Raw genomic sequence first — 55,162 nt, 5'->3', positions numbered from 1 at the left:
TCAGGCTCTGTTCGTCGATCGTGTGGCAGACGAACTGCCTGGTGCGCATCTGCGACAGCCACTCGGCCTTCGGCTGGACGTACCCGGTCATGTGCGTGAGGGTGAAGCCGTCGTTGAGCAGGTCGTCAAGGGCTTCTGCATCCCCGTTGGCCATCGCCTGCAGATGGACGCGGTAGGCGCGGACGACTTCGTCCTTTGCGCGCGGGGCGGGTGGTGCGGACATCTCGGGATCCTGTCGTCCTGCGGTGCGTTGCAGACGTCGTGTCAGACGTGGCGTCCCGACGGCCGGTCGCGTCGAACCGGCCCGGCCCCGTGACGGTTCTTCGGTCACTGTGGCGAGCGTGAACCGCGGCATCGTCGGTTGTCGGCCGGACCATCTCATCTGGAAGAGCCGCCAGGGCGAGGTCAGTTCGCGTCAGCGGCGCCGCTGGTCGGCCCGCAGCTCGAAGTCGCCGTAGCTGTTGTCGACCGGGTTGACGGTCACGCCGGGGGCCACGATCTCGTCGATGCGGTCGAGTACGTCGGCCGAGAGCGTGACGTCGGCGGCGGGCAGGAACGCTTCGAGCTGTTCCATGGTGCGCGGGCCGATGATCGCCGAGGTGACGCCGGGGTGGTTGATCACGAAGGCGACGGCCAGCTCGATCAGGGTGAGGCCGGCTTTCTCGGCCAGGAGCGCGAGCTGTTCGACGGCGTCGAGCTTGCGCTGGTTGGCCGGGCTGGTCATGTCGAAGCGGGCCGGCGGGCGTGCTGTGGAAGCCGGGCCCGAGGAGGCGTCCTTGCGGTAGCGGCCCGAGAGCCAGCCGCCGGCGAGCGGGCTGTAGGTCAGCGTGCCCATGCCGTGGCGGCGCGCGGTGGGAAGAACGTCCCCCTCGATGCCTCGGACCAGGATCGAGTACGGCGGCTGCTCGGTCACGAACCGTTCCAGACGTCGCTCCCGGGAGGTCCACTGGGCCTCGACGATCTGGGACCCGGAGTAGGACGAGGAGCCGATGTAGCGGACCTTGCCCTGGTGCACCAGGTCGGAGAGGGCGCCGAGGGTCTCGGCGACGTCGGTGTGGGGGCTGGGGCGGTGGACCTGGTAGAGGTCGATGTAGTCGGTGCCGAGCCGGCGCAGGGAGTTCTCCACCTCGCGGATGATCCAGCGCCGCGAGCCTCCCCGCTGGTTGGGGTCGTCCTGGCCCATCGGCATGAAGAACTTGGTCGCGAGGAACACGTCCTCGCGCCGGTCCTTGAGCGCCTTGCCGACGATCTCCTCCGAGACCCCGCCGGAGTACACGTCGGCGGTGTCGATGAAGTTGATGCCGGCGTCGAGGGCGCGGTGGATGATCCGTACCGAGTCGGTCTCATCCTCGTTGCCCCAGGGGCCGAACATCATCGCACCCAGGCAGAGCGGGCTGACCTGGACACCGGTACGGCCGAGCGGTCGGTAGTGCATGAAGCTGTTTCTCCTCGTTGCGTGGTCAGTCGTTCCCGGAGGGGGCGACCGTGCCGGTGCTCGCCCAGCTGGCGAGGAGGCTGAGAGCCTCCCGCTCTGGCGAGTCCGGTTCGGGGGTGTAGAAGTTGAGGCGGAGGCCGGGATCGGCCGGCAGGTCCATCGCCTCGTAGGGCAGCGCGAGATCGCCGACCAGCGGGTGGCGAAGGTTCTTCACGCCGGAGCGGTGGATCTTCACGTCGTGGCGGGCCCAGCGGCGTGCGAAGTCGTCGCTCTTGGTCGTGAGCTCCCCGATCAGGTCGGTCAGTGCCTTGTCGTGGGGTGCCCGGCCTGTCTCGGTGCGCAGGAAGGCGACCGCGTCGTCGGCACCCTTGTCCCAGTCGACCCAGAAGTCCTGGCCGGCCGGGTCCAGGAACAGGAAGCGGGCGGAGTTGACCGGCCCGCGCTGGGCGAACAGCGGGGAGTCGAAGACCGGTGCGTACAGTGCCCGGCCCAGTGCGTTGGCGGCGACGATGTCGAACCGTGCGTTGCGTACATACGCGGGCACGTCGGTCATCGAGTCGAGCAGGCGCAGGATCGTGGGCCGCACAAGGGAGACGGTCACCGTGGGGCGTCGGCCCGAGGGAGTCGCCGCGCGTGCCAGGTCGTAGAGGTGGGTGCGCTCGGCCTCGTTGAGCTGCAGTGCGTGAGCGAGGGCTTCGAGCACCGAGTCGGAGGCGCCGCTGAGATTCCCGCGTTCGAGCCGGACGTAGTAGTCCACACTCATACCCGCGAGCAGGGCGACCTCCTCGCGCCGCAGGCCCGTGACGCGACGGTTTCCGCCGTAGACCGGCAGTCCGGCCTGCTCCGGGGTGATCCGTGCCCGTCGGGTGCTAAGGAACTCGCGGACCTCCGCGGCCAGATTCTTCTTGTTGACGTCAGCCATGATCAGATCTCGAAGGCTTTTTCGGCGGCGCCGATGGCGGATGCGGCCTGGGGCCAGTCGGCGTAGAACGCGGGCCGCGCCCGAACGTCGCCGAACAGGACGGTGTCGGGCAGTGAGACCGATTTGGGTACGGCGTCCCCGATGAGTCGCTGGGCTGCTGTCGGGCGGGATTCCGGGGGCACGGGTGACTCCTCTTGATCGGCGTGAATCTTGTGCCGGCTCCTTCACGGTAGATGCGTCGGGGAGGGTCTGCGAGGTACTGCCATTACCTGGAAGAGCAGTGACTCCCACTTGCGTGCCGGCGCGCGGTTGTCTGGAGATGGCCCAGGAACTGGCAGTTCGACCGCGGGCCTGAAAGCCGCAACCGACCTGAAGGAACACTGTGCGCGCAGCACTCATGTACGCAGCCGGCGACGTCCGCGTCGAGAACGTCGCCGACCCGAGCCTCAAGGAACCCACCGACGCGCTGGTCCGCATCACCACGGCCTGCATCTGCGGCAGCGACCTGCACCCCTACCACTCCATGTCCGCGTCCGACGGCCCGGTCCGCATGGGCCACGAGTTCATCGGCATTGTCGAAGAATCCGGTGGCGACGTCAGCTCGGTGAAGAAGGGCGACCTGGTCATCGCCCCGTTCGCGTACTCGGACGGTTCGTGCGAGTACTGCCGGGCCGGGCTGCAGACCTCCTGCGCGCACGGCGGCTTCTGGGCGAGGAACGGCATCGACGGCGGCCAGGGAGAAGCGGTCCGCGTGCCGCTGGCCGACGGGACCCTGGTCAAGCTCCCGGTCCGCGCCGACGACGCGCTCATCCCCTCCCTGCTCACCCTCTCCGACGTGCTGGGCACCGGCCACCATGCCGCCGTCCGCGGCGGGGTGAGGCAGGGCAGTACCGTCACCGTGATCGGGGACGGCGCCGTCGGCCTGCTCGCCGTGCTCGCTGCCAAGCGGCTCGGCGCCGAGCAGATCGTCGTCATGGGCCGGCACACCGCCCGCACCGACCTCGGCCGCGCGTTCGGTGCCACCGACGTGGTCGCCGAACGCGGCAGTGAAGGTATCGAGAAGGTCCGCGAGCTCACCGGCGGCGGCAGCCCCGTCGTCATCGAAGCGGTCGGACACCGACCGGCCTACGAGCAGGCGTACGGCGTGGTCCGCCCCGGCGGCACCATCAGCCGCGTGGGCGTACCCCAGTACGAGGAGGCCCCGATCGGCTTCGGCAGCCTCTTCGGCCACAACATCACCCTGACCGGAGGCCCCGCCCCGGCCCGCGCCTACATCGACGAGCTCCTCCCCGACGTCCTGGAGGGCCGTATCGAACCCGGCCGGGTCTTCGACCGCACTGTTGATCTCGACGGCACGCCCGAGGGCTACCGGGCCATGGACGCCCGTCAAGCCCTGAAGGTGCTGGTGCGGCCGTGACCAGGCAATCTGACATCAACGAGGTGGCCGGTGCGACGCGCCTTCGTGACGCGTCGTCCACCACCAGGGCGATCACCGGAACCGACGCCGGGACGCTGACGATGGGGCTGGTGACGCGATGACCACCACCGCACAGCGCGCGTCGGCACCTGCGACGGCGCGACCCAACGGGACTCCGGTCCACGCGACGCTGATCCTTACGATCATCTGCGTCAGCTACTTCATGGTGATCCTCGACAATTCGATCGTCTTCACCGGGCTGCCGCAGATCCGCTCCGACATGGGGTTCTCCGAGACCGGCCTGTCCTGGATCACCAACGCCTACGTTTTGGTCTTCGGCGGGCTGCTGCTCCTCGGATCCCGGGCCGGTGACCTGTTCGGACACCGCAGGGTGTTCCTGTTCTCCCTGGTCGTCTTCTCGCTGACCTCGCTTCTGGTGGGCGCCGCGCAGACCCAGTGGTGGCTGATCGGCGCCCGCGCGCTCCAGGGCAGCGGCGCCGCGGTACTGGCCCCCTCCGCGCTGTCCCTTCTGACGCGCAGCTTCGCCGAGGGCCGCGCCCGCAACCGGGCGATGGCCGCCTACAGCGCCGTCGCCGGTCTCGGCGCGGCCCTCGGCCTGGTCGTCGGAGGTCTCGTCGCAGATCTGGTGTCGTGGAGGGCCGGATTCTTCCTCAACGTCCCGGTCGGCATCGTGATGATGGTGCTCGCGGTGCGGTTCCTGCCCGAGACCGAGCGCCGGGGTGGCCGCTTCGACATCGCCGGGGCACTGCTGGCGACCCTGGGCTCCACCGCGCTGGTCCTCGGCATCGTGGACGCCGCCGACTTCGGCTGGACCGCTCCCGCCACCCTGATACCGCTGGTGGCGGGAGCGGTGATGCTCGGGCTGTTCGTCCGGGTGGAGCGGCGGGCCGCGCAGCCGATCATGCCGCTGCGGCTGTTCGCCAGCCGGGAGCGCACCGGCGCCTACCTCGCCCGGATGCTCTACATGGGCGCGATGATGGGGTTCTTCTTCTTCACCGCGCAGTTCGTGCAGAGCGTCTACCACTGGACACCGCTGCAGGCCGGCCTCGCGTTCCTGCCGATGACGCTGGTCAACTTCGTCTTCGCCGTCCAGGTACCGCGGCTGCTGGAGAAGGCCCGCAGGCCCCTCGTGCTCCTCACCGGAGTAGTCCTGACCGCGGCGGGCATGGCGTGGCTCAGCCGCCTCGACCTGCACACCCCTTACCTGACGGGCGTGGCCCTGCCGATGGTGCTCATCGGCGCCGGCCAGGGTCTGACGCTGGCCCCGCTGACCTCCAGCGGTGTCGACGGCGTCGCTCCGGCGGACGCGGGCGCCGGGTCGGGCCTGGTCAACACCGTGCACCAGATCGGCAGCGCGCTGAGCCTGAGCATCCTCACCGCCGTGGCCGCCTCCGTCTCCACCGGCCACACGGCCGCCGACATCGCGGCCCGCTCGGGCGCGGCCCTGACCGGCTCCGCCGTAATGCTAGCGCTGGCGGTCGCGACCGTCCTCGCCCTCATCGTGCCCGCACGGGCCACCCGCAACGAAAGGTCCCTGTGATGCAGACCCTCACCCTCAACAACGGCGTCGAGATGCCCGCCCTCGGACTCGGCGTCTTCCAGACCCCGCCCGACGAGACCAAGGCCGCTGTCAAGGCCGCGCTCGACCTCGGCTACCGGCACATCGACACCGCCGCCGCCTACGGCAACGAACGCGAGGTCGGCCAGGCGATCCGCGACTCCGGAGTGCCGCGCGATGAGATCTTCATCGAGACGAAGATCTGGATCAGCGACTACGGCTACGACGAGACCCTGCACGGCTTCGAGAAGAGCGCCGCAAAGCTCGGGGTCGAACAGATCGACCTGCTGATCCTGCACCAGGCCCTGCCGTCCGACTTCGACAAGACCCTCGCCGCCTACCGCGCCTTGGAAAAGCTCCTGGCCGACGGCAAGGTGCGAGCCATCGGTGTCAGCAACTTCATGGTCGACCACCTGACCACGCTGCTGGACGCCACCTCCGTCGTCCCGGCGGTCAACCAGCTGGAGATCCACCCCCACTTCCAGCAGCGCGCCGTGCTCGAATTCGACGACCAGCACAACATCCTCAACCAGGCGTGGTCCCCGATCGGAGGGATCACCTTCTACCCGGGCTACGGCGAGGACCGCAAGAGCGTCCTTGAGGACCCGGCCGTCACCCGCATCGCCGAGGCGCACGGCAAGAGCCCCGCCCAGGTCCTGCTGCGCTGGGGGCTCCAACAGGGCCGCTCGGTCATCCCCAAGTCCACCAAGCGCACCCGCATCGCCGAGAACATCGACGTCTTCGACTTCGAGCTCACCGCAGACGAGCTCACCGCCCTGGACGCGTTGGAGACCGGTCGGCGCGGCGGCCCCGAACCCGAGAACGTCACCCTGGCCGCCTACGGCCGCGCCATCCCCGAAGCCTGACCCGCCCCCCTCAGCACAACTACGCTCGAAGGATTCACCGTGTCCACCACCGTCAATGCGTTCGGCGCCCACGACGTGCGTCAGCCGCTCGTTCCCCTCACCATCGAGCGTCGCGACGTCGGCCCGCACGACGTCAAGCTCGACATCCTGTACTGCGGCATCTGCCACTCCGACATGAACTTCGTCGGCGGCGAGTTCGGCCCGTTGCCGGTCAGCCCGCTCGTCCCCGGCCACGAGATCGTCGGACGGGTCACCGAGACCGGATCCGAGGTCACCCGCCACCAGGTCGGAGACCTCGTCGGCATCGGCTGCATGGTCAACTCCTGCCGCGAGTGCGTGAACTGCCGGGCCGGGCAGGAGCAGTACTGCCTCAACGGCCACACCCTGGTCTTCGGCAGCCCCGACCCGGCCGAGCCCGGCGCCCACACCCAGGGCGGCTACTCGGAGGCGATCGTCGCACCCGAGGACTTCGTCGTCCGCGTTCCCGACACCCTCGACCCGGCCGCCGCAGCGCCGCTGCTGTGCGCGGGCATCACCGTCTACGCGCCGCTCAAGCGCTACGGCGCCGCGCCGGGCACCAAGGTCGCAGTCGTCGGCCTCGGCGGACTGGGCCACCTCGGCGTCAAGATGGCCAAGGCCATGGGCGCCGAGGTCACCGTCCTCTCGCAGTCCGACCGCAAGCGCGACGCCGCCGCAGCCCTCGGCGCCGACCACTACGCCGTCACCGGCGACGGGTCCGCCTTCACCGACCTGGCCAACACCTTCGACATCATCCTCAACACCGTCAGCGCACCGGTGGCGCTCAAGGACTACCTGGGCATGCTGCGCCTGCACGGCACCATGGTCAGCGTCGGCGTGACCACACAGCCGATGCCGCTGGATGTCTTCCCCCTGTTGCAGAACGGCCGCGCCTACGCGGGGTCGCTGTTCGGCGGCATCGCCGAGACGCAGGAGATGCTCGACTTCGCCGCCGAACATGGTGTGACCGCCGAGATCGAGCTGATCGGTGCCCACGACATCAACACCGCCTACGAGCGGATCCTCGCCTCCGATGTTCGCTACCGATTCGTGGTCGACGGTGCGACCTTCGCCGAGCTGAAGGCCTGACGCACCAACGAGAACTTCGACGTCTTCGACTTCACCCTCACGCCGGACGAGGTGGCGGCCATCGACGCCCTCGACACCGGGTTGTGCAGCGGCCCCGACCCGGAGGTCATCCGCCGTGGTGGAACGCGTAACCGCGGCGGAGAGTACGTCGATGAACCACTTGATACGGCCACCTCACGTACAAGGCCGACAACCCCCACAACGGCAGGAGCCCCCGTGCCCACACCACCCGACCAGAGAGCCCGTGATCGGGTCATCGAGGCCTACCGTGCCCACCTGCAAGCGATGGCCGACGGCGACACCGACACTCTGGACGACCTGCTCGACGACGGCTTCACCCTCACTCACATCACCGGGTACGAACAGCCGAAGGCTGAATGGCTGTCACAGATGCGAGCCGGAAGGTTCGTCTACCACTCGGTCAACGAGAAGAGCGTGACCGTCGATGTCGAGGGAGGCGCTGCCCGCCTCGTCGGCCGGATCGTCACCGATGCGACTGTCTATGGCGCGCACGCGGCCTGGCCACTGCAACTGACCATGGACTACGCCCGCGAGAACGACACCTGGACCGCCCTCCGCTCAGTGGCCACGACCTGGTGATCCACCCGGCGTTTGTTGGAGCTCCTTGCCCGTTCGCCTCGCCGAAGATCTGAAGCGCCTGCTCGATGTCGGCGATGCGGCGGGTGGAGAAATCCTCCAGCATGAACTGTGTGTCGTCGTCGCCGAGGAACCTCTCGAAGAGGTTGACGAATGATGTCTTGCCGCTGTTGTTGCGCGCCACGACGAGCGTGGTCTGCTGATCAATCCACACATCCGCCTTGTCCAGGGCACGGAAACGGAGTCGCGCCCGCCCCCGGGAGCCTGCTCGTACCAGCCGGTGGTCGGACAGCGGGCTCAGCCACGTGCCGAGCGTTGCCGTGGGGATCGATACCGTCCCCTCTCGGCGCCCGCACGGATCAACTCTCCGCCAGTACGAGCGTGCAAGTCTCCCCGGGCGCGATGGTCACGGCGCGGTCGGCCAGCACCACGCGGATCGGTTTCTCCTCCGAGTCGGGCACACCGATCTCCAACTGGCCGCCGTGACGGCGTAGGCCGACACCCCAGTGACCGCGGTAGCGCAGCGAGAACCCGTACTCGGAGAGCGCGGGAAGAGGCACCGGGTCCAGCCACAGAGCGTCCTCGCGCGTCTCCAGTCCCGTCAGGCCGCGCTGGACCAGGTCGAGGGTCCCGGCCATGGCCCCGAGATGGATGCCTTCACCGGTCGTTCCGCCCTGGATATCGGCTATGTCCGCTTCGAGGGCCTCCTGGACGTACTGCCATGCCTCGGCTCGTCTGGCCCTGGCGAGGACCAGGCCGTGGACGAGTCCGCTGAGAGTGGAGCCGTGGCTGGTGCGCCGCAGGTAGTAGTCGACGGTTCTGCGCCAGACCTCGCCGTCCAGGTCGTACCCGAGACGCAGGAACAGCTGCCGCAGCTCGGTGGGCGAGAAGAGGTAGTCGAGCATGAGGACATCGGCTTGCTTGGACGCTTTGTAGCGATTGACCGTGTCGCCCTCGGCCTCGAGGATCCGGTCCAGCCGCCGGATGCTGCCGTAGCGCGTGCGGTAGGCGTCCCAGTCGAGCTCGGCGAGGTCGTCGTAGCCCTCGAACTGGCTGATGACGCCCTGGTGGAAGGGCACCCGCAACCGACGTGAGATCTCGTCCCACTTCAGGAGCTCGCTGCCATCCAGCCTGACGCGTTCGAACAGTTCCTCGCGGCGCCACGCGGGAAGGCGCCGCAGCAGGTCCAAGGTGCGGGTGAGGACCCAGGCGGCGGTCACGTTGGTGTACGCGTTGTCGTCCAGCCCCGGCAGGGCGGCACCCGGGTAGCTGTCGTGGTACTCGTCGGGGCCGACGACCCCGCGTATCCGGTAGCGTCCGAGGCCGGGGTCGAAGACGGCGAGGTCCGCCCAGAAGCGGGCGATCTGCAGTAGCATCTCCGCGCCCTTGGTGTGCAGGTACTCCGTGTCGCCGGTGGCCTCGCAGTACTGCCACACGTTGTAAGCGATCGCCGAGCCCACGTGGTGCTGGAGTCGGGAGTGGTCGGGCAGCCAGTGCCCCGAGTGGGGGTTGAGATGCCACTCTTGGGTCTCCTCGCGGCCGTCACTGCCGCTCTGCCAGGGGTACATCGCCCCGGCCCGGCCGATCGCGGCTGCTGCCCGGCAGGCCCGCGGGAGGCGCCGGTAGCGGTAGTTCAGCAACCCGAGGGAGACCTCCGGGAAGTGCAGGTTGAGATACGGCAGGACGAAGAGCTCGTCCCAGAAGACATGACCGCGATACGCCTCGCCATGCAGCCCCCGCGCGGGGACGCCCACGTCCAGGTCCGCGGTGTGTGGTGACAGCGTCTGCAGGACATGGAAGAGGTGGAAGCGCAGGATGCGACCGGCTTCGCCGGGTACCTGGATGTCCGCGCGCCGCCACAACCGCTCCCACGCGGCGACATGAGAGTCCAGCAGGCCGGGAAAGTCCGCCGCTGTGGACAGCCGGTCGACTGCTTCGGCGAGCGGGTCGCTGATTGCGGTGTCCCGCGAGGTGTGCAGCGCCACGGTCTTCACCACAGTGACGGGTTGACGGGGAGCGATCGGGACCACGAGGCGGTGGACGGCGCTGTGGCGGCCCGGACGAAGCTCCGATGAGACCGGGGCCAGGTCGGCTACGACCGTCGTTCGGGCAGCCATGGCGACGGCGATGTCCGACGTGCTGGTCCGGCAGCTCAGCCAGACCGTGTGGGGCTCCTCTGCCCCGGTCCGCACATGGGTCACATGGCGGCGATTGAGGGCGCGGTAACGGTGCACATTGCCGTTGATCACCTCTCCGTCGAGACAGGACTCGATCTCGACCTCTCCCGACCAGTCCTCGGCCGTGAAGACCGTCCGCAGCACGGCCAGGTGAGGATCCCCCATGTGCACCAGGCGGGTCTGCTCGAGGCCGAGCACGCCTGCCTCGTCGCCCCGGTGGCGGAAGGCACGAGTGAGCGTGGCGCGGTGCAGATCCAGGGTGTGCCGGTGATCCAGGAGGCCGTGTGTGTCCGGGGAGAACCACGGGCCCCACGATCCCTCGGCGTGGCGCAGACGGAACCGGAGTAGCAGCCAGTTGGGGAGGTTGACCAGGTCCTCGTTTACTGCTTGCCGCCCCGCCACGGTCGACTCAAGGCGGTTGTAGCACCCGGCTGCGTAGGTTCCCGGGTAGTGGACCAGGCCCGCCCGGCACTCGGGCACCGCGCCCCGCGTGGCGAAGTAGCCGTTTCCGAGCGTGCACAGCGATTCACGCAACCGTTCGGCGGCAGGGTCGTAGCCCGTCCACTCCCATGTCCACTCCGACATCCGTCGCCCTCATCTCTCCTCCGGGGCCGCTGCAGGCCCAAGCCCGCAGGCCGGGCCTCAGACCGGCTGGGGGACGACGGCGACCGGGCACTCAGAGTGGTGCAGCAGGGCGTGGGCGGTCCTGCCGAGCTGCAGCCCGATGTGGCCGTGCCGGCGCACAGCGCCGACGACGATCAGGTCGGCCTGGACGGATGCCTCCAACAGGACGCGGTGCGCGGGGCCTTCGACCGGCTGGCGACGGACATCGACCTGGGGGTGTTCCCGCATGGCCTCGCGTAGTGCGTCGTCGAGGCCGGTCGAGGCCCGTTCCTCGCGCAACCGGGCGGCGTCGTCCGCGATCAGCATGTGGTCCACGGGCTCGTGGGACGGACTGCGCCAGGCCCGTACGGCCGTCAGGGCGCAGCCGCGCACCTCGGCCTCGCGGACGGCGAACCGCACGGCGCCCTCGCCGCCGCCCGGGTCCCCGACCCCCACCACGATCCGGTCACAGGCTCCCCGGAGGTTCCGCTCCGCGCCACGGACCACGATGACCGGGCAGGCGGCGCGCGCCGCCACTGCGAGGCTGACCGACCCCAGGAGCAGCCCGGCCATCTCGCCACGCCCACGAGAGCCGGTGACCAGAGCGAACGCCTCGGGACCCGCACGCAACAGCACGGAAACGGCATCGTCGGGGAGTACCTCGCCCGACGCCTTCACCTCGGGATTGCGCAGCCGGGCTCGTTCCACGCAGGAAGCGATGATGTGCTGCGCCATGACCTTCTCAGCAGGACGGTCAGTGCTGAAGGACGGTTGGGCTCCTTCGTAACGTTCCCAGAGGGAGGCGTACACAAGACGCAGCGGCAGCCTGTGCCGAGCCGCTTCGTCCACCGTCCAGTCGACTGCAAGCAGACTGGAGTCCGATCCGTCGACGCCCACGACCAGCGGGAGTTCCATCGCCGTCACCGCCTTCTACGTCCGGCTGCCGAAAGGCCCACCTGTGAATACCGTCGCACCGTCCGAGAGCCGCCGCGACATACCAGCCGGGGCCCGGAGCGGGCAGGCAGTCTTGGGCCGGATTGCGGCACGCCGGGCGGCGGCAATGCTGGAGGCATACGGCCGAACCAACCCTCCGCCTCGCCCTTCCCCTCCGCCTCGCCCTTCAAGGACTCAGGACATGTCTGATGCTCCGCACATCGTGAGCGATGTGATGACCCTGCCGGTGGTGGCCGTCGGGCGCGACGCGCGGTTCCAGGACATCGTGCGGGCCATGGAGCAGCGGCAGGTCAGTGCCGTGCCGGTCGTGGAGGGCGAGGGGCGGGTGGTCGGCGTCGTCTCCGAGGCCGACCTGCTGCCCAAGGAGGAGTTCCGGGAATGCGGACTCACCCGCCATGGTCGGATTCGTCGCCGGTCCGCCCTGGCCAAGGCTGAGGCGCTGACCGCTGAGGAGCTCGTGAGCACGCCCGCTGCCACGATCGGCCCCGACGTCACCTTGGCCCAGGCAGCCCAGATCATGGCCAAGAAGCACGTCAAGCGACTGCCCGTGGTCGATGACGAGGACAGGCTTTGCGGCATCGTCAGCCGAGGCGACCTGTTGAAGGTCTTCCTGCGCTCGGACGAGGACATCGAGGAGGAAGTCCGCCGCACCGTGGTGTCCTACCTGTTTCCCACCGTCAGTCACGCCATCCACGTGTCCGTGCGGGACGGGGTCGTCACACTCCGCGGACGCGTCCACGACACCTCGCTCATCTGGGTGGCCGAGCGCCTCGTCCGCGCTCTGGAAGGCGTGGTGGGCGTCGAGTCCCGGCTCAGCGGCGAGGATGCCGCCCCGAGTGGACTCGAGAGCACGCAGTGAGTAGCGGCTCCTGTGCCGCTGGTGGATCACCGGGTACAGCCCGCCGAGCTCGCTGTCGATGCTGAGTTGCCGATCGACCGCCCGCTCGCGAGCAGCGCCTGGCCAGCGGAGCCGAGCAGCAGCCGGGATTCCGGGTGCCAGCTTTCGTGGACCACGGCGACCCAGCCCCGGCAGCTCCCACACGGCGACCGCGTGCACGGTGCCGCCCACAAGGCCCGCGTAGCGAACGGCCCATCGCAGGGCGTCGTGCGAGGACGTCGACCCGTCGACACCGGACACGATCTTCGGCTCGGAGACATCCGTGTCCATCTGTCCCGCCTCTCCTGCGGCTCTCAGCCGCCCGACCGGTCGTCCCTTCGCCTCCACGCTCTGCGAGCCATCACCGCACCGCGAGAGATGCTCCTCCGGGCACATGACGGACGGCGCTGCGGTAGCTTTCGTGACGCGCTGCCCAGCCGGGTTCGGAACATCCGCACATCGTGCCGGGACTCGAGATGCCGAGCGGCCCGGTCGCCTGCCACCCTGAAGGAGTGACATCGGCCCGGCATGGTCCCGGTGGGGCGGTGCCTACCGGGCGGACGCCGCGGACTCCGGGGGACTGGAGGGCTGCCATGACCGCTTCAGGGAAGGGGGCGGGCGGTGACGCACTGACAACATCGCAGGCCAGGGTCCTCTTGGACGCCGACGGGGTGATCATCGAGTGGAGCGGGGAAGCCGAGGCGTTGCTCGGTCACCGGCGCGAGGAGATGGTGGGCCGACCGCTGTCGCCGCTCCTCGTCCGGCCGGAGCCGGACGAGGAGGAAGGCGTTCCGCAGGCGCCGCCGGTCAGCGGCGGCTGCCGGGTGCGCCTGCGGGACCGGTCCGGTCTGCCGGTGGACGTCGAGTGGTGGATGTGGCCGCACATCAGCCCCAAGGGCCCGGTGACCTGGGCGGTGTTCCTCGCTGCCACGCGCGGTGCAGATCCGGGTGACTTCGACCGGGCGGTGCTGGATGCATTGCTGACCGAGTCACCGATGGGACTGCACGTCCTCGACACCGAACTGCGTCTGGTGCGGTTCAACACCGCCTCGCCAGGAATGCGCGACGTGCGTGCCGAGGACGTCATCGGGAGACCGGCGCGCGAGGTCGCGCCCACCGTGGTGACCGACACCGTCGAGCATTTGCTGCGGCACGTCCTGAGGACGGGCGAGCCAGTCATCGACTTCGTCCAGCCAGGGTATCCGCCCGCCGATCCACAGGGAGAACACCTGTTCTCCCTGTCGGCGTTCCGGCTGCGCAATCGCGCAGGAGAGCCTCTTGGTGTGGCGAGCCTGGCCATTGATGTCACGGAGCGCTACCGGTACCGATCGCGCCTCGAGCTCCTCAATGACGCCAGCATGCGCATCGGCACCAGCCTGGACCTCGCCCGTACCGCGGAGGAGTTGGCCGAGACAGTGGTGGGACGCGTGGCCGACGCCGTCAGCGTGGACGTGCTCGACTCCGTCTACCGGGGCGAGGCGCCCGAGCCCGGACCGGTGCCCGCCGAGGTCACGTTCCGGCGCACCGCGTTCCGCGTGATCGAGGCCTCCGGCCTGCGGCCCGCTTACGCCATCGGCGAGAAGGCCTCCTACGGCTTCCCGACACCGCTCACCCAATGCCTGGCCGATCTGCGGCCCCGCCTGATCCCGAAGGTCAACGACGACGACACATGGCTGGCGCACGATCCGCTCCGGGCGGACCGCATGCGCGCCGCGCGGGTGCACTCGATGATGGTCGTGCCGCTGGCCGCCCGCGGCGTCGTGCTCGGGGTGGCCAGCTTCTACCGCTCCGTGACGCCCGAGCCCTTCGACGAGGACGACCTGACCATCGTCGGCGAACTAGCCGCGCACACTGCACTGGGTCTGGACAACGCCCGCCGTTACACACGCGAGCACACTGCCGCCCTCGTCTTGCAGAACAGCCTGCTGCCAGGCCGACTGCCCGACCAGAATGCCGTCGAGGCGGCTTTCAGCTACCTTCCGGGGCACGCCGGCGGCCCGTGGCACGACGTCCCGTGGTACGACGTCATCCCGCTGTCCGGCGCACGGATCGCACTCGTGGTCGGGGATGTGGCGGGCCACGGCATGCGTGCCGTGGCCACCATGGGCCGGCTGCGCGCCGCGACTCAAAGCCTGGCCGCCCTGGACCTGACCCCCGACGAGGTGCTGGCGCACCTGGACGACCTGATGGTCCGGCTCGCCGAGGAGGGCCGTCTGGCCGCCGCCAACGACCCACTGGACGTTCAGCCCACCACCGCCACCTGCGCCTACGCGGTCTACGACCCCGTGAGCCGGCATCTCGTCGTGGCCCGCGCCGGGCATCCCACCCCGCTCCACGCCCACCCCGACGGGCACGTGGCGTCGGCCGACGCACCCGCCGGACCGCCGCTGGGCGGCGACGGGCTGCCCTTCGAGACCTGGGATACACGCCTGCCGGAAGGGACTCTGATCGCCCTCTACACCGAGGGACTGGTCCGCCGGTCATCGGACGAGGACGGAGGCGTCGCGCGGTTGCGGTGCGTCCTGGGCCAGCAACATGCGTGCATGCGGGAGGCGTGCGACGCGGTGATCTACTCGCAGTTGTCCGGACGAGCCGCGGAGGACGTCGTGCTCCTCCTCGCCCGGACCTGTGTCCTCAACGACGACCAAGTCGCTTCCTGGACCTTCCCCAGCGATCCCGCGATCGTGGCCACCGCCCGCACCCTGGCCGACCGCCAGCTGACCAGTTGGGGGCTGTCCGAGCTCGCCTTCACCACGGAGTTGATCGTCAGCGAGCTGGTCACCAACGCCATCCGGTACGCCCCGGGCACCATCCAGGTACGGCTTGTCCGGGACCGCGCACTGATCTGCGAGGTCACCGACGGCAGCAGCGCCGCCCCTCACCTGCGCCACCCGCGGACCACCGACGAGGGCGGCCGCGGGCTCCTGCTCGTCGCCCAGCTCACCGACCGCTGGGGCACCCGCCACACCCGCCGCGGTAAGACCATCTGGACCGAACAACCGCTGCCCACGCATCCGGACGGCACCGTGCCTGTCGCCCCGGACATCTGATCACCGGGTTTCGACCGGCAGGCCGGGCAGCCGGCCTCGGAGGCGCTGCACCGGGCGTCCGTCGCGGCGCCGACGTCGTACACCGTGCCTATCGAGTTGTCGGCCGGTGCGGCCACGTGCCATCTGCGGGAGCCGCTGGGGCGCCCGGCGCCGGCCGTCACGGACGGCGCGCGTGCCCGCCTGGGAGGTCACGGCCTCTGCGGCACGACCGCGACCGGGCACTGGGCGTGGTGCAGAAGTGTGTGACCGACGCATCCGAGCTGGAGTCCGAAGTGGCCTGTCCTGGGCCGGGCCCCGACGACCACGAGGTCAGCGGCTGCCGATCGGTCCACGAGGATCTTGCCGGCCGCCCCCTCGATCGTCGCACGGTGCGTCCGTACCCGGGGATGCTCGGCGTTCGCTTCCGCGAGCACGGCGTCGAGCCGCGCGGAGGCCTCCTCCTCGGGAGTGTTCGCCGCTTCCTCCGGAGGACGACTCCGGTGGGCGGGACTGCGCCAGGCCCGCACCACGTCCAGGATGCAACCGCGCACCTCGGCCTCGCGGAAGGCGAACCGCACGGTCTCGGCGGTGGTGTCGGCGTCCCCCAGGCCAAGCAGTATCCGCTCATGCGTTCCGGCCATGCCCGCCCGATCGCCGCGGACCACAATCACCGGACAACGAGCCCTGCCCGCCACGGCCAGACCGACTGACCCGAGAAGCATTCCTTTGAACTGACCGCGACCGCGCGACCCCGTCACCAGCGCGGACGCACCATCACCCTCGCGCACGAGGGCGGCTGCGGCCTCCTCCGTGAGGATGTCGGTGGTGACCTTCACGTCAGGGTTGCGCCGCTCGGCGCGCTCCGCCCCGGAAGCCACGATGTGCTCCGCCAGCACCTGCTCGGAGGGGCGCGCCAGACCGATGGACGGCAGGGCACCCTCGTATCGCTCCCAGAGGGAGGCGTAGACGAGCCTGAGGGGAACACCGTGGCGGACTGCCTCGTCCACGGCCCAGTCGAGGGCAAGCAGACTCGAGTCCGATCCGTCGATGCCTACAACCAGAGGGAGTGTCATCGTCCCCACCGCCTTCCTTGGGGCTTGCAGCGCATGGGACCGACTTCACCGTTGCACCCTCTCTCGCCGGGGCACGAGGGGCCCTTAGGCCCCTTCCGGGGGCCATAGGTCCATGGCTCGTCCATCCGCGCCACGGCCGCTCACGGCAGAGGCGCACCGCCAGACGTCTGCGGCTGGTGGTTCCCTTCGGGGGCCTGGAGTACGGAGGCGGAGGTGCGGTCGATCAATTCGGGGAGGGCCGAGCGCACCGGGTCGCTCAGTCCCGTGCCGAGTTCGACATCGGCCACCTCAACGGCGTGCACGACGACCTTCCGCGGGAGCAGGTCGAGGGCTTCCGCCAGAGCGAGGCATTCCCCCAGCCCCAGGGCGTGCGTGCTCGCCGTACCAGTCCCGTGGCCGGCCGCCTCCGTCGCTGTCAGGGTGTGCAGCTCGCCCGGCCTGGCCGGACGCAGGCGGAGGGCTTCCACGACGACCACGGTGTCCGCTCCGCGCCACAGTTCGAGCATCCGGCCGGGTTCGCCGTCGCTGACCGCCAGCACGATGTCGTCGGGGACCCTGCCTCGCAAGGCCTCCACCACCGCCGGACCCGCCCCGTCGTCCCCGCGGAGGGGGTTGCCCACGCCGATCACCACGACCCGGCCGGTCATGCGCGTTCCACGGTCAGATCGAGGAAGTGGGCGGCGCAGGAGATGCAGGGGTCGTGATTGCGGATGGCCCGCTCGCACAAGCGAATGAGCTCCTCGTCGTCGGCCGCGGCGCCGGGCCGGTCCAGGCGTGCCTGGACGGCCCGGCGTACGTCCTCCTCGATGGCCGTCTGGTTCTGTGCCGTGGGCGGGATGATGCGGGCTGCGGTGAGCGTGCCGTCCTCGGCAAGGGCGTAGCGGTGGTACAGCAGCCCGCGGGGTGCCTCGGTCGCTCCGGCGCCCACCGCGTTCCGCGGAAGGACGTCGAGAGCCGACCGCGACGGTTGTTCGTAGCCCTCGATGATCCTCAGGGCTTCCTCGACGGCCTGCACCACCTCCACGGCGCGTACCACGATGCTTCGGAAGGGGTTGTCGCAGATGTCCCCGGCCACGGGGTCGCCCAGCCCGGCGTCCCTGGCGGCTTCGGCCGCAACCGGGTGGAGCCACCGGCCGTTGATCGCGTAGCGGGCCAGGGGGCCGGTCAGGTAGCGGCGGCCGTCGAGCGCGGCGGTCAGAGCGGTGCTGTGCGGCACCTGCTCTTCGTGAACGTGCTGTTCGAGGTCGGACACGGGGAACTCGCGCAGCGCAGGGGTTCGGCCGTGGGCGGTGATGGCCGTTGGTGTGCCGGAGTCGATGGCGTAGCGGCCCGGGTCGCGCAGTGCGAGCAGGTCGTGATCGCTTGCCGCGTCGGGGAAGTCGAACGCCGCCACCCAGCGGACGGTTTCCAGTGCGTCGTCGCGGGCCTGCCGCAACCGTTCGGCCAACGGACGGAGTTCCTCGGGCGCCGGTGTGCGGTAGAAGCCGCCGACGCGGACGTTGACCGGATGGATGGGGCGTCCGCCCAGTTGTTCGAGGATCGCGTTGCCGGTCTGTTTGATCCGCAGGCCGCGCTCGACGGCCGCCCGCTGGTCGCGGGCGAGTTCGACGGCATCGGCCCGGCCGAGGAAGTCGGGGGCGTGCAGCAGGTAGATGTGCAGGGTGTGGCTTTCGATCCATTCGCCGCAGTACAGCAGTCGGCGCAGCTGCGCGAGAGGCCCGTCCACGGTGACACCGCAGGCGTTCTCGATCGCCTGGCAGGCGCTCATCTGGTAGGCGACCGGGCAGATTCCGCAGATGCGGGCGGTGATGTCCGGTGGCTCGGTGTGGCCCCGGCCGATCAGGAAGGCCTCGAAGAACCGGGGTGGTTCGTAGATACGCAGCCGCGCCTCGGTGACCGTCTCCTCCTGTACGCGCAGGTGCAGGGCGGCTTCGCCTTCCACCCGGGCCAGTGCGTCCAGCCGCAGGACGCGGGTTCCGCGATGGCTCATGCGGGCCTTTCCGGGTCGGTTTCTGTTCCTGCCCGAGGGGTGTCCTGCTCCTCGGCGGCGAGATCGGCTACGGGGGCATATTCCGGCGACGCGGCGTTGAAGGTGCGGAAGACACGCAGGATGTCCGCCTCGCTCATTCCGTCGCGGCGCAGCTGCGCGACCATGGAGCGCAGGTTGGGCCGCTCGGACGGTCCGAAGCAGCCGTAGCACCCGCGTCCGTAGGCGGGGCAGATGGCACCGCACCCGGCATGGGTGACCGGGCCCAGACAGGGGGTGCCGTGGGCCACCGTGACGCAGGTGGTGCCGCGCCTCTTGCACTCGAAGCAGACGCTGTGGCTGGGGATCTGGGGTTTGCGTCCGGACAGGTGGGCGGTGATGACTTCGAGAAGCTGGCGGCGGTCGATGGGGCAGCCCCGGAGTTCGAACTCGACCGGTACGTGTGCCGAGATCGGGGTCGAGGTCTCCAGGGTGGCGATGTAGTCCGGGCGGGCATAGACCGCCGCGCGGAATGCATCGACGTCTCCGAAGTTGCGCAGTGCCTGGATGCCGCCCGCGGTGGCGCAGGCTCCGATGGTCACCATGCGCCGGGAGATGCGCCGGATGTGTTGGATCCGCTCGGCGTCCTCGGCCGTGGTGATCGAGCCCTCGACCAGGGAGAGGTCGTACGGACCACGTCCGGACAGCTCCGCGCGCCCCCCGCCGGGGCCCTCGGTGGCGGACATCTCCAGGAAGTGCTCGATGCGTACCTGCTCGGTGAGGCCGAGCAGTTCGTCCTCGCAGTCGAGCAGGGTCAGCTGGCAGCCGTCGCAGGACGCGAACTTCCACACGGCGAGCGTGGGCCGGGGGTCCGGGTTCGCTCGTCGGCGGGCGGCGTGTCCCAGATCGGTGTCCGCCGCTCGGGCGGTGGACCGTCCTGGGACGCCGGCCGGTCCTCGGTCGGTTTCCATCTCACAACTCCCGTACGGACAGCAGGCGTTCCACGCGGTCGTAGCCGACCACAGGTCCGTCACGGCACAGCAGCAGCGGGCCGAGCTGGCAGTGGCCGCAGTGGCCGGAGGCGCAGCGCATGTTGCGTTCCAGCGACACCTGAACGCGGTGCGCGGCGAGGCCTCGGCCCATCAGGGCTCGCGCGGTGTGGCGCATCATCACCTCGGGCCCGCACACCAGCGCGTGGGTCCGGTCCGGCCGGAGTGCCAACGCGTCGAGGAGGGTGGTGACGACCCCCACCGAGCCTTGCCAGCCCGGGCCGGGGCGGTCGACGGTCACCCCCACCTCGGCCCTGCCGCGCCAGCTTTCGATGTCCTCCAGGTAGATCAGATCGTCAGGGGTACGGGTTCCCACCAGGATCCCCAGCCGACCGTAGGCGGCCGGCCGGCCCAGGACCGCGTGCACCACCGGTCGCAGTGGCGCGAGCCCGATGCCGCCTGCGATCACCAGCACGTCCTGGCCGACCGCAGCGTCCAGGTCCCAGCGGGTGCCGAACGGCCCGCGCAGCCCGACGGTGTCTCCCGGACACAGGTCGTACAGGGCGGTCGAGACCGCCCCCACCGCGCGTACGGTGTGCACGAGGCCCCCGTGCGAGCCGCGCAGGGCGCTGACCGAGACCGGCACCTCACCGACCCCGAACGCGTAGATCATCGCGAACTGGCCCGGTGAGAAGGGCGGGAGTTCCCTGTCGGCAGGAACCAGTTCCACCGAGCGGGTGTCGGCAGTCTCCGCCCGGGTTTCGGCGACCCGGTACGGCAGCGGCGGCGTCACGGTGCTCATGGCGAGCCGCTTCCGTGGGGTGCGTACAGGTCCAGCAGCCTGATGCGGGTGGCCTGCAGGCGCTCGGCAACCACCTCGGTGAAGCGGCGCATCAGGGCGTAGCCGAGTTCTGGGTCGGCGGCGCAGAGGGCGAGGACGTCGGTGGCGGGGAACTCCGTGGCTTCCACCGCGGTCACCGCTCGTGCACCGAGGTGCCAGCGGTACGGCGGGCAGATCCACGACCAGCCCAGTAGTTGGCCCGGACCGAGCGTTTCCACCAGGGTCTCCGGTTGCCTGCCGGGAACGCAGATGTCGAGGGCGACCCTGCCGCCGCGCAGCAGCCAGAAGCGGTCGGCTTCTGCACCCTCGTCGAACAGGCGCGCGTCGGCCGGGAACACCACGTCGAGCCCGAGGGCCATCAGCCGCTCGCGCTGTGCGAGTGGCAGGAAGTCCAGGGGCGGCGGCAGCTCGGTCACGGTGCCTGCCCCGATGCCTCGGACCGCGTCCAGTCGTGCAGAGCGGCGGCCTCCTCGGTGATGTCGATGCCCACCGGGCACCACACGATGCAGCGGCCGCAGCCCACACAGCCGGAGGAGCCGAACTGGTCGTACCACGTGCCGAGTTTGTGGGTCATCCACTGCCGGTAGCGACTGCGCGGGGACGTCCGGACGGGGCCGCCGTGCAACTGGGAGAAGTCCAGGTCGAAGCAGGAGTCCCACAGCCGCCACCGCTCCGCGTGGTCACCGGTGAGGTCGGTGACGTCCTCGGTGGTGGTGCAGAAGCAGGTGGGACACACCATGGTGCAGTTGCCGCACGTCAGGCAGCGCCCGGCAACGTCGTCCCAGCGGGGGGCGTCGAGCGTGCCGGCCATCAGCTCCCGCAGGTCGGCCTCGGGCATGGTCCGTCCCATCCGGTCCGCGGCGGCGGCGACGCCCGCGCGGGCCGCCTCACGGGTGGCGGGGTCGGCCGGGCGGACGGGCAGTTCCGCCAGGATCTCGTCGCCTTCCCGGCTACCGCCGCGGATCCAGAAGCGGTGGCCGTCGTCATCGACCACCTCGGTGATCACCAGGTCACAGCCGGGAGGGGCCGCGGGGCCCGTGCCCATCGAGACACAGAAGCAGGTGCCGCCGGGCTCCGTGCACTCGACCGCGATGAGCAGCGCTCCTGCGCGCCGCCCCTGGTAGACGGGGTCGCGGTGGGTCCCTCCGGTGAGTACCCGGTCCTGGATGGCGATGGCCCGTGCGTCGCAGGGACGCACCCCGAGGAAGGCGTACCGCGGTGCCGGGGGTTCCTCGGCCGTGAACACGATCTCCTCGCTCACCCGGTCGGCACGCCACTGCCGCACCTTCGCCGGATGCAGGAACTGCTTCCACGACTGGGGGCCCGCCGCGTTCGCGAAGGCGGCACCGTCGGCCCGCTCCCGCAGCCGGTACCGCCCGGCTTCAAGTTCCACACCCCACCCGTACGGCAGCTCGTCGGCCGACTCCAGCTCGGCCAGCACGATCGCACCGTCCCGCACGGTGGGCCCGATCACGGTGAAACCGCGCCCGGTCAACACCTCCACCAGCGCGACCATGCCCTCCTTCCCCATATTCGACCCGCCGGACGCAGGTGGGGAGCAGGCGTTCACGTCGGGGACCGTAGTCATGGCCGTTCTCCTTCAGCACCGCGTCTGGCAAGTGGGACATCACGGGTGCCTCACACAGTCCACGAACCCAGGATTTCTGGTCCGGCACCACTCGGGTAGGGCCATGCGGGCCATGGGCCGGGGGCCGTTCGTCTTCGCCCACTCGATCGGCCCGGCTCACTCTGCTGCATCCGCGGCCGGAGGGCCGGAGCGGTCGTCATAGGGCTCGACGGCCACGCACCAGGGCCGTTCGGCCCAGTGCGTACCGGACGGCGCGGACAGATGGTCGAAGAGGGCTCGCAGAAAGGGGCCGCTATGCGGTGGGAAACGATCCGGAAGGCTACTCCGCCTCGCGTCGAGCCCAATCTGGGCGACTACGAGAAGGTGCGCGCGAGCTTCACCTGGTCGCAGGCGCGCGCCAACCTGCAGGGGCTGCCCGGCGGGCGGGGTCTGAACATCGCGCACGAGGCCGTGGACCGGCATGCGGCGTCGGACCGCGCCGCGGCGGTCGCGCTGCGCTGTGTCGGGCGGGACGATTCCGTGACCTGTGTGACGTACGGGGAGCTGGCCCGTTCCGCGTCACGCTTCGCCAACGTGCTCCGGACCCTCGGCATCGGTCACGGCGACCGGGTGGTGACGCTGTTGGGCCGTTGCCCCGAGCTGTACACCGTGGTCCTGGGCACGCTCAAGAACACCAGCGTCCTGTGCCCACTGTTCTCCGCCTTCGGGCCGGATCCGGTCGCCCAGCGAGTGACGCTGAGCGATTCCCAGGTACTGGTCACCACGGCGGATCTGTATCGCAGGAAGGTCGCCGGGCAACGCGAGAGACTCGCCGCCCTGCGCCACGTGCTGATCGTCGGCGAGGGCGCGGATGAGCTGCCCGGCACCGCTTCCCTCGCCGCGCTGATGACCGGGGCGGCCGACACCTTCACCATTCCGCCGACCTCGCCCCACGACATGGCCCTGCTGCACTTCACAAGCGGTACGACAGGCACCCCCAAAGGCGCCGTGCATGTGCACGAGGCGGCCGTCGCCCACTACGTGACCGCGCTGTACGCCCTGGACCTCCACGAGGACGATGTGTTCTGGTGCACGGCCGATCCGGGCTGGGTCACCGGTATGTCCTACGGAATCGTCGCGCCGCTCATGCACGGTGTCACGGTCGTGGTGGACGCGGGCGACTACGACGCCCGCCGCTGGTACCGGATCCTCGCCGACCAGCGAGTCAGTGTCTGGTACACGGCGCCGACGGCGCTGCGGATGCTGATGCGGACGACGCCGCGGTCGGGACCGTACGATCTGCCCCGCTCGTTCGACCTCAGCGCATTGCGGTTCATCGCATCGGTCGGTGAGCCGCTCAATCCGGAGGCCGTGGTCTGGGGAAAGGACGTCCTCGGGCTGCCGGTGCACGACAACTGGTGGCAGACCGAGACCGGCGCCATCATGATCGCGAACTTCGCCGCCTGTGAGATCCGGCCTGGGTCGATGGGGCGTCCGCTGCCCGGCGTGGAGGCGGCGGTGCTGCGGCGCGGCGAGGACGGCCGGGCGGAGAGGATTGAAGGCCGCGTCACCGTGCTGGAGGAGCCCGGCGTGGAGGGCGAGCTGGCACTCCGGCCCGGCTGGCCGTCCATGTTCCGCGGCTATCTGCACGACGATCAACGCACCGCGGGGGCCTTCGCAGACGGCTGGTACCTCACCGGTGACCTGGTACGACGCGACGCGGACGGCTGGTTCTGGTTCGTCGGGCGCGCCGACGACGTCATCAAGTCGGCAGGTCACCTCATCGGGCCGTTCGAGGTCGAGAGCGTGCTGATGGAGCATCCGGCGGTCGCCGAGGCCGGGGTGATCGGCCGGCCCGATCCCGTCGCCGGGAACATCGTGAAGGCGTTCGTCACGTTGCGGCCGGGCTTCGACGCGACCGCTCGAACCCGGCAGGAGCTGCTGGCATTCGCCAGGCGCCGGCTCGGCCCGGCCGTGGCACCACGCGAGATCGCCTTCGACCAGCACCTGCCCCACACCCGCAGTGGAAAGGTGATGCGCCGCCTGCTGCGAGCGCGTGAACTGGGCCTGCCCGAAGGCGACATCTCCACTTTGGAGAAGGACACCTCCCCGCAGGAGATGACGGAGGCGCCTTCATGAGCACCACCCGCACCCCACGCAAACCCCGGCCCCCAGCCCGGTCGAACCGTCAGGCCGCGCACCGCCTGGCCCTGCTGGAGTCGATGCTGCGCGTCCGCCGGTTCGAGGAACGCTGCGTGGAGCTGTACAGCGCGGCGCGCATCCGCGGTTTCATGCACCTCTACATCGGTGAGGAAGCCGTGGCCGTCGGCGTCAACGAGGCCCTCACAGACGACGACGCGGTCGTGTCGACGTACCGCGAACACGGCCATGCGCTCGCCCGCGGGGTTCCGCCCGAGGCGATCATGGCGGAGATGTTCGGCAAGGTCACCGGCTGCAGCCATGGCCGTGGCGGCTCCATGCACCTCTTCGACGTCGGCCGCCGCTTCTACGGCGGCAACGCGATCGTCGGCGGCGGGCTGCCCCTCGCGGCCGGCCTCGCCCTCTCCGACCGTATGACCGGCCGCAACCGGGTGACCTGTTGCTTCTTCGGCGATGGCGCCTTCGCCGAGGGCGAGTTCCACGAGACGGCCAACCTCGCCGCGCTCTGGGAACTGCCCCTGCTGCTGGTCTGTGAAAACAACCTGTACGCGATGGGCACGGCCCTGGCCCGCCACCAGGCCCAGACCGACCTCGCGCTGCGTGCCGCCGCGTACGGCATGGTCTCGTGGGCCGTCGACGGCATGGACGTCCTCGCGGTCGAGGACGCTGCCCGGCGGGCCGCCGAAGGAGTGCGCGCCGGAACAGGTCCGCACTTCCTGGAGATGCGCACCTACCGCTTCCGCGCCCACTCCATGTACGACCCCGACCGTTACCGCGACAAGGCCGAGATCGAACACTGGAGGGAGCGCGACCCGGTCGAAGGGCTCGCCCGGCGGATGCGGGAAGCGAAGGAGCTGACGGACAAGGCCCGCACCGCCATGGAGGACCGTCTGTCAGCCGAGCTCGACGACGCCGTCGAAGCCGCCGACCAGGCTCCCGAAGAGCCCCTCGAAGATCTGCTCAAGTACGTCACCAGCCCGGTGGAGGCGAGCCGGCCATGACAGCGACCCATACCCGTACCACCGGACCCCCCGCGACCTCCGACCAGAAGACGACTTATCGCGAGGCGATGCGCGAAGCCCTGCGCGAGGCGCTGCGCACCGACGAGCGGGTGTTTCTGATGGGTGAGGACGTGGGCCGGTACGGCGGCTGCTTCGGCGTCAGCCTCGGTCTGCTGGAGGAGTTCGGACCGGAACGGATCCGCGACGCCCCGTTGTCGGAGTCCGCCTTCGTCGGCGCAGGCATCGGCGCGGCCCTGGCGGGGATGCGGCCGATCGTCGAGATCATGACGGTCAACTTCAGCCTGCTGGCCCTGGACCAGATCCTCAACAACGCGGCGACCTTGCTGCACATGTCGGGCGGCCAGCTGCCGGTCCCGATCGTCATCAGGATGACCACGGGCGCCGGACGGCAGCTGGCCGCCCAGCACTCGCACAGCCTGGAGGGCTGGTACGCGCACATCCCGGGCCTGCGCGTGCTGGCCCCGGCGACGATCACGGACGCCCGCCACATGCTCGCCCCGGCACTGGCCGACCCCGACCCCGTGCTGATCTTCGAGCACGGCAGCCTGTACAACGTCTCCGGTGAACTGCCCACCGTGACGGGCCTGGTCGACATCGAACACGCCGCCGTTCGCCGACCCGGCACCGACGTCTCGGTGATCACCTACGGCGGCTCGCTGCCCAAGGCACTGGCTGCCGCCGACGACCTGGCGAGGGTTGGCATCAGTGCGGAGGTCGTGGACCTGCGCACCCTGCGCCCCCTGGACGACGCCACCATCGGCGAGTCGGTCGCGCGCACGCACCGCGCCGTCGTCGTCGACGAAGGCTGGCGCACCGGCAGTCTCGCCGCGGAGATCTCCGCGCGCCTCACCGAACAGCACTTCTACGACCTCGACGCCCCCATCGAACGGGTGTGCAGCGCCGAAGTGCCCATGCCCTACGCGCGCCGACTGGAGGAGGCCGCGCTGCCGCAACCCGCCGGAATCGTCAAGGCCGCACGCCGCGCGGTCGGCGAGTCCGTGCCGGCCAGTGCGGACGAACCGGGTGCGGTCGCCGGGGGGTCGAGCTGAAATGGCCGACTTCACCATGCCCTCGCTCGGTGCGGACATGGACGAGGGCCTGTTGCAGGAGTGGCTCGTGGGTCCGGGGGACCGGGTGCACAAGGGCGACGTCATCGCCGTCGTGGAAACCGACAAGGCGGCCATCGAGGTCGAGTGCTTCCAGTCCGGCACCGTGGGACGGCTGCTGGTCCAGCCGGGGACCCGGGTGCCGGTGGGAACACCACTCGCGATGATCGAAAGCGAGGGCACGCCCAGCGTGCGTGCGGGCGCTCCTGAGGAGTCGGCGAGGGCCCGCGTGGAGGCGAGCTCCCCAGCGGGCGTCGAGCCGGACGTCGAGGCTGTGCCGCGGGAGACGATCCGGATCCCTGCGCGCACGGAGGCCGAGCAGGAACCGACCGCGCAGCCCGAACGCCCCACACCCCGGCGGAAGGAGATCCGCGAGTCGAAGCCCGGCCAAGAGCCCGTGGGCGCGGGATCCCGGAACAAGCCTGCCAGCCGGTCCGCGCGCACATCGGGCAGCCCCACACAACCACCGCCGAACCTGTACGCCGAGGCCGCATCGGCCATCGGGGCGGGACCGCTGGTGCGGCACCTCGCGCTACGGCGGGGCATCGATCTGACCGCTGTGCACGGCACCGGACGCGGCGGACGGATCACCCGTGCTGACGTGGAGCGCGCTTCGCCCTCCTCCGTGCCAAGAGTACGGGCCACCCCGTACGCCCGGCGGCTCGCCCAGGACCTCGGCATCGACCTGACGGCTGTCGGGGGCACCGGGGACGGCGGAGCCGTCAGTGCGGCGGACGTGCACACGGCTGTGCGTGCACGCACCGCACGGCACGAACCGGAGCGGCCGACTGAGCGCCGGCGGGACGGCGAGGAGCACAGGCACGCGGCTGTGCCGACCGACAGCCGCACGGAACACCGTACGGACGCCATGCGCCGTGCCATCGCCGACCTCATGAGCCGCTCCAAGCGGGAGATCCCCCACTACTACCTGTCCACCACGATCGACTTCACGGCCGCCGAGGACTGGCTGCGCCGGTTCAACCGCGGCCGTCCGCCCACCGACCGCCTCGTTCCCGCGGCCCTCCTGCTGAAGGCGGCTGCCGCAGCAGCACGTGAGGTGCCGAGCCTCAACGGCTACTGGCAGGACGACGAGTTCGTGCCCGGCTCCGCGGTCAACCTGGGTGTCGCGGTGTCGCTCCGTCAGGGCGGACTGCTCGCGCCGGTCATCCACGGCGCCGACACATTGCCACCCGATGCCCTCATGACCAGCCTCAAGGGCCTGGTCGAGCGCGCCCGCCGGGGACGGCTGCGCGGAAGCGAGATGTCCGGCGCGACCCTGACCGTCACCAGTCTGGGCGACCAGGGCGTGGAGACCGTGTTCGGTGTCATCCATCCGCCCCAGGTGGCCATGGTCGGCTTCGGCGCGGTCGTCGAGCGGCCCTGGGCCACGGGCGGCATGCTCGGTGTGCGTCCGGTGGTGACCGTGACCCTGGCGGCCGACCACCGGGCCACCGACGGTGCCGTAGGGGCGCGCTACCTGACGGCGGTCGGCCGACTGCTGCAGAAACCGGAGGAGTTGTGAGTCAGATGAAGCCCCTGGACGACGCGGAAGCCCTGTCGGTGATCAAGGAGTCGATCACCCGGATCATCCCTGACGCGGACTTCACACTGGTCGAACCGGACGACAAGTTCCGTGACGTGCTCGAACTCGATTCACTCGACTTCCTCAGCCTGGTGGAACTGTTGTCCGAGCGTACGGGAATCCGTATCGATGAGGAGGACTACCCCGAACTGACCACGCTGTCCGACACGACACGGTTCCTGGTCGACAGGTCGAAGAACAGGACCAGCCCGGCGTCGTGAGCCCCGGCACCGGGCAGACCTGTTCGAACTCCTGTCGATCGGGCGGGTTCACTCGCGGCGCAGCACGACTTTGAGGGCTCCCGTGGTGGTGCCGCGTGCGAACACCTCGTAAGCCTCTTCCATCCGGTCGAGACCGAAGGTGTGGGTGACCCGCGCAGAGACGGGCAGGCGTCAGTCATGAGGAACGACGGCGACAGGGCAGCGCCGGCGCGGACCAGCACCACCGGCCGCTCGGCCCGCGCCACGACGGGCATGCTGACGTCACCCAGGAAGTAGCTCTCGACGCGCTCCAGACCACGTGAACCCAGCACCGTCATCTCCGACTCCGACGCCGCTTGGAGCAGGGCGTTCTGAGCGTCGTCGGCAACAAGGTTCGCGACGATGGACAGGCCCGGATGGCGCGCCTGGAGCTTCGCCCGCGCGGTGCGGACAAGACGCTTCGCCCAGTAGTTCTGATCGACTTTCCGCGGGGACGCGGGTCGGTTCCGGCGCCAGCAGCGGCCACGCGTGCAGCAAGCGCAGGGTGAGCTTGCGCTTCTCGGCCTCGTCGGCGGCTCAGCGGGCAGCGGCAAGGCTCGCGGGCGAGCCGTCGAGGCCCACGGTGACGGCTGGTTGCATGGCGGCGGCCTCCGTCTCGTAAGAAGCTGGAAATGTCGGTGGACGAGTCCGATCGAGTGGAGGATCCGGACCTCGCCTGTATGCCGAGCGCGGTGCGTTCTCTCATTCGAGCATCATCCCGATCCATGCCTCGGCGCGTGTGGAGCTGTGGAGTAGGGGGCGGAGGCGTGGAATCCGGCACGAGAGGAGACTGGGGCGGTGACGATTCCCGTGGTGGTCGGCGTCGACGGATCCGAGGCGAGCCTTGAAGCGGTCGACTGGGCCGCCGACGAGGCGGTCCGGCACGGGGTGGCGCTCCACATCCTGCACGCCGCGACCGGGGGCCACGAAGCGTCGGGCCTGCTCACCACTGCCTCGGAACGGGCCAGGCAGGGCAGTCCCACGGTGCGGCTGTCGAGCGAGGTGTCGCATGAGGACGCGGCCTCCGCCCTGATCGACAAGGGGCGCAACGCCTTCGCATTGGTACTCGGGTCCAGAGGGCTTGGAGACCTCGCCGACCTGCTCCTGGGCTCGGTCAGCCTCGCCGTGGCCGCGCGAGCCGACTGCCCGGTCGTCGTGGTCCGCGGCGCATTGACGCACCGGGAGGCCCGGCTCGGGAGCGTCGTCGTCGGAGTCGAGGACGAAAAGAGCAGCGGCACGGCCCTGGGGTTCGCTTTCCGCGAGGCCCAGGTGCGGCGCTGTCGGCTGGTGGCAGTGCACGCCTGGAGCGCATCGGGCGGTGCTTTCAGCGCACCTCAGGCCCCGTCGTGGCCCCTGGAGGCGCACCTCCGCTCACCGGCACAGGTGCTCGACGACGCCCTGCGCGTGCCGGCGGAGCGGCACCGCGGCGTCCTGGTCGAGAGGCGCCTGATCGAGGCGCCGGCACGCCAGGCACTGCTGGAAGCGGCGTCAGGAACGGACCTTCTGGTCGTTGGCGCCAGCCCACGGCTGGTGCATCGGGGCCTGCAACTGGGCCTGATCAATCATGCGGTACTGCATCACGCGCCGTGTCCCACTGCGGTCGTACCACAAATATGACCGCCACCGGCTGAGACGGACCGTGTCGACGGCCGACCCTTCGGGGCCGGACGCCGGTCCCGAAGGGACTTTCGGCCCCGTGACCGAAGCCCCCTGTCGTTCGATTGTGGGACGAGGTGGGGGAACGGACCAGCAACGTGCTGGAGGCCGCATCATGAGCGCACAAGGTTCGCCGTCCGCATCCGGTCCGCCCCGGCCGCGCAGAGGCAACGCGCCACATGGGGCGAACCCTCTGAGGCGTACGTCCGACAGGTTTGAATGCTTGTTCCGCCGCGTACTGATGCTCCTCCTCGTCCTCGGACTGCCGGTGGCCGCGCTCAGCACGGGGCTGACGGCGTACGAGTCGTCCATGCGCACCGTGCAGGCCCAGGTTGCGGAACGACACGAGGTCACCGCCCGAGTGACGTCGAACGTGCATGGCGACGACCGTGTGTCGAAGCAACGGGCGCAGATCCGCTGGACCGAGCGGAACGGCATCGTGCGCACGGGGATCACCCTCGTGGGACCGGGAACACCCAAGGGCGCCACCATGCGGGTGTGGGTGGACCGGGACGGAGCCATCACCGGTGCACCCATGAACGCGGTCACCGCAAAGGCCAACGGCTGGTTCGTGGGTGGCATGGCGGCACTCTGTGCGGTCGCCGGGTTCTACGCGGCACGAGCAGCCATGCTCCTCGCGTTGGACCGGAGAAGGTACGCGCAGTGGGACGTCGAATGGGACCTGGTGGAGCCGCTGTGGTCCGAGCGCTTCCGCCGGTGACGCGCAGGACCGAACGGGGGCCGAGGAGAGGAAGTGCGGTCGACGATGTCCGCACAGGGTCTCCCGAGCCGGAAACCAACTGGCTCGGATCACATCGGCCCGGACCGGAGCGAGGAGGAAGGCCATGTCGCATACGACTGAGTGGAAGGTTCGTCTCCACCTTTTCGAAGACGACGACGGAACAACTAAGGCACACGTGGTCCTGGACACCGGCACCACGGCGCTCACCGGCCGCGGAACCGCGCACTGCCATCCGGTGGACACGAACGTGCCGGAGATCGGTGACGAACTGGCGGCGGGCCGGGCTATGAGCAACCTCGCCCACCAGTTGCTGAACGCCGCCGAGCACGACATCCAAGGCATGGGCGCGGTACCGGTGAGCACCCGTCGGCCCGCTGGATGGCCCATGTGAAACCCGGCGGATTCCAGAGGGATCATCCATGACAGATCCCGTGTACAACGTCGGAGGCCGGCTGCCGGCCACCGTGCCTGCCGGCCCTGGTCAGGCGCCGGTGGGGGAAGGGTCGGCGTCATCCGTCCGGTACGCAATGTGGCAGGCGACCGAGACAACGCCGTCGACGCCGCGGCACAGCTGCTCGATGACGGGGATCAGACTCCGGAACTCCACGGACCCGCCGAGGGCGACCCTCCCGTCGTGCACCTCGACCGTCACCTCCGAGGGACCGAGCCTCATCGTGCGCCGCAGTACGTCGGCTGCGATCTCGTCGCGGATGGCGTCGTCACGGCGCAGGAAGATCCGCAGCAGATCACCACGACTGACGATGCCCAGGAGCCGGTCGGCCTCGTCCACCACAGGCAGCCGCTTGACGTGCTGGGCCTCCATGAGGCGCGCAGCCTCGACCACACTCCACTCCGGACGTGCGCAGACCGCGGGAGCCGACATCAGTTCCTCGGCGCGGGAACCCTCGGCCTTGGCCCGCTCCCAGGCCTCCAGGTGCGGAACGGGGATCCTGCCTGACGCATCGGTCTGGTCTGCGCTCTTGCGCAGCAGGTCGGCCTCGGACACCAGACCCATGGGGCGGTCCAGATCGTCCACCACGGGCACGGCGGTGACGTCGTTCTCCGCCAGCAGCCTGACGAGCTCTTTGAACGGCGTGTCACGCCGTGCCCTGACGACGCCCCGGGTCATGAGCTCTTCGACTGTTCGGTGGTGCATGTCGCCTCCCGGATATGGGCCGCCCACCTCGCGGACAGCAGGGGCTCTCGTCCCATGCGGCGGGGTGTCCCGCGTGGCAGGTTGGATACAGCACCATTCTGAGCAGAGGGCGGCGATCATGCGAGCTCACCTCGGCGACCAACTCGTCATCGAAAGTCCGACCGCCGACGGCGCCAAGCGCGACGGCGAGATCGTCGGGCTCCACCACGAGGACGGAACACCTCCCTACGACGTGCACTGGTCGGACACGGACGAAGTGACGCTCGTCTTCCCCGGGCCTGACGCGCACATCCGCCATCTCGAGCACGAACAGCCCGGGACCACCCACGAGTCGCAGCAGGGAACGGGTGAGGCGGAGGCCGTGCCCGCGGCTGCCCCACCAACCGGTGCAGCCCATCCCGGCGACATCGGTCGGCGTGTGGGCGTCGAACGCCGGAGACGGGGGCTCAGCCGGGAGGAAACTGCCCGCCGCGCCCGAATGTCGCCCCATTACCTCGCATACCTGGAGGAGCGGCCCGCCAACCCCACGATGGCGGCTCTCATCAGGCTGGCCGACGCGCTGGGTACCACGGTCACCGCTCTGCTCGGCGGAGGCATCGATCTCCCGCCCGGACAAGGCCACGCACTGCTGCACCCTCAGCTGCTGGACCTCGGCCCGGACGAATGCCGCACTCTGCTCTCCACACACGGCGTCGGGCGCGTCGCGGTATCGGCGTCCGACGGCCGTCCGGCGGTCGTACCGGTCAACTACGAGGTCGTCGATGAAGCCATCGTCTTCCGGACCGAGCCCGAATCCGTGGCCGCAGCGGCCGTGGAAACGGAAGTCGCCTTCGAGGTCGACCACGTGGACGAGGCTCTGAGCCAGGGCTGGAGCGTGCTCGCCGTCGGCCCCGCGAGCGTTGTGACGGAGCCCGACGCCGTGCGCCGTCTCACCCAACGCGCCCACACCACGCCATGGCCCGGCGGCGAACGCGAGATGTGGGTGTCGATCCGGCCCACGAGCCTCACGGGGCGTCGCATCACTCCGGCCGATCACTAGACGCCGATGCGCTGGTGAAGTGCCGGCCCCTCCACCGACCCTTAGCTGAATGAGTCCAAGGGCTCGTAGCCATAGGCCGCCAGCGAACGGCGGCACATGTCGCTGCCATGCTCGCCCAGCGCGTGCAAGGCGTCCCCGTCGTCCTGGCGGTCAGCGGTAAGCACGTGACGCGTGCTCAGCAACTCGGAGGACGTTTCGGTCGTGGGCCCAGCTGGGGAACAGGCCGGTCCGCCGGGAAAGCTCCCCGATCGAGTAGAGGGTCGTAACGTCCATGTCCCCCACTCCGAGCCAGGGACGGATGCACGGGCAGGGGGCGCCGGGCTGGTCCCGGGGCGGGACGGTGGTCGAGGCCATGACATCCGTCGGCGGCCCGCCGGTACACAGTTCGGTCGGCCCGGGCGCGTGATGGGAGATCGCACCCCGTGCGGCCGGTTCAGGGCTCATACCGGGCTCCGGTCGCGGAGGGCCGCCCGGGCGGCTCCTGGAGCATGCTCCAGGCGATCGGTCCGAGAAGGTCGGCCAGCCGGCGGAAGACGTCCAGGAACAGGTCGTCGATCGTCAGCACCCCCACCACGCGGCCGCCGTCGAGGACCGGAAGCCGGCGCACGCCGGTGCGGCGGAAGGTCCGGTAGGCCACCTGGAGGTCTTCGCCAGCGTCGACGGTGACAACCCGGGCCGACATCACCGCGTCCACTCGTGTCTCCCGGTCCAGGCCTTCGGCTATGCCGCGTATGGCGAGGTCGCGGTCGGTGACGATGCCGCGCAGCGCTCCGTCCTCGACGACGAGGACGGAGCCGACGGCGGACTCGGTCATCCGCCGGGTCACCTCGAGCAGGGAGACGTGAGGCGCGACGGATATCGGCGGAGCGGTCATCACCTCGGACACCTTCATGCGACTACTCCTCGCAGCCGGGTTCTGGCCGTGCGCGGATTCGGATTCGCCGCGACGCGGGTGCCGGGACGGTGTCCCATGGCCGGTTCTCCCTCCGCGCTTCCTTCATGCCATGCGGAGCCGCCGACACGCCCTGCCTCAGGCGATGTCGAGCAGTTCGGCCACCGGTCGCCGCGGGCTCGGGTGGCCTCCGGGGCCGTAGCCGAGCCGGAGCACCATCTGCACGTGGGCCATGCCCGAGAGGGGGGCGCGAGCCGTCCACCGGAGTTCCGGCCATTCCAGGGGCTGGGAGGTCACCGAGGCGACCAGCCCGTCCGCTCGGACGACCGCCCGAGGACCTCCTCGAATCCCGTATCCAGCATGTGCGCGCGGACCGTCGTAGGGCAGGGGCCGTCTGGACCCGGAGTGGGGCCGAATGGTCTTCCCGTGCCTCCTGCTCGCCCGGGACTCCTCATGTCGGCCTCGACGGAACGACGATGACGGGGCAGCGGGCATGGTGCAGTACGCCCTGGCTGACCGAACCCAGCAGCATGCCGGTGAATCCTCCGTGACCCCGGGTTCCCACCACCAGGCCCAGCGCGTGGGCCGAGGCGTCGGTGAGCACCTGCACGGGATGCCCGACGAGCAGTTCGTGGCGCAGGTCCACCTCTGGGTAGCGGGCCTGGCGGCCGGCCACGGTCTCGGAGAGCAGCCGGCGGGCCTCCTGCTGCGGGGCGTACTCGTCGAAGATCCTGAGCGGACCTGGCCCCCAGACGTACAGGGCCCGCACCTCGGCGCCACGCAGGGACGCCTCCTCGAATGCCACGTCGACGGCGGCGGCCGAGTGCTCGCTGCCGTCGACGCCGACGACGTAGTACGCGGGCTCCTGGGTGACGTGCTCCGGCTCGGGCACGACGACCACGGGGCAGTGCGCGTGGGCCACGACCGGCAGGGCGACCGAGGCGGAGCCGAACACCTCCTGCGTCCGGCTCAGATGTCGCGAGCCCAGTACGACAGCCGTGGCGTCGCGGCTCTGCTCACGCAGCACCCATACGGGGTCGCCCTCCGCGAGCACAGCGTCCACCTCGACCTGCGGGTGCCGTGCCGTGACGAAGTCCGCGGCTTCTTCGAGTACCTGCTTCCCGGCCCTGTGCAGAGCCTCGTTCCATTCCTGCCAGGAAGGCGGGATCTCTTGCCCCCGATAGCCCCTGGTCGGCACGCCCTCGACGTGGACCGGACGCAACGGCAGCCGACGGCGGGCGGCCTCGTCGGCTGCCCAGGCCAGGGCCATTCGTCGGCTGGGGTCGGGATCGACGCCCACCACGATCGGCCGACGGTCACCGGGCCGGGACATGAGCGCCTCCAGTCACCAGTTCGTCGGAGGCCGACGAGGTGTGTGCGGACGAGCGTGCCGGGTGCGGTGTGGGCGTCAGATGCCTGATGGCGTCGGGCCCGGGGAAGTGCAGGGTCACCTGTCTGTTCTCGGCCCAGCGCATGTCGTACGGCGGGCTGCCGTCCGGATGGGAGAGCCCCACGACCTCGCCGTCCCGGGCCACGACCCCGGCGGTAGTGCCGCGTACGACGATCTCGTCGCCCACGCGGGCGCGCATCGAGGCGCCGGTCGCCTCGGGTCCGGTACTCGGCACGGCCTGTTCCTTCTTCCTTGTCGGTGGGGGAGCGGACATCTCGCTCGCCTCCTCCCTGTGGTGGCGCGGAGCAGCGCCGCCGATCTCATGGAAGACCTGGCGCGGTCAGGGTTCCAGGGGCCATTGGTCCTCGCCTCGTCCCCGTCGGCCCCACCGCCGGGCCCCTCATGGTGCACCGGCTGACAACGTCGCGGAGTGGGAGGCAGCCGTGACGGAGGGAGCGGCGAGGTGGTCCGGGCGGAACCGTGCTTCGATGCTCGCACGTACCGCGGCTGTCAGCTTCTGCAGAGCACGGGACCAAACCGGTCGGACCGGTTCGGGGTCCTCGATCCGGAGCGTCGGGCCGGGCAGATCGGCGATGTCCCCGCGGAACCGGTCGCGGGCGTCCTGCCAGCGGTCCGGCGGCCCCGTCCGACGGCCACCGCGCATTACTGTGCGCAGCAGCGGCCGTGCCGAATCCGGCGGTTCCTCTCGCCACAGGGCGATGACGTCGGGCTGCCCGGCGCGGCGGAAGACCTGCTTGCGGCCCGGGGCCGTGACTTTCGCCGAGGACAGCTTCATGACCGGGCGGTCGTCGTACTCGACGAGCTTGTACGCGGCATCCAGGTACGGGGCGTCCGCGGCCACACCCACACGCGTGCCCACGGCGTACACGTCGATCGGGGCACCGGCGCGCACCAGCCGGGCGACGGCGTACTCGTCGAGTCCGCCGCTGGCCACGATCCGTACGTCGGTCAGCCCCGCGGTGTCCAGAACGGCGCGTGCCCGGCACGAGAGTGCGTGAAGGTCTCCGCTGTCCAGCCGGATCGCGCAGCCGGTACCGCGCCCCAGGTCACTCAGCACCCGCGCCGCGATCCGCACGCCCTCCTCGGTGTCGTAGGTGTCGACGAGGAAGGTGACCGGGCCGGGGTGACTGCGTGCGAAGGCGTGGAACGCTTCCTCCTCGCCGGGGAACGCCTCGATGTACGAATGGGCCATGGTGCCCGAGGCCGGGACGGCAAGCGCGGTGGCGGCGGCGACGTTGCTGGTACCGGCGAAGCCGACCAGGACGCCCAGCCGGGCCGCTTGGTATCCGGCCCCGGGGCCGTGCGTCCGGCGCAGCGAGAAGTCCACCACGGGCCGCCCGGCGGCGGCCAGGACGCAGCGTGCGGCCTTGGACGCCACCACGGTCTGGTGGCAGACCTGGTTCAGCAGGTACGTCTCGACCAGCTGGGCCTGCGGCAGCGGGGCGGTCACCTCCAGCAACGGCTCCCCGGCGAACACCGCACGGCCCTCCGGCACGGCGCGCACCTCGCCTTCGAAGGCGAGGCCCAGGAGCGGTTCGAGGTCCCGTACCGGACGGTGCAGCGCGGTCGCGAACTCCTCGACGTCCTCCCGCTCCACGCGGTAGTCGGCAAGGAAGTCCAGGGCGGGTTCCAGCCCTGCGGTGACCAGGAAGCCCCGGCCGGGCGGGAGGTCGCGGACGAAGAGGCTGAAAGTGGCCGGGGCCCACATGTCCTCCCGGAGGTAGGACAGGGCCATGGTTACTTCGTAGAGATCGGTGGTCGTGACGTCGGACATGATGATCGCCGCCGAATGTGGTCGTCCCTTCTTTTACCAGTCTGACCGCGCATGCGCGGGAGGAAAGGGACGTTTGGGACCCTCGGTATGGGCTGTTCGGCCTTAGCGGTACGGGCCCGTGCGCGCTGGACTGGAAGTGTCGGCAGGCTGGACAACAGCGGAGGAGGCACGGCGATGGCCACACTGACACGCAGGCAGAGGTTCGCGTTCCCGGAGGTGCCGGACTGGTTCGAGAGCCTTCCGGCCCGGTTCGCGATGCCCACGGTGGGAGACCTGTACACGGTCCGCGTCGAGGACTACACGGAGGGCGGCCGCTACGTGATGCGAGCGGAACTTCCGGGCATGTCCCCCGGGGACATCGACGTCTTCATCAGTGACGGGGTGCTGACCGTTCAGGCCGAACGCACCGAGAAGGACGTCACGAAGACTCACAACGAGATCCGGTACGGCGCGATGAGCCGCAGCGTGACGCTGCCGCCGGGCGCCGACGAGGACGACGTCACGGCCGACTACACCGACGGCATGCTCACCGTCAGCGTCGGCCTGGGCGCCGAGAAGGCGGAGGCCAAGCACGTCGAGATCCAGCACGGCAACTGACGCTGACGGCATTTGGCGGGTCCCGCGTGGGCCCGCCAATACCGTGCCCTTTTCGCGGCGCCATCACCGTACCCCCTGCGAGGCGGCCCAGCGGCGTCGCACCGCTTCCTCGTGTTCGGCCTCCTCCAGCGCCGGCTCCACCGCGGCCAGTTCACGTTGCAACCGGAGGATCCAGTGTCGGTGCACGGCACGGGATCGCTGCCGCGTCCGTTCGGCTTCGGCGGCGAGCAGTCCGGCCGCTGTCCGGTGGGCGGCGTGTCCCGCCGCTGCGCGGACCGCCGAGCGGTAGGCCGTCTCGGCGTGCGCCAGCGGGGTGTTGTTCTTGACGGTCTTCTTCGGCAAGTACAGCTTCCTGCCGATCTCGCGGTTGGTCAGGCCATCGCCGATCAGGGCGAGGATGTCCCGTTCCCGGGGCGACAGACTCGTCAGTCCGGGCGGCACCGACGGTGTCCCGGCCGGCTCTGCACGCAGCGACCGCATGAGGTGGGCCGTGTTCCGGGAGGCGCCTGTCTCGGCCATGATCACCCCTCGGTCCCCGGGCAGGGACGGACTGCGAGCTGTCAACGAAGGCGATCCACCCGCAGTTGCCGAACACACCAGGGTCGTCCGGGTTCCACTCATCTGGTGACGGGACTCCTGCGATGAGTGCGCACCGCCTAGCGCACACCAGCCCCCCGCATGAGGTCGCACTCCACGCCCACCACTCCCTCGACGGCCCGCACCAGACGAGCGGCCACGGGGATCAGGGCAGAGTCGCGGACCTTGCCTGTCAGGGTGGCCACTCCGTCGTGCACCTTCACCTGGATGGCCGAGGACGACAGGGGGAAGAGGTTCGCCACGATGTCGCGCCGGACCTCCTCGGCGATGTCCTCGTCGTCGCGCAGGAAGACCTTGAGCAGGTCGGTGCGGCTGATCACGCCCTCAAGCAGACCGGACTCGTCGACCACGGGCAGCCGCTTGACCCTTGCGCGAGCCATGATTCGCGCGGCCTCGGCCAGGGTGGCGTTCGCCCGGACGGTGATTGCGGGTGAGGACATCAGATCCCCCGCGGTCAGTGCGCCGGCCTTCGCCACGTCGGCCGGGCGGCGCAGCAGCGCGTAGCCCTCCTCGGGGCTGTCCCGGAATTCCTCCGTGGGCAGCAGGTCGGCTTCCGAGACCACGCCGATGACCCGGCCCTCGCCTTCGAGCACGGGCAAGGCGCTGACCTGCCAGTCCTGCATCATCCCGACCATCACCTTGAACGAGGCCCATCGGCCGACGGAGGCGACCGTGTGGGTCATGACATCGCTGACGATGTGCGGGGTGCCGTACATGATGACTCCCTATGGTCGTCGGTGAGCGGTCCTGCCGCCTTCCAGCCTGCGCCGGTACGGAAGGGCGGGAAAGGGGCCCCTCGGCCCTCGGGCGCGCCGTTCGGCCTCCCGTCGGCGGGCACGAGAATTCACCGGTCGCGACACCAGGCCCGGTACGCGGCCACCACGGTGGGCAGCGTCGGGAGGATGCGGTCGGCGCCGACGGAGTCCGCGAGGCCGCACGCCCGCAGGTCGTCCGGCAAGTCCTGCTTGACCCGAGCCAGGGCGAACAGGATGCCGCGGGACGTGAGAGCTCCCGGCGCAGGTCGTCCAAGGCGTCCAGGGCAGTGATGTCGACCTCCACGTTGGCCTCGGTATTCAGAACGAACCAGCGAACCGGCTCCGTCTGTTCGTCGACCGCGGCCAGTGCCCGGCGCCGGAAGTCCTCCGCGTTGGCGAAGAACAGAGGCGAGTCGTCGGTACGAGCAGACCCGGGACGGTGTGCGCCTGCGGGTAGTCGTCGACGTCGTGCATGCCCGCCACCCCGGCCACCAGCCCCTCGACCGCGTCGTGCGGCCGTGCCACCCGGGTCAGAAGCTCGGCCACCGACAGCCCTACGGCCACGAGTACCCCATACACGATGTCCAGGGCGAGCACGCCCACCGGACGACCCAGCGCCAGGGCAGCTCACGGCGCCGGCGAGCCGGCGGAAGCCCGCGACGTCGATCATGCGGACCGCGGCATGGACGACGAGCGCGCCGAGCACGACCGCGGGCGTGCGGGCCAGCAGCGGGCTGAGGAACAGCAGGACGGCCGGCACCACCGCCGCCGCGACCAGCGAGTATGCCTGACTGCGCGCGCCCGACGAGGCCGCCGGTGCCGTACGGCTGGCGGCCTCGTGACGGGGAAGCCGTGCAGTACGCCGGCGCCCAGGTCAGCGGCGCCCAAGGCGAGGAACTCCCGGTCGGGGTCGAGCGCGGCCGTCCTGGCAGCACGGTCGGCGAGCGCTCGCGCGGTGAGGATGAAGTCGGTGTGGGTGACCAGCAGGACACCGCGTGCGGGAAGCAGCACCAGGCGCGGCAGCTCGGCGAGATCCGGCAGGGCGAGGTCCGGCAGGCCGGAGGGCACAGGGCCGATCACCGCGATGCCGTAGCGCCCGTCGAGGCCGAAGGTCACGACGGCCGCCGTGGCGATGACCACGGCCGGCAACGGTCCGGGGAGGACGGGCAAGAAGCGGGCGACGGCAAAACGGATTCAGGCCTCCGATATTCGGCACGCTCAGCAACTGCGGTACGTCCAGCGGGTGAGGGACACCGCGGCCCTGTGCACCCCGGGCCACCGCCGCTCCTGTGGGCCGGTTGGCCCCCGCTCAGGGACGTGTGGCCCCTGACCTCGGCCACGACCGCGTCATCACGCTGGAATCGAACCCTCAACCGGGAGGTGGAGACCATGTCCCGAACCGTCACCGTAGGCCTCGACGGATCGCCCGAGAGCCGGGCTGCCGCCGAGTGGGCGGCGCGTGAAGCCCTGCTGCGCGCCCTGCCGCTGAAGGTCGTCCACGTCTGGGAGCCGGTGCCCGAGTACACGGCCCACCTTCTGCACGGTTCCGGGACCCACGAGCACTGGATCGAGCAGATGACGTGCGAGTCCGCCGAGGGCCTGCGCTTGGGCCACCCCGGTCTCGAGGTGATCAGCGAGCAGCTCACGGGGACCGTGGTCGACATCCTGTGCGAGACGGCGGCCTCGGCAGAGCTGTTGGCGCTGGGCTCGCGGGGCTTCGGTGGGATCGGCGGGTTCATGTTCGGCTCGGTGAGTCTGTCCGTCGTCGCCCGCGCCGAACGGCCGGTGGTACTCGTGCGGGCGGAGGAGCAGGCCGCGGACGAGCGCAAGACGGACCCGACGGGTGCGCCCTCCGCTTCGGCACCCTTCCGCCCCGTGGTGCTCGGCCTCGACACCGATGCTCCGGACGACGCCCTGCTGGAGTTCGCCTTCGACGCCGCCGCGCGCCGGGGAGCGTCCCTGCGCGTCGTGCACGCCTGGCCCGAGCCGCCCACCTCCTTCTACCGTTTCCCCGGCGACGCCGAACTCTACGACTCCCTCGAGCGTCAGCAGGCCGCTGCCCTGACCGAGGTTCTGCGTCCCTGGCGGCAGAAGTTCCCGGGTGTCGAAGTGATCGAGGCGAGCCGGTGCGGCAGCGCAGGACAGGTTCTCGTCAGCGCCTCACACGACGCATCACTGGCTGTCGTCGGCCGGCATATCCGCACCAGCCCCCTCGGTGCTCATATCGGCCACGTCACGCACGCGGCTCTGCACCACATCACCGCCCCTGTCGCCGTCGTGGCGCACGGCTGACCCGGTGCTCTGAGCAGTAGGACGCACTACGGCAGCGCTCGGCCATGACGATCACGGGTGTCGGCAGCCGGCGGAACGACGAACTGCGCCTCGCCCGTGCGCCGGCCCTCCACCACGAGCAGCGCGGTACTCACCGGACTATGCGGCAATGCCGAGGTGAGTTGCCGAACACCACTGCGGCAGGGCGTGGACAGGGCACTTCACCGGGTCCATTGAGGAGACAGGTCACACGAACTCGACCCGAATCTCTTGTAGTTGCCGCACCGTGCAGTGGTCGGCCACCGCACGCAGCGCCTTGAGCCTGGTCGTGTTCAGCTCATGTGGCAACGGGACCCGCAGGTGCGCGGAGGCGACACTAGCCGAACACTAGCCGACCGTTCGTCGGCTGGAGCGAAGTCCCCCAGCACACGGAGGGGTTCGCTTTCGACGTGGTGGCATTCCAGGAAGCGCCCCGTGCAGTGGGCGACACATGAGGCGAGCGACACGACGAACACCTCGACGGGCCGACGGGCCACGGTCGTCACCACCCGCATCGGCAGGCTGATCGGTCATGAGGGTGTGGCCGCGTACCCCTGACTTCGAAGGCCTGGCTTTCACCGTACCCACCTGCACTCGGCCCGGAGTTACCGGGGTGAAAGGCGGGCTGTTGTTCGGCATCAGGTTTCCTTCGGTCGTGCGGGTGGGCCGTGGTGCGGCCCGTCAGGGCCGGGCGTGCCCGGCCCGGCCAGGGCACGGGTGACGTCGGCGACGGTGGGGATGCCGACGAGGCGGCCCTCGTCGAGGGTCGGCGCCCGGCGCACCGGGCTCGCCTGCAGGCGGGGGAGCAGGCCGAGCACGGGTTCCTCGGGGGCGGCCGTGACGATGTCGCCGAGGGGACGCATCACCTCGTGGACCATCGTGCTCGCCCGTACGTGGGGCGGGGCCGTGTCGACGCGCCTAAGGGTGATCACACCGGTCACCGAGCCCGGACGCGTGGAGCGTGCCCAGCCCTGCGGCGACGCCCGCGAGCCACACCACCGGCCAGCAGGCTCGTCAGCGGCCCCACACGCGCGATGGCGCAGTTCCGCGGCCGGAGTCGGCGCCTCTCCTCGGCTCTGCGATCTCGTACGTCTCCAGCGTCGGACGGGACAAGGCGATCGGGGGAGGTGCTCTCTGTCCCGAGGGGAGGGCCGATCGGCCCCCAAGCGCTGACTCGCGGCTGCGGTGCGCCGGGCCTTGGCCGGAGGAGCGGCCTACCGCGATTGCGTGCCGTCTTGCCCTGGAGACCGATACGGTGGAAGCGGAGTAGATCCGACGGTTCCCGCCGTGTGTGTCAGGGGCCGGGAGGAGCGTGGTGACAAGTCCCCAGGAGCCCTGCGTCTCACTGCCGCAGCTGAAGCTCGACGAGCTTCTGGAGGAGCTGCAGGCCCGCATCGACGCAGCCCGCGGTGCCCGGGACCGGGTGCGCAGACTGCTGGAGGCGGTGCTCACTGTCGGCCGGGAGCTGGACCTGGAGCAGGCCCTGCACTCCATCGTGGACGCGGCCGCGTTGCTCGTGGACGCCGACTACGCCGCCTTGGGCGTCATAGGACCCGATGGCAGAACCCTGTCGGCCTTCCACACCGTCGGCGTGACCGAGGAACAGATTGCCCGGATCGGTAGCTATCCGGAGGGTCACGGCATCCTGGGCGAGCTGATCGACCATCCGGAACCGCTGCGGCTGGCGAAGATCTCCGAGCACCCGTCCTCGTACGGATTCCCGGCCAACCACCCGCCGATGGGCAGCTTCCTAGGGGTCCCGATCCGGGTCCGTGACCAGGCTTTCGGGAACCTGTACCTGACTGAGAAGCGGAGCGGCGCGGAGTTCGACGAGGAGGACGAGGCGGTGCTGTCCACGCTGGCCGTGGCGGCCGGCGTCGCGATCGATAACGCGCGCTTGTACGAGGACTCCCGGCTGCGCGAGCGCTGGCTGCGCGCGAACGCCGAGATCACCCACAGTCTGATGTCCGTCAGCGAGCGCACCGAGGCCCTGGGTCTGATCGCCGAACGCGCTCGGGAGATCTCGTGCTCGGCTCTGGCGGCGGTCGCGATGCCGATGGACGATACGAAGTCGCTCGCCGTGGAGATCGCTGTCGGACTGGACGCCGAGGAACACCGGGGGCTGGTGTTGCCGCTGGACGCAACCCTGATGGGTCTGGCGTACTCCACCGCCGCTCCAGTGGCCAGCGACGACGTCACCCATGACCCGCGGATCTCCACGGAACCTCGGCGCTTCGACGGACTCGGCCCTGCCGTGGCCGTCCCCATCGGCAGCGGTGAAGGCGGCGTCCGGGGAGTGGTCCTGCTGGCGCGAGAGTCCGGCCGGTCGGTGTTCTTGGAGCGGGAGACCGAGATGCTGCGGAGCTTTGCGGCCCAGGCCGCAATCGCGATGGAGCTCGCCGAACGCCGAGAGGACGCCGAGCAGATCGCAGTGCTCCAGGATCGAGACCGGATCGCCCGGGACCTGCACGACCTGGCCATCCAGAGGCTCTTCGCCACCGGGATGACGCTGCAGAGTGCGGGCCGTTTCATCGAGCACCCGGAGGCCTCAGAGCGGGTCCTGCGGGCTGTCGACGACCTGGACGAGACTATTAAGATCATCCGTTCGACGATCTTCGGGCTGCGGGTACACGATGGCGCCGGCGGCAGCGGACTACGAGCCCGGGTCGTCGGCGCGGTCGGGGAGGCAGCACCACTGCTGGGCTTCGCGCCCAGCGTGCGCCTGGAGGGCCTGATCGACACCGCCGTGCCGCGTGAGATCGCCGACCACATAGTGGCTGTGCTCTCCGAGGCGCTCGCCAATATCGCCCGGCACGCCCAGGCCGACCGGGCCCAGGTGGCCCTGACAACAGACGGCAACGAGGTGTTGCTGACGGTATCGGACAACGGCGTGGGCATCCCACCCGATGGCCACCGCAGTGGGCTGCGCAACATGGCCGAGCGGGCAGAGCAGCTGGGAGGTCGGCTCAAGGTGAGCAGCCCCGACGGCCGTGGCGCGCTGTTGGCCTGGCGGGTGCCGCTGCCCGCGGTGCAGGCGCCGGGGAGGCTGAAGGCGAGCAACGACCCCAGTCGGTCCCGCACAGGGACCGAGTGACAGGCCACTCGGCCCATGCCTTGAACGGGTTCGGGGCCGCAGGCTGAAGGTGTCGTAGACGGCATCCGAGCCTTCTGGAGGACTCCAATGGACGGCAAACCGACTGTCGTGAACGACGTGATGACCCACAGGGTCGTCGCGCTGCGCTCGGGAGCGGCCTTCAAGGACATCGTGAAGACCATGCGGGAGTGGCGGGTCAGCGCCCTCCCTGTGCTGGATGACGCCGGACACGTTCTCGGCGTCGTCTCCGAGGCCGACATGCTGCCCAAGGAGGAGTACCGCCGAGGCGACCTCGACCGGTCCGGGCAAGTGCAGCGTCCCGCCGACGTGCGCAAGGCGGGCGCGGTGACGGCCGGTGACCTGATGACCGTTCCGGCCATCACCTTGACACCCGACGCCACTCTCGCCCACGCCGCACGCGTCATGGCGCGCAACAGGGTCAAGAGGCTGCCGGTTGTTGACCCTGACGGTGCCCTCATGGGCATCGTGAGCCGCTCCGACCTGCTGAAGGTGTTCCTGCGGGACGACGCGGACATCGCTGAGGAGGTCCAGCGCGAGATCGTCCTACGTCTCTTCGGTACACACGCCGAAGCGGTCCGGATCGAGGTGCACGACGGTGTTGTGACACTCGGTGGCCGGGTGCACGACACCGCGCTCGTCCCACTCGCCGCCCTGCTGACGCGAGCCGTGGAAGGCGTGGTGGACGTGCAGTGCGTGCTGACCGGCCCGCCGCGCCATCCAGACCTCGATCCTGACCTGCCGGACCCACAGCGAGCGGCCCCCGCCTGACGGCGGGCGGTGCCCGGCGAGAGGAGGTGAAGACCGTGACGCGGACACCTCCCACGACGGTGAAGCCCGCACGACTGTGGCGCGGGCGGCGGAAACCCGTTCCGTCGGCACAGTGATGTCGTCGAGGTCTGGATCGTGCTCGCCACCTGGATCTGCTCCCCTCTCGGCGGGGTCCTCGCGGGCGCGGCGGGCGCCCGGGCGACGTTCGCCGCGCGGCAGGCCCAGGTCCACGCCGTGTCCGCCGTCCTCACCGACGACGCGCCGAGAGACCCGCTCGGAGGGACTGGATACGACGACGGCCCCGTATGGGTCCCCGTGCGCTGGAAGGCAACGAACGGAGACGTGCGCACCGACCTGGCGAAGGTGATTCCGGGCGCCCCGGTGGGCACCCGGATCACGGCCTGGACGGACCCCTCCGGCCGGAGGGTGTCCGCACCCGTCACGGGGACCGCCGCAACGCTGCAGGCAGGCTGATCGGCGCGCTGGTCGCCCCGGCGGCCGGTGCTGCTGTCTGGGCAGCGGGGTGGGTGGTCCGCACCAGGCTCATCCGGCGGCGTACGGCCGAATGGGGTCAGGAATGGAAGCAGGCCGGACCTCAGTGGGGGAACCTGAGCGCTTGAGCGGGGGCAGGCAGACGCTGGCGAGGGCAACTACTCATCGGCCGCGGTGAGTCGGCAGTCCACGTCCACCACGCCCTCGACGCCCCGCACGAGGCGGACGGCGAGAGGAATACGGGTGGCGTCCGACACTCGTCCGGTCAGCGTCGCGACGCCCTCGGTGACCATGATGTGCACGGGCTCGACCGGAGCGGGGAAGAGGAGGTCGACCACGTCGCGGCGAATCTCGTCGGCAAGATCATTGTCCCGGCGCAGGAACACCTTGAGCAGGTCCCTGCGGCTGACGACGCCCTCGAGCAGACCCTCGGCGTTCACGACGGGCAGTCGTTTGACGCGGCGCAGGGCCATGATGCGGGCTGCTTCGGCGAGCGTCGCGTCGGAGTGGACGGTGACGGCTGGGGTGCTCATGAGCTCCTCCGCGTTCATCGCCCCGGCCTTGGCCAGGTCGGGCAGCCGGCGCAGCTGGGTGAACCGGTCCGGATCGCTGTCCCGGAACTCCTCCTTGGGCAGCAGATCGGCCTCCGACACCACCCCGATCACCCGGCCGTCGCCCTCCAGCACGGGAAGGGCACTGACCTTCCACTGCTCCATGCGCTCGACGATGTCCTTGAACAGAGCCTCGCGGCCCACCGCGACGACGGCACCCGTCATCACGTCACTTACTCGATGGGGGCTACTGTGCATGCTGTCCTCCTCGCAGGGCCGGGTGGTCACGTCAGGCCACCGCTGCCGTAGGGGGCGTAAAGGTCGAGCAGCCGGATCCGCGAGGCGTGCAGCCGCTGGGCGACCACGCGCCCGACCCAGACTGCGATCGCCCGGCCGAACTCGGGGTCCTCGGCGCACATCGCCCGGACCGTCTCGGCGTCGAACTCCCAAGCCCTCACCGGGCTCATCGCTTCGGCGCCCAGGTGCCAGGTGTACGGCGGGAAGTGCCAGGACCAGCCGACCAGTTCGCCGTGACCGAGCGATTCGATGACGGCGGGGTGGCGGCCGGGCACGTGCAGGTCCAGGGCGACGGTCCCGGTACGGACGATCCAGAAGCGGTCGGCGCGCCGACCCTCCTCGAACAGGCGGGCCCCGGCGTCGAAGGAGACTTCGCGGGCGAGGCGTATCAGCCGTTCGCGGTACTCGGCCGGCAAGGCCGTGGTCATGGTGGTCGCGGAGGTCATCGAACCGGCTCCCTTCATGGTTCCTGCCTCCAGCGTGGGCGAGTCCGTGCCCCGCCGCCACGGGCCGCTCGGATCCGACCAGGGCCCTTCGGCCCACGGGCCCCGGTGTCCGCCGATCCGCACGCTGGAAACACCCGCTGTGGAGGGAGAGACACCATGAGCGTGTCCATGCGCATCGCGTTCGTCGCCGTCGGCAACCTGTCCCCGCACGACCAAGGTGCTGGCAGGGCGTGGGGGCCTCCTGCGCGAGAGGGCGCTGGAGCGGCCCTTCATGCCCGGCACCGCCCTCGCGGAATGTGACCTCGGTCCAGGGCGGCTGATCAGGTCGTGGGACCACACGGTGCCGACTGTGATCCTGCTGCGGCGCACATCCGGCCGAGTCACCCGGGCCGGATCCACCGCCTCGCGCCGGGCGCCCGCCGACCGGCCCGGCCAGGGCGCTCGGCCCGCGCGGACTCGGCGAAGCCGTCGAGGTGGCGTGCGGAGCTGAACCGGCTTCCCGGCCGCCTCGTGTCATACGCCGTCGAGACCGCCGAGACGTCACTCGGATCGGGACTTTCCCCATCTGCGGCCGTCGCCGCCGTCGACATCCTCGTCACGCGAATCGAGGACGAAAACGTCCGGCACCGGATCGCCACTGCTTGAGGAGCCACCGGGCCGGCCACGGCATGACAGGACGGGAAGGGCCATCCACTTCTCGCGGATCCGGATTGCGCGGTGCGCGGCTGTCGGCCGTTTCCCCGCGTCTCCAACGGGTCCCTCCCGCCACTACCAGCACACCACGGGAACCGCCGGTCCGCCAGGGCCGACCGGCCCCAATCCGGTGCCACGGGTGAGGAGTCGAGAACATGGCCACCGCGATTCCAGGGCCTGCAGCCCGGCCGTTCGGCGGGCCACCGCCCACGCAGCTCACGTTCCTCGGGGGCCTGGGCACGGTCACCGATGACCATGTCGTCCTCGTGTTCCCTCGGGCAGCAGATCCTGTTCGTCCCCACTCTTGGCGACGAGGGCCTATCGGCCCCTCGTGTTGGCCTCACCGGCTCATGACGTGCTCCATGGCCGGGGCGAGCCTGAAGAGCAGGCACTTCGAAAGCCGCAGGTACCGGGCGGTACCGGGCCTGTGCTCCCGGCGACTTCGAAGAGGTGAGTCACCGTGATGAGAAGAGGTGAGTCACCGTGATGATCTGGTACATCCACGGTGTCGGCGGATGGGGCTCGTTCGCCATGTCCGTCGGCGTGATCTTCTTCTGGGCCGTGATCATCACCCTCGGTGTCCTCTTGTACCGCGCCTTGGCGATACCGGGAGGAAGGAGCGATCGTGCCGACGCCCGGCCTGCGGGGCCCGCTCCCGAGCAGCCGCTCGCCGAACGCTTCGCCCGAGGAGAGATGGACGAGGACGAGTACGAGTACCACCGCCGTCTGACCGTCCTGGGGGAAACCAACCGTGACGTTCCTCGGTACGGTCGGCGCTGATCAGGAGGAGGCAGCCATGGACGAGAGGCTTTCCGTGGGCGCCATGATGAACGGGGCGCCGTACTCCATCAGCGAGGATGAGACGCTGCTGATGGCCTGGGAGGTAGTCGAGCGGTCCGGGCAGCGTCATCTGCCGGTGGTCCGCCAGGACGGCTGCTGCGCCGGTGTGCTGGACCGCGCTGAGCTTGCGGTCGCCTGCGCGGACCCGGCGGTGACACTGTCCCGCCGGAGGGTGCGCGACCTCGTGCACGGGCGCCGCACGGTCACGGTCCATCCCGAGGAATCGACGCTCCGCGCGGCAGCCGTGATGGCGGAGGAAGAGCTGGACGCGCTGCCGGTCACCGACCCGCACGGACGACTGACCGGCCTGCTCACGGCGCAGGACTACGTGGCCGCCGCTGCTGGTCTGCACCGGCACACCGAGTCGGCCCAGGAGGCGCCGCACCGATGTGCCCCACTGCCCGGGCTGCCACCTCGTCGAAGGGAGCGGGAACGCGGCATTCCCATTCCGTAGGGACTGGCAGGCTGCTCGATCAACGGAGGGATGGTGCCCTGCGTTTGTGAGTCGGCCGCGCAGTTCGGGTGTCAGGAGGGTTCGGGAGGACGCCGGGGTGAACGATTTCGAACCGCTGTCGGAACGCGTCCGGACTGCCGCTGCGGACAGTGAGAACCGGCAGGACCCGATCACCCTGCGGAGTCGGGTGCCTGAACGTCACGAAGCCGCACCGTGTCTGCCGGTTTGGCCAGTTCGGCGTGGTCCTCCTCCTTGATGCGTATTGGCTCTGGGCTCTGGGACACCGGTCTGCCGTGGTTCAGACGTCAACTGGGTCGTGCCTGCTCTGGTGCCCTCCTCGGTATTGCCTCGGTGCGGAGCCCAAGCAGCCAGGCCGCCCGCTCCAACGGGTCTGGCCAGCGGTGGCAGGTCCCTGGTGGTAGGTGTGCGATTCCTGTCGGGACGCGCGTGAAGGCCTCAGCCCGCCCGGTCCTTTCGCAGGAATCGGCGCAGTCGCCGCAGCGGCCACGTGTTGATCACCTCGTCCGGGGTGAGCCAGCCGCGTTGTGCCGTGCCGATGCCGTAGCGGAGGTACCCGAGCTGGGGGATCGAGTGGGCGTCGGTGGCGATGGCGAACTTGGCCCCGTGACTCCTGGCGCGGAGGATGTCCTCGTCGCCCAGGTCGAGGCGGTCGGGCTGGGCGTTGATCTCCAGGGCCGTGCCGGTACGGGCGCAGGCGGCGAACACCTCGTCGAGGTCCGCGTCGATGCCCGGCCGTTTGCCGATCAGGCGGGTGGTCGGGTGCCCGATGACGTTGATGTGGGGGTTCTCGCAGGCACGTACGATCCGCCGGGTCATCGCCTTCCGGCCGAGGTTGAAGTGGGAGTGCACCGAGGCCACGCAGATGTCGAAGCCCTGGAGGAACTCGTCGGGCCAGTCCACATCCCCTTCGGGGCCGATGTTGAGCTCGGTGCCGTGCAGCAGCCGCATCCTGTGCTGCCTGCCGTCCAGTGACCGCATCTGTTCCCGCTGGGCGAGGATCTTCTCGCCGGTCATGCGCTGCATGTACAGGTTCGGTGCGTGGTCGGTGACCGCGTAGTACGCATAATCCCGCTCGGCGGCCGCTGCCACCATCTCCTCCAGCGGGGCGAGGCCGTCGGTGAGGTCGGTGTGGGTGTGCAGGTCTCCCTTGATGTCGTCCTCCTTCACCACCACGGGCAGCTCGCCGCGCAGGCCGGCTTCGATCTCTCCTCGGTCCTCGCGCAGCGCGGGCGGAATCCATGGCAGGCCGAGCCGGGCGTAGACCTCGTCCTCGGAGCGGGAGGCGACCCGCTTCCCGCCCTCGGTTTCGAACAGGCCGTACTCGGAGAGCTTCAGCCCCAGGTGGACGGCGATCGTGCGGGTGCGGATGTTGTGCGCCTTCGAGCCGGTGAAGTACTGCAGCCCGGCGCCCCACGCGTCCGGTCGGACCACGCGCAGGTCCACCTGGACGCCCTTGACGGTACGGACCGAGGTCTTCTTCTCGCCGTGTGCGATGACCTCGGCGGTGGAGGGCAGTTCGGTGAGTGCGTTCATGAAGGGCGCCGACCGTCCGGCGGCGACGAGGATGTCGATGTCGCCGATGGTCTCCTTCATGCGGCGCAGCGATCCGGCGTATGCGCAGTGTTCACAGCCCGGGATGTGGGAGAGCTCCGTGACGATGTCCTCGGCTGCCTCCGTGGCGGTGCTCAGCAGGATCCGCCCTCCTGACCGCTGCATCAGGGCGATGCCGTGCAGGATGTTCTCCTCGGTCTTCTCTCCGAAGCCCTTCAGGTCGCGCAGCTTCTCCGCCTGGATGGCGTCGGTCAGTTCGCTCACCGAGGAGATGTGCAGATCCTCGTAAAGCGCCATCGCCTTCTTCGGGCCCAGAGTGGGGATGGTGATGAGCTGCCGTACCCCAGCTGGAATCCTGGCCCGCCTCTCCTCGACCACCGCGACCTGGCCGGTGCGGAAATACTCTATGACCTTCTCGGCGATCGACTTGCCCACGCCCGGGATTTCTTTCAGACCCGCGACGTCCAGGTGAGAGACATCGGCGGGGTAGCCGCCGATCGCGCGCGCGGCCTTTTCGTAGGCGCGCGCCTTGAACGCGTCGCCTCCGGTGATGGCGATGAGGTCCGCGTACTCCCGCAGGAGTGCCTCGACCTCCTCGTTGGGCCGGACCACGTCTCACAGTCTAGGAACGGGCCTGTCCGACCTGCCAGGGCACGTGGTCGGCGGCACGAGGATCGGAGGCGTTGGCGCACTCGGCCGGCGAAGTCCACGGCGGTCGGCGACAGGTCAATGCGTCACCTCGTGCGGATGGCACTGTTCAGCCCGGTCACCGCAGTGGCCCCCTGGAAGAGGGCCGAGGCGCCGTGATGACGGCGGCCAGGAGATTGTGTGCTGCGCCCGAAACTCAGACGGCTGCGCAGACGACCTCGACGAAGTGGCCCACCTGCTCTTCCGGCAGGCGGCGTGCGAGGTCCGCCTCGCTGATCATGCCTACGAGACGGTGGTTCTCGATGACAGGCACTCGCCGGATCCTGTGCTCCTCCATGACCTCGAGGACACGCTCGCTGTCAGCGTCCGCGTCGATCGTGACCGGCTTGCCCTGCTCAAGCTGGCCCGCGGTCATAATCCGGGGGTCCTTCCCCTTGGCGAGACACTTCACCACGATGTCACGGTCGGTGATGATGCCGTGGAGACGGTCGTCCTCCCCGCAGATCGGCAGGGCGCCGACGTCCAGCTCTTTCATCCTGTGCGCCGCGTCCTCCAGAGTCTCGTTTTCCTGGATGCAGGTGGCGCCGGTGTGCATGATGTCCCGCGCGGTGGTCATGACCGTCTCCTTCCGAGTCGGACTTGTGGTCGACGTGGGTTGTAAACCTTTCCGTTCGCTGGGGATGGCACTGTCGGGAAGGCTGCGTGGCGCACGGAGGGGGGCTACGGCTCTGGTGTGCCTTCCATGTTGTCGGCGTCGGCGTCGGCGTCGGCGTCGGCGGCTAGGTGGTTTGTGACGTCGACGACGCCGTCGGCGCTCTCGCACAGCCGTACTGCGATGGGGATGAGGCCGCGGTGCTGCACGAAGCCGGTGAGCGTCACCCGGCCGTCGGTGACCTGGACTGTGATCGAGGCGGGTCCAGGCCGAGGGTTCGGGTCAGGACCTCGGTCGTGATCTCCTCGTAGATCGTGACGTCTCGCCGCAGGAAGACGTGTATGAGGTCGGCGCGGCTGATGATGCCCACCATCCGGTCGGCGTTGTCGACGACGGGCAGTCGTGTGACGTCGTGGTGGGCCATGTGGGCCATGGCGCGAGCCCCCTCCACTACCGACCACTGCGGGCGTGCCGTGACGACCGGGCTGGTCATCAGCCCCTCTGAGTTCAATGGGTGTGCCTTGGCGCTTTCCGTTGGTGGCAGGTGCGCGTCGGACAGATGTCCCCTCGGGTCGGACCGGCTCTGCTGGGTGCGCAGCAGGTCTGCCTCCGACACGATGCCGATCGGGTGGTCCTGGTCGTCGACCGGGACCGCTGTGATGTCGTGCTCCGCGAGCTGCACGGGGATGTCCTTGTATCCCCTGTCAGGCCGAACACGCACCACGGCTTTCGTCATAGGGTCTGCGGCCCTCCGGTGCAGCATGCCTCTACTCCCTCGTGAGAAGCCGCCGCAGTGTCTTCACTCGTCCTGGGCACGTCAGTCCGGACAGACGCTCCGCTGCACACGTGCGGCGAATGTGACGCGCGCTGTCTCGTGCCGCCTGTCAGGCGGCCGGCTGGAGGAGCAAAGCGCGGATGTCGTGGGGGAGTTGCTCGAGCGCCGCTTCCAGATGCCCGGGCGAGACGTGCTCGCGTACGACGGTGGTGACCGCGGCAGCGATCCTGGGGACGTCCTCGGCGCTGACCTTGGCTTCCTGGACGAAGCGGTCTACGTACCCCTGGCGGTCGTACTTGACCGGTACGACACTGGGGTCCCAGCCGTCGTAGTAGGCGCCCCGCACCAGTTCGGGCAGTTGCGCGGCGAAGTTGGCTGTCACATCGACGGTGAGCCTGTCACGGAACGTGTGCAGCCAGGTGCGCAGGATCCGGTGGGCGAGATGGCGGTCCTCCGTGTCCAGAGCTTCCGACACCGCTTTGAGCCAGATGTTCGCACTGTGGATGGCGTGCTCGAAGTCAGGTGGGTGTGTGGGGGGCATGAATATTCCCTTCCAGGCTGTCCGCGGAAATGAGGTGCTTCGCAGGATGCCGAGAGGCCTCATCGGGACCTGTGAGGGCTGACTCGTTCAAGAAGCCGCGGGGTTGCAGCACCGGCAGGGTCGCGGAAAGGCATCAACGGTGCTGCGGTGACTTCTCCATTTCCCTGCCCAGGGCTCCATGCTAGGACGAGTGGAGCTGGTTGGCAGCCGCACCAACACTCGGGCACCATGAAGCTGTGCGTCGGACGTTGCTGGGTCTGCTGAGAAAATCTCCGAGTGTGCTCACCTTCCCCACTAGGTCCGGCATTGAACGAGGCACCCGGCGTCCCGGCCTCTTCAGCCGCCATTGCCCAAGTGAGCGTCTTGCCGTCGGCGAACGGAGCGGCGGCCAGTTCATGGTCACAGACTCCACGCTGTCGTCATTGTCTCGACTGCGCCGGTCGCCCCTTTGTAGGAGCGAATCCGGTCGCCCAGCCGCTCGGATGCTGCCTTGGCCTGATGCTGCCCTTTCATGGACGTGGTGAGCCATCCCACCGTGAAGTCGTTGCGCTCGCCCATGAAGCCTGCCCCGGCCTGTGCCACCTTGCGGGCGTTGAAGCGCCGCTCGAAGATCGGCCCGGGAAATACCAGCAGGGGCACGCCGTAGAGCAGGGACTCGATGATGGTGTTCTGGCCGCCGTGGCAGATCGTCCACTCGGTGTGCGGGAGCAGGGTCTGCAGGTCCACATACGGCAACACATGCACTTGTCCTACCTGTTGTGGGTGCCCGATGCCCTGCGCACTCACGACGCAGGACAGGTCGGGCTGGGCGGCGCACAGCTCGGCCAGGATCCGGCGAACGCGGCCGGCGGGAACCGCGCCGCTCCCCATGTAGGCCCATATATAGCGCCGGTCCGGGTCGGGGACCAGGGATGGTGCGGTGTTTGTCGGGTGGAGCTCTCCGAGGAGCTGCCCGGCGTAGAAGACGTCGTCCCGTGAAGGGTCGGTCCCGTCCAGCTCCGGTATCGACGGGATGATCTTCAACACGGTCGGTCCGAAGAAGAGCTGCTCCACCGGGCAAGGCGGCTGGCCATGCGCGCACAACGCCGACGCGACGGCCCGGTTCATCAGGCGCCACTGCGGGGATCCGATTCCCTGGGCCATCACACCCTGATAGGTGGTGGCGATGGGCAGGCCGGTCACCCGTGCCAGCAGGTAGGCACCGGGGTCGTAATCGGTGAACAGCGCCTCGGCCCGGAACACCTCAGCCGCATGACGCTCCGCCTCAACAAGTTGCCGCAGGTAGCGGCCGCGCGCCATGCCGAACGCCAGGAATACCATCCAGAAGTTGCCGACGTCGCGGCCGGACCGGGCCGGCAGCGACAGGGACCGGGAGCGGCGTTCAAGCATTCCGGAGGGAGCCGGCGGAAGGCCGAACATCGTCGTGGGCGGGGTGGCGAACACCTGGTACCCGCGCTGCCGCAGATGAGACTCCAGGTAGCCGGAGGCACAGAATGCGACCTCGTGACCAGCCGCCAAGGCCGCCTCGGCAACAGCGAGGACGCGGGTCAGTCCGCCCCAGGTGCCCATGACGGGCGAGAACACCGGAATGAGAAGCCTCATCGGACCTCCTCGGCTGGGCCGACCGTGGCATCTCCATCCTTCCACCGGCACCCCGACCACGCTGGTCACGGGCGTCGCACCCGGCACTCTGACCACGCTGGTCACGGGCGTCGTACCCGGCACCCCGGCCCTGGACTCTCATAGCGGCGTATTCCTCTCCGGGGGAGGGCCACGGTGAGCAGGTCTGAGGAACAACTGAGCAGCGAGTGGGGATCCAGAGAGCGCCAGCAACTCCGGCGAAGCCCAGCCGGGTTCTCTCAGCACGAGCTCCCGGGCCCGTCGCTGCATGGGCTGCTTCGGCATGTCCTGCTCACGGCAAGGAGGTTGATCAGCCAGGGACGGGCACGCTGGCCGTGCGTGCAGGCCCAATGCGCGCAAGTGCGGACGGTGGCATATACGGCGCAAGGAGGCTGCCATGAAGCGATCGGCACCACAGCAGGCTCCCGAGATCCGGGTGGAGACCCAGGGGCAGATGCCGCCAGGAGTCATCGAGTACGCACAGGAGAAGGTACGGGCGCTCACCGGTCGGACGCGGGAGCCGGTTCTGTTCGCCCGCGTCAGGCTGGCTCATACGGCCAGCCCCGCCATGGCCGATCTGGCCGGGGTGGTCGTCACCAGCGACGCCATGCACACCCAACGCGAGCACGCCGACTACCTCCTCGGCCGCGAAGCCCACTAC

55 protein-coding genes and 6 pseudogenes (1 of these 61 cut by a window edge) are annotated in these 55,162 nt (G+C 69.8%); 27 read left to right on the top strand and 34 right to left on the bottom strand.

The genetic code is table 11. From position 1 onward, the window contains the following. The 4 genes from ABZ656_RS05155 to ABZ656_RS05140 form a co-directional block, all read right to left on the bottom strand. Positions 1-223, bottom strand: partial view of a nuclear transport factor 2 family protein gene (locus ABZ656_RS05155; protein ID WP_360264687.1) — the 5' portion only. The gene continues 125 nt to the left of window position 1, outside the view; only the first 223 of its 348 coding nucleotides appear in the window; it begins with the start codon at positions 221-223; its stop codon lies off the left edge, out of view. Between the two features lie 192 nt (positions 224-415). Then, complete coding sequence (locus ABZ656_RS05150; protein ID WP_101407108.1) at positions 416-1,435, bottom strand: aldo/keto reductase; 1,020 nt, start codon at positions 1,433-1,435, stop codon at positions 416-418. Positions 1,436-1,460: 25 nt separating this feature from the next. After that, complete coding sequence (locus tag ABZ656_RS05145) at positions 1,461-2,357, bottom strand: helix-turn-helix transcriptional regulator (RefSeq protein WP_360264684.1); 897 nt, start codon at positions 2,355-2,357, stop codon at positions 1,461-1,463. A gap of 2 nt (positions 2,358-2,359) precedes the next feature. Then, entirely contained in the window at positions 2,360-2,539 is a 180-nt protein-coding gene (locus ABZ656_RS05140) for a hypothetical protein (RefSeq protein ID WP_101407106.1), read from the bottom strand. 200 nt (positions 2,540-2,739) lie between these two features. On the opposite strand from ABZ656_RS05140, the gene ABZ656_RS05135 reads away from it, so the two are divergent. The 7 genes from ABZ656_RS05135 to ABZ656_RS05105 all read left to right on the top strand — a co-directional run bounded on the left by ABZ656_RS05135 (position 2,740) and on the right by ABZ656_RS05105 (position 8,080). Next, positions 2,740-3,774 carry a zinc-dependent alcohol dehydrogenase family protein gene (locus tag ABZ656_RS05135; protein ID WP_101407105.1) on the top strand — a complete coding sequence of 345 codons (1,035 nt, stop codon included), beginning with the start codon at positions 2,740-2,742 and terminating at the stop codon, positions 3,772-3,774. Next, positions 3,771-3,896, top strand: coding sequence for a hypothetical protein (locus tag ABZ656_RS05130; protein WP_360264680.1), 126 nt, complete (start codon positions 3,771-3,773; stop codon positions 3,894-3,896). The genes ABZ656_RS05135 and ABZ656_RS05130 overlap by 4 nt, the downstream gene beginning before the upstream one ends. Then, positions 3,893-5,335, top strand: a complete 1,443-nt coding sequence (locus ABZ656_RS05125; RefSeq protein WP_360264677.1) for an MFS transporter — start codon at positions 3,893-3,895, stop codon at positions 5,333-5,335. Before ABZ656_RS05130 ends, ABZ656_RS05125 begins: the two co-directional genes overlap by 4 nt. Beyond that, a complete protein-coding gene (locus ABZ656_RS05120) occupies positions 5,335-6,219 on the top strand; it encodes an aldo/keto reductase (protein ID WP_360264674.1) in 885 nt (294 codons plus the stop codon). The genes ABZ656_RS05125 and ABZ656_RS05120 overlap by 1 nt, the downstream gene beginning before the upstream one ends. Positions 6,220-6,258: 39 nt before the next feature. Further along, positions 6,259-7,326: an NAD(P)-dependent alcohol dehydrogenase gene (locus ABZ656_RS05115; protein ID WP_360264671.1), complete on the top strand. Its 1,068-nt coding sequence runs from the start codon at positions 6,259-6,261 to the stop codon at positions 7,324-7,326. Between the two features lie 216 nt (positions 7,327-7,542). Continuing rightward, complete coding sequence (locus tag ABZ656_RS05110; protein ID WP_218978365.1) at positions 7,543-7,926, top strand: nuclear transport factor 2 family protein; 384 nt, start codon at positions 7,543-7,545, stop codon at positions 7,924-7,926. A 25-nt stretch (positions 7,927-7,951) separates the two neighbouring features. Beyond that, positions 7,952-8,080, top strand: coding sequence for a hypothetical protein (locus ABZ656_RS05105; protein ID WP_360264668.1), 129 nt, complete (start codon positions 7,952-7,954; stop codon positions 8,078-8,080). A 202-nt stretch (positions 8,081-8,282) separates the two neighbouring features. Here the strand turns inward: ABZ656_RS05105 and ABZ656_RS05100 are convergent, their stop codons facing one another. Beyond that, positions 8,283-10,685 (bottom strand): glycosyl hydrolase family 65 protein, encoded by a 2,403-nt coding sequence (locus ABZ656_RS05100; protein WP_101407101.1) that lies wholly within the window; start codon positions 10,683-10,685, stop codon positions 8,283-8,285. A 57-nt stretch (positions 10,686-10,742) separates the two neighbouring features. Further along, complete coding sequence (locus ABZ656_RS05095; RefSeq protein ID WP_101408392.1) at positions 10,743-11,618, bottom strand: universal stress protein; 876 nt, start codon at positions 11,616-11,618, stop codon at positions 10,743-10,745. 220 nt (positions 11,619-11,838) lie between these two features. Here ABZ656_RS05095 and ABZ656_RS05090 point away from each other — a divergent pair, with 220 nt between their 5' ends. Then, positions 11,839-12,516 (top strand): CBS domain-containing protein, encoded by a 678-nt coding sequence (locus ABZ656_RS05090; protein ID WP_360264664.1) that lies wholly within the window; start codon positions 11,839-11,841, stop codon positions 12,514-12,516. A 147-nt stretch (positions 12,517-12,663) separates the two neighbouring features. On the opposite strand, the pseudogene ABZ656_RS05085 reads toward ABZ656_RS05090, so the two are convergent. After that, a pseudogene (locus tag ABZ656_RS05085) lies at positions 12,664-12,825 on the bottom strand (universal stress protein); the annotation flags it as partial. A gap of 302 nt (positions 12,826-13,127) precedes the next feature. Here ABZ656_RS05085 and ABZ656_RS05080 point away from each other — a divergent pair. Continuing rightward, positions 13,128-15,584, top strand: coding sequence for a SpoIIE family protein phosphatase (locus tag ABZ656_RS05080; RefSeq protein ID WP_360264661.1), 2,457 nt, complete (start codon positions 13,128-13,130; stop codon positions 15,582-15,584). Positions 15,585-15,772: 188 nt separating this feature from the next. Here the strand turns inward: ABZ656_RS05080 and ABZ656_RS05075 are convergent, their stop codons facing one another. The 7 genes from ABZ656_RS05075 to ABZ656_RS05045 all read right to left on the bottom strand — a co-directional run bounded on the left by ABZ656_RS05075 (position 15,773) and on the right by ABZ656_RS05045 (position 22,020). Continuing rightward, positions 15,773-16,636 (bottom strand): universal stress protein, encoded by an 864-nt coding sequence (locus ABZ656_RS05075; protein WP_101407098.1) that lies wholly within the window; start codon positions 16,634-16,636, stop codon positions 15,773-15,775. A 140-nt stretch (positions 16,637-16,776) separates the two neighbouring features. Then, positions 16,777-17,283 carry a hydrogenase maturation protease gene (locus tag ABZ656_RS05070; RefSeq protein WP_101407097.1) on the bottom strand — a complete coding sequence of 169 codons (507 nt, stop codon included), beginning with the start codon at positions 17,281-17,283 and terminating at the stop codon, positions 16,777-16,779. Continuing rightward, a complete protein-coding gene (locus ABZ656_RS05065; RefSeq protein WP_101407096.1) occupies positions 17,280-18,626 on the bottom strand; it encodes a nickel-dependent hydrogenase large subunit in 1,347 nt (448 codons plus the stop codon). Before ABZ656_RS05065 ends, ABZ656_RS05070 begins: the two co-directional genes overlap by 4 nt. Further along, entirely contained in the window at positions 18,623-19,573 is a 951-nt protein-coding gene (locus ABZ656_RS05060; RefSeq protein ID WP_101407095.1) for an oxidoreductase, read from the bottom strand. The genes ABZ656_RS05065 and ABZ656_RS05060 overlap by 4 nt, the downstream gene beginning before the upstream one ends. Position 19,574: 1 nt before the next feature. Continuing rightward, positions 19,575-20,393, bottom strand: coding sequence for an FAD/NAD(P)-binding protein (locus ABZ656_RS05055; protein WP_360264656.1), 819 nt, complete (start codon positions 20,391-20,393; stop codon positions 19,575-19,577). Further along, on the bottom strand, positions 20,390-20,791 hold the full coding sequence (locus tag ABZ656_RS05050; protein WP_360264776.1) for a Crp/Fnr family transcriptional regulator: 402 nt from the start codon (positions 20,789-20,791) through the stop codon (positions 20,390-20,392). Before ABZ656_RS05050 ends, ABZ656_RS05055 begins: the two co-directional genes overlap by 4 nt. A gap of 53 nt (positions 20,792-20,844) precedes the next feature. Beyond that, a complete protein-coding gene (locus tag ABZ656_RS05045; RefSeq protein ID WP_101407093.1) occupies positions 20,845-22,020 on the bottom strand; it encodes a 4Fe-4S dicluster domain-containing protein in 1,176 nt (391 codons plus the stop codon). Between the two features lie 294 nt (positions 22,021-22,314). Here ABZ656_RS05045 and acsA point away from each other — a divergent pair, with 294 nt between their 5' ends. The 5 genes from acsA to ABZ656_RS05020 all read left to right on the top strand — a co-directional run bounded on the left by acsA (position 22,315) and on the right by ABZ656_RS05020 (position 28,090). Then, complete coding sequence (gene acsA / locus ABZ656_RS05040) at positions 22,315-24,138, top strand: acetate--CoA ligase (RefSeq protein ID WP_360264653.1); 1,824 nt, start codon at positions 22,315-22,317, stop codon at positions 24,136-24,138. A gap of 83 nt (positions 24,139-24,221) precedes the next feature. Continuing rightward, positions 24,222-25,160, top strand: coding sequence for a pyruvate dehydrogenase (acetyl-transferring) E1 component subunit alpha (gene pdhA / locus ABZ656_RS05035; protein WP_360264774.1), 939 nt, complete (start codon positions 24,222-24,224; stop codon positions 25,158-25,160). Next, positions 25,157-26,230 (top strand): alpha-ketoacid dehydrogenase subunit beta, encoded by a 1,074-nt coding sequence (locus ABZ656_RS05030; protein WP_360264650.1) that lies wholly within the window; start codon positions 25,157-25,159, stop codon positions 26,228-26,230. The genes pdhA and ABZ656_RS05030 overlap by 4 nt, the downstream gene beginning before the upstream one ends. A gap of 1 nt (position 26,231) precedes the next feature. Then, positions 26,232-27,809, top strand: coding sequence for a dihydrolipoamide acetyltransferase family protein (locus tag ABZ656_RS05025; protein WP_360264647.1), 1,578 nt, complete (start codon positions 26,232-26,234; stop codon positions 27,807-27,809). Positions 27,810-27,814: 5 nt separating this feature from the next. Then, entirely contained in the window at positions 27,815-28,090 is a 276-nt protein-coding gene (locus tag ABZ656_RS05020) for an acyl carrier protein (protein ID WP_101407089.1), read from the top strand. Positions 28,091-28,138: 48 nt separating this feature from the next. On the opposite strand, the pseudogene ABZ656_RS05015 reads toward ABZ656_RS05020, so the two are convergent. Both ABZ656_RS05015 and ABZ656_RS05010 read right to left on the bottom strand, forming a co-directional pair. Further along, positions 28,139-28,261 (bottom strand): annotated as a pseudogene (locus ABZ656_RS05015) (alcohol dehydrogenase); the annotation flags it as partial. A gap of 35 nt (positions 28,262-28,296) precedes the next feature. After that, positions 28,297-28,708: pseudogene (locus tag ABZ656_RS05010) on the bottom strand (universal stress protein); the annotation flags it as partial. Positions 28,709-28,906: 198 nt separating this feature from the next. Here ABZ656_RS05010 and ABZ656_RS05005 point away from each other — a divergent pair. The 3 genes from ABZ656_RS05005 to ABZ656_RS04995 all read left to right on the top strand — a co-directional run bounded on the left by ABZ656_RS05005 (position 28,907) and on the right by ABZ656_RS04995 (position 30,897). Beyond that, a complete protein-coding gene (locus ABZ656_RS05005; protein WP_101407088.1) occupies positions 28,907-29,725 on the top strand; it encodes a universal stress protein in 819 nt (272 codons plus the stop codon). A 262-nt stretch (positions 29,726-29,987) separates the two neighbouring features. Further along, a complete protein-coding gene (locus ABZ656_RS05000) occupies positions 29,988-30,485 on the top strand; it encodes a hypothetical protein (protein WP_360264643.1) in 498 nt (165 codons plus the stop codon). A 124-nt stretch (positions 30,486-30,609) separates the two neighbouring features. Continuing rightward, complete coding sequence (locus tag ABZ656_RS04995; protein ID WP_101407087.1) at positions 30,610-30,897, top strand: DUF1876 domain-containing protein; 288 nt, start codon at positions 30,610-30,612, stop codon at positions 30,895-30,897. 90 nt (positions 30,898-30,987) lie between these two features. Here the strand turns inward: ABZ656_RS04995 and ABZ656_RS04990 are convergent, their stop codons facing one another. Beyond that, positions 30,988-31,662, bottom strand: a complete 675-nt coding sequence (locus ABZ656_RS04990; protein WP_101407086.1) for a CBS domain-containing protein — start codon at positions 31,660-31,662, stop codon at positions 30,988-30,990. Positions 31,663-31,780: 118 nt separating this feature from the next. Here ABZ656_RS04990 and ABZ656_RS04985 point away from each other — a divergent pair, with 118 nt between their 5' ends. Then, positions 31,781-32,701 (top strand): pyridoxamine 5'-phosphate oxidase family protein, encoded by a 921-nt coding sequence (locus ABZ656_RS04985; RefSeq protein ID WP_101407085.1) that lies wholly within the window; start codon positions 31,781-31,783, stop codon positions 32,699-32,701. A 433-nt stretch (positions 32,702-33,134) separates the two neighbouring features. On the opposite strand, the gene ABZ656_RS04980 is transcribed toward ABZ656_RS04985, so the two are convergent. From ABZ656_RS04980 to ABZ656_RS04960, 5 genes and pseudogenes are all read right to left on the bottom strand, one after another. Then, positions 33,135-33,593 carry a CBS domain-containing protein gene (locus ABZ656_RS04980; protein WP_360264638.1) on the bottom strand — a complete coding sequence of 153 codons (459 nt, stop codon included), beginning with the start codon at positions 33,591-33,593 and terminating at the stop codon, positions 33,135-33,137. A gap of 138 nt (positions 33,594-33,731) precedes the next feature. Then, positions 33,732-33,926 (bottom strand): annotated as a pseudogene (locus tag ABZ656_RS04975) (nitroreductase); the annotation flags it as partial. A gap of 118 nt (positions 33,927-34,044) precedes the next feature. Next, complete coding sequence (locus ABZ656_RS04970; protein WP_101407083.1) at positions 34,045-34,926, bottom strand: universal stress protein; 882 nt, start codon at positions 34,924-34,926, stop codon at positions 34,045-34,047. Further along, the gene (locus tag ABZ656_RS04965) at positions 34,910-35,257 is read right to left on the bottom strand and encodes a DUF1918 domain-containing protein (RefSeq protein WP_360264634.1); all 348 of its coding nucleotides are present in this window, start codon (positions 35,255-35,257) and stop codon (positions 34,910-34,912) included. Before ABZ656_RS04965 ends, ABZ656_RS04970 begins: the two co-directional genes overlap by 17 nt. A 126-nt stretch (positions 35,258-35,383) precedes the next feature. Next, positions 35,384-36,778 (bottom strand): nicotinate phosphoribosyltransferase, encoded by a 1,395-nt coding sequence (locus ABZ656_RS04960; RefSeq protein WP_360264631.1) that lies wholly within the window; start codon positions 36,776-36,778, stop codon positions 35,384-35,386. Positions 36,779-36,952: 174 nt separating this feature from the next. Between ABZ656_RS04960 and ABZ656_RS04955 the strand changes: the two genes are divergently transcribed. Next, complete coding sequence (locus ABZ656_RS04955) at positions 36,953-37,375, top strand: Hsp20/alpha crystallin family protein (protein ID WP_101407080.1); 423 nt, start codon at positions 36,953-36,955, stop codon at positions 37,373-37,375. 63 nt (positions 37,376-37,438) lie between these two features. On the opposite strand, the pseudogene ABZ656_RS04950 reads toward ABZ656_RS04955, so the two are convergent. The 3 genes and pseudogenes from ABZ656_RS04950 to ABZ656_RS04940 all read right to left on the bottom strand — a co-directional run. Continuing rightward, a pseudogene (locus ABZ656_RS04950) lies at positions 37,439-37,867 on the bottom strand (V-type ATP synthase subunit D); the annotation flags it as partial. A 164-nt stretch (positions 37,868-38,031) separates the two neighbouring features. Then, positions 38,032-38,688, bottom strand: a complete 657-nt coding sequence (locus ABZ656_RS04945; RefSeq protein ID WP_101407078.1) for a CBS domain-containing protein — start codon at positions 38,686-38,688, stop codon at positions 38,032-38,034. Positions 38,689-38,816: 128 nt separating this feature from the next. Further along, positions 38,817-39,915 (bottom strand): annotated as a pseudogene (locus ABZ656_RS04940) (SulP family inorganic anion transporter); the annotation flags it as partial. A 201-nt stretch (positions 39,916-40,116) separates the two neighbouring features. On the opposite strand from ABZ656_RS04940, the gene ABZ656_RS04935 reads away from it, so the two are divergent. Then, on the top strand, positions 40,117-41,019 hold the full coding sequence (locus ABZ656_RS04935) for a universal stress protein (protein ID WP_101407077.1): 903 nt from the start codon (positions 40,117-40,119) through the stop codon (positions 41,017-41,019). Between the two features lie 453 nt (positions 41,020-41,472). Then, positions 41,473-41,595, top strand: a complete 123-nt coding sequence (locus ABZ656_RS04930) for a hypothetical protein (RefSeq protein ID WP_360264626.1) — start codon at positions 41,473-41,475, stop codon at positions 41,593-41,595. Between the two features lie 80 nt (positions 41,596-41,675). Here ABZ656_RS04930 and ABZ656_RS04925 read toward each other — a convergent pair whose 3' ends face one another. Further along, entirely contained in the window at positions 41,676-41,969 is a 294-nt protein-coding gene (locus ABZ656_RS04925; protein WP_360264623.1) for a hypothetical protein, read from the bottom strand. A gap of 383 nt (positions 41,970-42,352) precedes the next feature. On the opposite strand from ABZ656_RS04925, the gene ABZ656_RS04920 reads away from it, so the two are divergent. The 3 genes from ABZ656_RS04920 (at position 42,353) to ABZ656_RS04910 (ending at position 45,394) form a co-directional block, all read left to right on the top strand. Further along, a complete protein-coding gene (locus ABZ656_RS04920; RefSeq protein ID WP_101407076.1) occupies positions 42,353-44,131 on the top strand; it encodes a GAF domain-containing sensor histidine kinase in 1,779 nt (592 codons plus the stop codon). A gap of 87 nt (positions 44,132-44,218) precedes the next feature. Further along, on the top strand, positions 44,219-44,920 hold the full coding sequence (locus tag ABZ656_RS04915; protein WP_360264619.1) for a CBS domain-containing protein: 702 nt from the start codon (positions 44,219-44,221) through the stop codon (positions 44,918-44,920). Positions 44,921-45,055: 135 nt separating this feature from the next. Beyond that, positions 45,056-45,394: a hypothetical protein gene (locus ABZ656_RS04910; RefSeq protein ID WP_360264616.1), complete on the top strand. Its 339-nt coding sequence runs from the start codon at positions 45,056-45,058 to the stop codon at positions 45,392-45,394. A gap of 176 nt (positions 45,395-45,570) precedes the next feature. Here ABZ656_RS04910 and ABZ656_RS04905 read toward each other — a convergent pair whose 3' ends face one another. Both ABZ656_RS04905 and ABZ656_RS04900 read right to left on the bottom strand, forming a co-directional pair. After that, positions 45,571-46,221, bottom strand: coding sequence for a CBS domain-containing protein (locus tag ABZ656_RS04905; RefSeq protein ID WP_360264613.1), 651 nt, complete (start codon positions 46,219-46,221; stop codon positions 45,571-45,573). A gap of 26 nt (positions 46,222-46,247) precedes the next feature. Then, positions 46,248-46,706, bottom strand: a complete 459-nt coding sequence (locus ABZ656_RS04900; protein ID WP_101408386.1) for a cyclic nucleotide-binding domain-containing protein — start codon at positions 46,704-46,706, stop codon at positions 46,248-46,250. 1,179 nt (positions 46,707-47,885) lie between these two features. Here ABZ656_RS04900 and ABZ656_RS04895 point away from each other — a divergent pair. Together ABZ656_RS04895 and ABZ656_RS04890 are read left to right on the top strand one after the other, a co-directional pair. Beyond that, positions 47,886-48,179: a hypothetical protein gene (locus ABZ656_RS04895; protein WP_101407074.1), complete on the top strand. Its 294-nt coding sequence runs from the start codon at positions 47,886-47,888 to the stop codon at positions 48,177-48,179. Positions 48,180-48,195: 16 nt separating this feature from the next. After that, on the top strand, positions 48,196-48,693 hold the full coding sequence (locus ABZ656_RS04890; RefSeq protein WP_101407073.1) for a CBS domain-containing protein: 498 nt from the start codon (positions 48,196-48,198) through the stop codon (positions 48,691-48,693). Between the two features lie 456 nt (positions 48,694-49,149). Here the strand turns inward: ABZ656_RS04890 and polX are convergent, their stop codons facing one another. The 6 genes from polX to ABZ656_RS04860 all read right to left on the bottom strand — a co-directional run bounded on the left by polX (position 49,150) and on the right by ABZ656_RS04860 (position 54,450). Beyond that, a complete protein-coding gene (gene polX / locus ABZ656_RS04885; RefSeq protein ID WP_360264608.1) occupies positions 49,150-50,877 on the bottom strand; it encodes a DNA polymerase/3'-5' exonuclease PolX in 1,728 nt (575 codons plus the stop codon). A 232-nt stretch (positions 50,878-51,109) separates the two neighbouring features. Further along, positions 51,110-51,529, bottom strand: a complete 420-nt coding sequence (locus tag ABZ656_RS04880; protein ID WP_101407071.1) for a CBS domain-containing protein — start codon at positions 51,527-51,529, stop codon at positions 51,110-51,112. Positions 51,530-51,633: 104 nt separating this feature from the next. Next, positions 51,634-51,792 carry a BON domain-containing protein gene (locus ABZ656_RS04875; protein WP_360264605.1) on the bottom strand — a complete coding sequence of 53 codons (159 nt, stop codon included), beginning with the start codon at positions 51,790-51,792 and terminating at the stop codon, positions 51,634-51,636. Next, entirely contained in the window at positions 51,789-52,247 is a 459-nt protein-coding gene (locus tag ABZ656_RS04870) for a CBS domain-containing protein (protein WP_360264602.1), read from the bottom strand. Before ABZ656_RS04870 ends, ABZ656_RS04875 begins: the two co-directional genes overlap by 4 nt. 202 nt (positions 52,248-52,449) lie before the next feature. Then, positions 52,450-52,881, bottom strand: a complete 432-nt coding sequence (locus tag ABZ656_RS04865; RefSeq protein ID WP_101407070.1) for a DUF2267 domain-containing protein — start codon at positions 52,879-52,881, stop codon at positions 52,450-52,452. A 399-nt stretch (positions 52,882-53,280) separates the two neighbouring features. Continuing rightward, entirely contained in the window at positions 53,281-54,450 is a 1,170-nt protein-coding gene (locus ABZ656_RS04860; protein ID WP_360264598.1) for a nucleotide disphospho-sugar-binding domain-containing protein, read from the bottom strand. A 448-nt stretch (positions 54,451-54,898) separates the two neighbouring features. On the opposite strand from ABZ656_RS04860, the gene ABZ656_RS04855 reads away from it, so the two are divergent. Continuing rightward, positions 54,899-55,162 (top strand): hypothetical protein (locus ABZ656_RS04855; protein ID WP_360264782.1); only part of this gene is annotated, 264 nt, incomplete at its 3' end.

Source organism: Streptomyces sp. NPDC007095, from assembly GCF_040634475.1.
Taxonomy (GTDB): Bacteria; Actinomycetota; Actinomycetes; order Streptomycetales; family Streptomycetaceae; genus Streptomyces.
The sequence above is the reverse complement of the archived record's forward strand: the minus strand, read 5'-3'. Positions and strand labels throughout refer to the sequence as shown.

Bases quoted from the DNA above. Each gene is read 5' to 3' on its own strand.
- ABZ656_RS05150 (WP_101407108.1), bottom strand. From the start codon at position 1,435: ATGCACTACCGACCGCTCGGCCGTACCGGTGTCCAGGTCAGCCCGCTC.
- ABZ656_RS05145 (WP_360264684.1), bottom strand. From the start codon at position 2,357: ATGGCTGACGTCAACAAGAAGAATCTGGCCGCGGAGGTCCGCGAGTTC.
- ABZ656_RS05125 (WP_360264677.1), top strand. From the start codon at position 3,893: ATGACCACCACCGCACAGCGCGCGTCGGCACCTGCGACGGCGCGACCC.
- ABZ656_RS05120 (WP_360264674.1), top strand. From the start codon at position 5,335: ATGCAGACCCTCACCCTCAACAACGGCGTCGAGATGCCCGCCCTCGGA.
- ABZ656_RS05100 (WP_101407101.1), bottom strand. From the start codon at position 10,685: ATGTCGGAGTGGACATGGGAGTGGACGGGCTACGACCCTGCCGCCGAA.
- ABZ656_RS05095 (WP_101408392.1), bottom strand. From the start codon at position 11,618: ATGGAACTCCCGCTGGTCGTGGGCGTCGACGGATCGGACTCCAGTCTG.
- ABZ656_RS05090 (WP_360264664.1), top strand. From the start codon at position 11,839: ATGTCTGATGCTCCGCACATCGTGAGCGATGTGATGACCCTGCCGGTG.
- ABZ656_RS05080 (WP_360264661.1), top strand. From the start codon at position 13,128: ATGACCGCTTCAGGGAAGGGGGCGGGCGGTGACGCACTGACAACATCG.
- ABZ656_RS05075 (WP_101407098.1), bottom strand. From the start codon at position 16,636: ATGACACTCCCTCTGGTTGTAGGCATCGACGGATCGGACTCGAGTCTG.
- ABZ656_RS05070 (WP_101407097.1), bottom strand. From the start codon at position 17,283: ATGACCGGCCGGGTCGTGGTGATCGGCGTGGGCAACCCCCTCCGCGGG.
- ABZ656_RS05065 (WP_101407096.1), bottom strand. From the start codon at position 18,626: ATGAGCCATCGCGGAACCCGCGTCCTGCGGCTGGACGCACTGGCCCGG.
- ABZ656_RS05060 (WP_101407095.1), bottom strand. From the start codon at position 19,573: ATGGAAACCGACCGAGGACCGGCCGGCGTCCCAGGACGGTCCACCGCC.
- ABZ656_RS05055 (WP_360264656.1), bottom strand. From the start codon at position 20,393: ATGAGCACCGTGACGCCGCCGCTGCCGTACCGGGTCGCCGAAACCCGG.
- ABZ656_RS05050 (WP_360264776.1), bottom strand. From the start codon at position 20,791: ATGGCCCTCGGGCTCGACGTGGTGTTCCCGGCCGACGCGCGCCTGTTC.
- ABZ656_RS05045 (WP_101407093.1), bottom strand. From the start codon at position 22,020: ATGACTACGGTCCCCGACGTGAACGCCTGCTCCCCACCTGCGTCCGGC.
- acsA (WP_360264653.1), top strand. From the start codon at position 22,315: ATGCGGTGGGAAACGATCCGGAAGGCTACTCCGCCTCGCGTCGAGCCC.
- pdhA (WP_360264774.1), top strand. From the start codon at position 24,222: ATGCTGCGCGTCCGCCGGTTCGAGGAACGCTGCGTGGAGCTGTACAGC.
- ABZ656_RS05030 (WP_360264650.1), top strand. From the start codon at position 25,157: ATGACAGCGACCCATACCCGTACCACCGGACCCCCCGCGACCTCCGAC.
- ABZ656_RS05025 (WP_360264647.1), top strand. From the start codon at position 26,232: ATGGCCGACTTCACCATGCCCTCGCTCGGTGCGGACATGGACGAGGGC.
- ABZ656_RS05020 (WP_101407089.1), top strand. From the start codon at position 27,815: ATGAAGCCCCTGGACGACGCGGAAGCCCTGTCGGTGATCAAGGAGTCG.
- ABZ656_RS04995 (WP_101407087.1), top strand. From the start codon at position 30,610: ATGTCGCATACGACTGAGTGGAAGGTTCGTCTCCACCTTTTCGAAGAC.
- ABZ656_RS04990 (WP_101407086.1), bottom strand. From the start codon at position 31,662: ATGCACCACCGAACAGTCGAAGAGCTCATGACCCGGGGCGTCGTCAGG.
- ABZ656_RS04985 (WP_101407085.1), top strand. From the start codon at position 31,781: ATGCGAGCTCACCTCGGCGACCAACTCGTCATCGAAAGTCCGACCGCC.
- ABZ656_RS04980 (WP_360264638.1), bottom strand. From the start codon at position 33,593: ATGAAGGTGTCCGAGGTGATGACCGCTCCGCCGATATCCGTCGCGCCT.
- ABZ656_RS04970 (WP_101407083.1), bottom strand. From the start codon at position 34,926: ATGTCCCGGCCCGGTGACCGTCGGCCGATCGTGGTGGGCGTCGATCCC.
- ABZ656_RS04965 (WP_360264634.1), bottom strand. From the start codon at position 35,257: ATGTCCGCTCCCCCACCGACAAGGAAGAAGGAACAGGCCGTGCCGAGT.
- ABZ656_RS04960 (WP_360264631.1), bottom strand. From the start codon at position 36,778: ATGTCCGACGTCACGACCACCGATCTCTACGAAGTAACCATGGCCCTG.
- ABZ656_RS04955 (WP_101407080.1), top strand. From the start codon at position 36,953: ATGGCCACACTGACACGCAGGCAGAGGTTCGCGTTCCCGGAGGTGCCG.
- ABZ656_RS04945 (WP_101407078.1), bottom strand. From the start codon at position 38,688: ATGTACGGCACCCCGCACATCGTCAGCGATGTCATGACCCACACGGTC.
- ABZ656_RS04935 (WP_101407077.1), top strand. From the start codon at position 40,117: ATGTCCCGAACCGTCACCGTAGGCCTCGACGGATCGCCCGAGAGCCGG.
- ABZ656_RS04915 (WP_360264619.1), top strand. From the start codon at position 44,219: ATGGACGGCAAACCGACTGTCGTGAACGACGTGATGACCCACAGGGTC.
- ABZ656_RS04905 (WP_360264613.1), bottom strand. From the start codon at position 46,221: ATGCACAGTAGCCCCCATCGAGTAAGTGACGTGATGACGGGTGCCGTC.
- ABZ656_RS04900 (WP_101408386.1), bottom strand. From the start codon at position 46,706: ATGACCTCCGCGACCACCATGACCACGGCCTTGCCGGCCGAGTACCGC.
- ABZ656_RS04895 (WP_101407074.1), top strand. From the start codon at position 47,886: ATGATCTGGTACATCCACGGTGTCGGCGGATGGGGCTCGTTCGCCATG.
- ABZ656_RS04890 (WP_101407073.1), top strand. From the start codon at position 48,196: ATGGACGAGAGGCTTTCCGTGGGCGCCATGATGAACGGGGCGCCGTAC.
- ABZ656_RS04880 (WP_101407071.1), bottom strand. From the start codon at position 51,529: ATGACCACCGCGCGGGACATCATGCACACCGGCGCCACCTGCATCCAG.
- ABZ656_RS04865 (WP_101407070.1), bottom strand. From the start codon at position 52,881: ATGCCCCCCACACACCCACCTGACTTCGAGCACGCCATCCACAGTGCG.
- ABZ656_RS04860 (WP_360264598.1), bottom strand. From the start codon at position 54,450: ATGGGCACCTGGGGCGGACTGACCCGCGTCCTCGCTGTTGCCGAGGCG.